Below are 54,693 nucleotides of genomic sequence, written 5' to 3' on the forward strand. Positions count from 1 at the left end.
TGCGGGCACGCGGGTGAAGGTGATCTTCGACGCGCCGTCGGGCGCGATGTAATCGGGGATGTCGCGCTCGGCCAGGCTCTGCGCTTCCATCACCAGCGCCATCTCGCGCGCCTTGGTACCCAGCTCGACCGTCTCGCCGACCTTGATGCGGCGCGAGCCGATGTTGCACTTCTCGCCATTCACCTTGACGTGGCCGTGGTTGACCAACTGGCGCGCGGCGAAGATCGTGGGCGCGAACTTGGCGCGATAGACGATCATGTCGAGACGCTGCTCGAGCAGACCGATCAGGTTCTGACCGGTATCGCCCTTCATGCGCGACGCATCTTCATAGGCGCGCTTGAACTGCTTCTCGGTCACGTCGCCATAATAGCCCTTGAGCTTCTGCTTGGCGCGCAGCTGGATGCCGAAGTCCGACATCTTGCCCTTGCGGCGCTGGCCGTGCTGACCGGGGCCATATTCACGCTTGTTGACGGGCGACTTGGGACGACCCCAAATGTTCTCGCCCATCCGGCGATCGAGCTTGTACTTGGCGCTGGAGCGCTTCGACATGATAAATTCCTAACAATTGCAACGACGTTGACCCGGCCAGCTGGCCTGATCGCGGTTCCGGTATCGCCTGTGCATGCGCACAGGGCCGCTGCTTCACCGGAGTGCAGGGCCGATTGCGAAGGCGCGCGCCTAGCCGGGTGGGGCACGCGAGTCAAGATTCGGTCAGGCGCGGTTGCGCTTCTTTCCCTCCAGCGCGGACAGCACACCGCGCAACGTGCGCAGTTCCTGGCTGGTCCAGCCCGGCTTGGTCAGCAGATTGCGCAGGGTCAATTTGGTCGTCGGCACGCGATCGGGCGGGAAATAATAGCCGGTATCGTCCAGCAGCGCATCGAAATGGCCGATCAGCCCCTCCAGCTCCGCCTGTGGTGCGGGAGGATCGAGGTCGGTGCGCGGCGGCTGGGCCAGACCCTGCCCCTTCGACCATTCATAGGCGACGAGGATCACCGCCTGCGCGAGGTTGAGCGATCCGAATTCGGGATTGATCGGCACGGTCAGGATCGCGCGGGCGAGCGCGACATCCTCGGTCTCCAGCCCCGAGCGCTCCGGCCCGAACAGGATTGCGCTACGACCGGGCGCTGCGTGAATTTCCGACGCGGCTTCGACCGGGGTCACCACCGGCTTGGTCACGCCACGCTTGCGCACGGTGGTGGCAAAGACGTGCGGACAATCCGCAACCGCTTCGGCGACGCTTTCGAATACCCGCGCCTGATCCAGAACGATGTCTGCACCACTCGCGGCCGGACCCGCCGACGGATTGGGCCAGCCGTCGCGCGGCGTGACCAGCCGCATTTCGGTGAGCCCGAAATTGAGCATTGCGCGCGCGGCCTTGCCGATATTCTCGCCAAGCTGAGGCCGGACGAGGACGATGACCGGGTTCATGAAATCAGATCACTCGACAATGCGCCGGCCGGCTGGTCGGCGCGCTGGCTGTCAGTTGCTGCCCGGGGGTGGCGGCGGAGCATTGCGTTCCTGCGCCAGTTCCTTTTCCAGCGCCTCTGCCTGTTCCTCACGCTGACGCTCGGTCAGACAGACGCGCTTGGCACCGAGGCGCGAACCCGTCGACGGAATCGTGCGGCAAACGCGCTTTTCATCCTTGGATGGCCCCTTTGCATCAGCGCCCGCCTGTCCCGCGAGCAGGGACGCCAAGATCATGACATACATGGTTGAAATCTCTTTCGAAAAGAACAGATGCTTCGCATAGCACGCCAACTTGCGCATGTGCAATGCGGGTAAGGACGACCGATCAGCTGCGGCCGATTTCGGTGACGTTACTGGCAAATTCTTCGAAATCCCGCGCTTCGCGGAAGTCACGATAGACGCTGGCGAAGCGGATATAGGCGACCGAATCGAGGTGTTTGAGCCCCTCCATCACCATTTCGCCGATCCGTTTCGTCGGAACTTCGGTTTCGCCCAGCGTTTCGAGCTGACGCTGGATGCCCGAGACGAGCTTTTCGACCTGGGTCGCGTCGATCGGGCGCTTGCGACAGGCAAGGCTGACCGAGCGGATCAGCTTGTCGCGGTCGAACGGCTCACGCTTGTCCTCCGACTTGAGCACGAACAGCTCGCGCAGCTGGATCCGCTCGAACGTGGTGAAGCGCGCGGCGCACGCCTCGCACTGCCGCCGGCGACGGATCGCCGCCCCGTCTTCGGTGGGGCGGCTGTCTTTAACCTGCGAGGCTTCGTGGCCGCAGAACGGGCAGCGCATTATTTGGCCAGCCGTTTGAAAGCGACGTAGCCCGCACCAAGGGTTGCACCGATCGCTGGCCCAATCAGAGGCACCACCGCCCCTGCAACCGCGCCGAGTGCAGCACCCGCAGCGACCTTTTTTCCCACGTCGCTGCGAAGCGCCTCTGCCCCCAGATTACGCGCTTCTGCTACGGTTCCACGGGCAAAATCTTTCGCCGCATCTCGCAAGTTTTGCTCGCTGTCAGCGGTTGGAGAAGGTCGTTTCACACGCTTCCCACAATGCGCACAGAACTTCGCAGAAGCCTCGATCGTCCCCCCGCAGTTCCGGCATTGATCGAGTGAGATAACCTCCCCCGTCATCTTTACGCCTCCGGGTAGATCGGGAAGCGTTCGCACAGCGCGCGGACGCGCAGCTTGACCGCAGCTTCGACCTCGGGGTCGCCGGCTTCGCCCTTGGTGCGCAGCCCTTCAAGCACATCGGCGATCATGTTGCCGATCTCCCGGAATTCGGCGACGCCGAAGCCGCGCGTCGTGCCGGCGGGCGAGCCGACGCGGATGCCGCTGGTCTTGGTCGGGGGCAGTGGATCGTTGGGGATGCCGTTCTTGTTGCAGGTGATGCCGGCACGCTCCAGCGCCTCGTCCGCATCCTTGCCGGTAACGCCGAGCGGGGTGAGGTCGATCAGCGCGAGATGGGTGTCGGTGCCGCCCGAGACGACAGCCGCGCCGCGTTCCTTGAGCGTCGCCGCCAGCACCTTCGCATTCTCGACCACCGCCGAGATATAGCCCTTGTAACCGGGCTGCAGCGCTTCGCCGAACGCCACCGCCTTGGCCGCGATCACATGCATCAGCGGGCCGCCCTGCATGCCGGGGAAGACGGCCGAGTTGAACTTCTTCGCCAGCGCCTCGTCATTGGTGAGGATCATGCCGCCGCGCGGGCCGCGCAGCGTCTTGTGCGTGGTGGTCGTCGCGACATGCGCGTGCGGGAAGGGCGAGGGGTGCTGGCCGGCTGCTACGATGCCGCTGAAATGCGCCATGTCGACCATGAACAGCGCGTCGACCTTGTCCGCGATCGCGCGGAAGCGGGCGAAGTCGATCACGCGCGGATAGGCCGAGCCGCCCGCGATGATCAGGCGCGGCTTGTGCTCGAGCGCCAGTGCCTCGACCGCGTCATAGTCGATCAGGTGGGTGACCGGATCGACGCCGTACTGGACCGCGTTGAACCACTTGCCGCTCATCGCCGCCTTGGCACCGTGCGTGAGGTGGCCGCCGGCATCGAGGCTCATGCCGAGGATCGTGTCGCCCGGCTTGACCAAAGCCAGCATCACCGCGCCATTGGCCTGTGCGCCCGAGTGCGGCTGAACGTTCGCAAAGCCGCAGCCGAACAACTGCTTGGCGCGCTCGATCGCCAGCGTCTCGACCGCGTCGGAGGGGTGGCAGCCCTGATAATAGCGCTTGCCGGGATAACCCTCAGCGTACTTGTTGGTGAACACGCTGCCCTGGGCTTCGAGCACCGCCTTCGACACGATGTTTTCCGAGGCGATCAGCTCGATCTGATATTGTTCGCGCTCCAGCTCTTCGCGCACGCCGGCGAAGACCGCCGGGTCGGCATCGGCGAGAGTGCGGGTGAAAAAGCCGTCTGGCTGAACCTGGGCGAGCGTCTGGGGATTGGTGCTCATCGCGCGGATCCTTTGTCTGGTGGCCGCCGACGGGCAGGTGCGGGCGACCTGTCGCGCACGCCCTTATGCGCTTGGCCGCGATTAGGCCAGATGCGATTGTTGCACCCCGCCCCAAGAAGCTGTTGAAAGCGGACATGGCCGAACCCGACTCCCCCGCCCGACCGCCCGCCGCCCGTTTGCTGGGGCTGGCGGGGTTGCTGCCGCAGCTTGCCGCGCTGGGGGCAGTGCTGGTCGGGCCGGAGGCGTGGTTCTTTCCGGCACTCGCCACCGCCTATCTCTACGCCGTGCTGATCTTCAGCTTTCTGGGCGGCACCTGGTGGGGGCTGGCGGCGCGGACCGCGCGGCCGCCGGTCTGGACCTATATCCTCGCGGTGCTGCCGTCGCTGATCGCGCTGGCGAGCGCGGTGCCGTGGATGACCGGCGATCCGTGGCCGCAGCCGTCGCTGATGCTGATCGGCACGCTGATCCTGCTGTCCCCGCTGGTCGATCGCGCGCTGACGCGGGCGGGGATGGCACCCGGGTGGTGGCTGGGCCTGCGCGTGCAGCTGTCGGTCGGGCTGGGCCTGACGACGCTGGTGCTCGGGCTTATTCCTTCGCCTTATTAAATCTCCGGTGCCGTAAGCTTGTCGACGCGGCGCTGGTGGCGGTCGCCGCCGAATTGCGTGGCGAGGAAGGCGGTGACGCACGCCTTGGCCATCTCGATCCCGATCAGCCGCGCGCCCATCGCGACGACATTGGCGTCGTTATGCTCGCGCGCGAGGGTGGCGGAGAGCGGTTCGGAGACGAGGGCGCAGCGCGCGGCGGGGTTGCGGTTGACCGCGATCGAGATGCCGATGCCGCTGCCGCACAACGCGATCCCCCGCTCCGCGCTGCCATCGGCGATCGCGGCGGCGAGCTTGTAGCCGTAATCCGGATAATCGACGCTGGCGCCGTCGTCCGGGCCAAGATCGGCGACATCATGCCCGGCATCGCGCAGCCATTCGGCCAGTGCGGCCTTGAGGTCGATCGCGGCGTGATCGGAGGCGATGGCGATGCGCATGGGGGAATGGTTCCGGCGTTGAGATGAAGCGATGCCGCTCTCTATTGCAGCGTCACCCGAATGGCTACACCATAGGGCGAGCCTGTCTTGAGTGGAGTATCGGCGTGCGCGTGATGATGGTGGTGGGTGCGGCGGCATTGCTGACCGGGTGTGGCGCGAAACTGGACAATGCGCAGGAAGCGGCTTTGGTCGAGAATGCGATCGCCAATGCCGAGGCGGTGGCCGAGAATATTACGCGGGAGGCGCGGCGCGAAATCCTGGCCGAACGCGCGCCGGAGCGCGACGCGTGGGTCGGCAAATGGATCGGTGTCGAAGGACTGGTGCTGGAGATCGCCAAGGGCAGCGAACCCGGCCGCTATCGCATCCTGAACAAATGGAACCTCGATCAGGCCGAACCCGGCACCTATGAAGGGCGGGCGAGCGCGAACGGCATCGTGTTCCGGCGCGGCGACGCGCGGATCGAACTGGTCGCGGGCGATGGGGATGCGACGGGGATGAAGTGGCTGGCGGGCAAGAAGGATTGCCTGATCGCTGCGCCGGGCGAGGGCTATTGCCGGGATTGATGATGACGATTGCGTGACGGCCGCGGTCACGTGGGTGACATGCAGCCGTCATAAGCGCGCGCCCGGGGACATACCCCTGGGAGCCAGAACAAATGGGATCGAACGCCAGCCAGCCGCGCAACGAGGCTGTCCGCAATGCCGTCCACCGCCATGAGCATCTGAGCAAGGAAGGGCTGCTGGAGCGCGCCTTTACCTTCGCGTTCCGGGGGCTGGTCTATGCGCAGATCTGGGAAGATCCCGAGGTCGATATGGAGGCGCTGGCGATCACGCCCGATTGCCATATCGTCACGATCGCGAGCGGCGGGTGCAACGTCCTGTCCTATCTGACCGCCAACCCGGCGAAGATCACTGCGGTCGACCTCAACACCGCGCATATCGCGCTGAACAAGCTGAAGCGCGCGGCGGCGATCCATCTGCCCGATCATGCCGCGTTCCACCGGTTTTTCGCCCAGGCCAACCGGCCGGAGAATGTCGCGGCGTACAAGCAATGGCTGCGCCCGCATCTGGACGACGCGACGCGGCGCTATTGGGAAGGGCGCGATCTGGCCGGGCGGCGGCGGATCAAGGGCTTTGCCGGGGGCTTCTACAAGCGCGGGCTGCTCGGCGGGTTCATCGGCGCGGCGCATCTGCTCGCCAAGCTGTATCGCATCGACCCGCGCGAATTGCTCGCGGCGAAGAGCGTCGAGGAGCAGCGCGCGATTTTCGAGACGCGCCTGGCCCCGGTGTTCGACAAGAAGTTCGTGCGCTGGCTGATCGACCAGCCGGCGTCGCTGTTCGGGCTTGGCATTCCGCCCGCGCAATATGAGGCGCTGGCGGGTGACGATCCGCGCGGGATCGGCGCGGTGCTGCGCGGGCGGCTGGAGAAGCTGGCGTGCGATTTCGACCTGTCGGACAATTATTTCGCGTGGCAGGCGTTCGGGCGCGGCTATGGCGAAGGGGCCGACGCACCGCTGCCGCCGTATCTGCGCGCCGCGAATTACGCGACGGTGCGCGACCGGGCCGAACGGGTCGAGGTGCGGCACCAGAATTTCGTCGAATATCTCGATTCGATGCCCGACGGGTCGCTCGACCGCTATATCCTGCTAGATGCACAGGACTGGATGACCGATGCGCAGCTGACGCGGCTGTGGGCGGCGATCACGCGCACCGCCAAGCCGGGTGCGCGCGTGCTGTTCCGCACCGCCGCCGCCCCGACATTGTTGCCCGGGCGGGTGCCGGACGCGATCCTCAACTGCTGGGACTATGCCGAGGCCGAATCGCTCGACTTTACCGCGCGGGACCGTTCGGCCATTTATGGCGGCGTGCATCTCTATCGCCTCAAGCCGTGAAAGCGGATTTCGGTCATGCCGGGCGCATGGACGCCGTCTATGCAGCGCAGCGGCACATCTATGACGCGACGCGCAAATATTACCTGCTGGGGCGCGACCGGCTGATCGAACAGCTCGCGCCCCCGCCGGGCGGCACGGTGCTGGAGGTCGGGTGCGGGACCGCGCGCAACCTGATCGTCGCCGCGCGGCGCTGGCCGAACGCGCATTTTTATGGCGTCGATATTTCCGAAGCGATGCTGGAGACGGCGCGCGCCAAGGTGGTCAAGGCCGGGCTGTCGGACCGTATCACGCTGGCGCAGGGGGATGCGACGGCGTTCGACCCACAGGCGCCGTTCGGACTCGCGGCGTTCGACCGGGTGTTTGCCAGCTATACGCTGTCGATGATTCCCGACTGGGTCGGCGCGATCGCCCAGGGCGCGCGGGTGCTGGCGCCGGGCGGGGTCCTGCACATCGTCGATTTCGGGCAGCAGGAGCGGATGCCGCGCTGGTGGAGGCGGATGCTGTTCGGCTGGCTCGCGCGGTTTCACGTCAGCCCGCGTCGCGAGCTGCCGGTGGCGCTGCGCCATGTCAGCCGCGAGCAGGGGCGCGAGTTCGGGTTCGAGACGCTGCTGCGCGGCTATGCCTGGGCCGGGACGATTCGGGCCTAGTCTTGCCAGCCCCATGGCATCGGCGGAGGGGCGATCGGCGCGGTTAGGTCGAACTCGACGCGAAAATGGCGGCCGGGGCGGCGGAGTTCATAGGCGAAGCGCGTCGGCGTCACCTCCATCGCCCAGACATTGGTGACCGAACCGGCGCGATCATTGGCGCGGAACAGCGCGATCGAGTCGGCGTCGACTGGGAAATCCTGTCGCTCTGCCGTCCCGGGCGTAGCGGTGTCGCCGCCATACATGGTCAGCACGTCACTGGTGCCATCCTGATGCCGATGGTCGTGCTTGAGCCGGACGCCGCTCGCGGTGCGGGTCAGCACCCAGGTGCGCGAGTGATCGTCGCCGACATGGAAGGGAATACGGATGCGATCCGCCTCGCACGCGGCGACGTGCATCACCAGCTTCTGACCGGCAAAGCTCGCGTCCGCCGGGTCGGTGGTTACGACGCGCCCGGCAAAGGCCTTGCCGCAATGCGCCGCGATCGCCTGCATGAAGCGGTCCTGCGGGTCGGGCGCCCCGCCCTGCCCCGCGCAGCCGGTCAGCGCGAGCGCGACGGTGGCGAGGAGGGCGGCCCTCACTTGCCGCCGCGCGCCTGTTTGCGCATCGACCCACGCATGAAGCGCGATGCGAACCACATGCGGCGCGCGGTCTTGCCGACCAGCGTGTGGAGCTGATCGCCATGCACCGCCTCCCAGGCGAGGCGGGCGGCTTCCTCCACCGGAGTGAATTCCAGCCGCGCCGCCTTGACCCGTTCGCGCATCGTCGAATTGCTGCCCACTGCCACGCCGTCGAGGATCGCGGTGTCGATGAAGCTGGGCAGCAGCGCGCGCACGCGGATGCCGTCGGCGACCCATTCGGCGTCGAGCGATTCGGTAAAGCCGCGCACCGCGAACTTGGTCGCCGAATAGATCGCGACCCCGCCCGTGCCATAGATGCCCGCCGCCGACGCGGTGTTGAGCAGACAGCCGCCCGACACCTTGAGGTAGCGATGCCCGGCATGCGCGCCCCACACCACGCCCATCAGGTTGATGTCGACGCAGCGTTGCAGCTCCTCCACCGGCGTGTCGGCGAAGACGCCGCCGACGCCGATCCCGGCATTGTTGAACAGCACGTCGATCCGCCCGGCGACCGCAGCGAATTCCGCCAGCGCGACGTCCCAAGCCGCACGGTCGCGGACGTCGAGCCGGTGCGTCGAGACCGGCGCGTCGCCGAGCAGCGCCGCGGTTTCGGCCATTCCGGCCTCGCTGATATCGGCAAGCCCGACGCGCCAGCCCTGCGCGGAGAAGTAGCGCGCGACCGCGCGACCGATTCCCGAACCGCCGCCGGTGATGAAGATCGCCTGCATGGCGTCCCCTCCTGTATGTTTTGACCTAGAGTGGATCATTCCTCACAATGCGCGGCGATGCCAGCACAAACCGGCCCAGCCATCGCCCTGAGCGACGTTTCCAAGGCTTTTGGCGCGACGGTGGCGCTCGATCGCGTGTCGCTCACCATCGCGGCGGGCAGCTTCGTCGCGCTGGTCGGCCAATCGGGATCGGGAAAATCCACGCTTCTCAAGGTGATAAACCGTCTGGTCGAGCCCGATTGCGGCAGCGTGACGATCGATGGCGCGCCGCGCGATCAAGCGGCACCCCATCTGCTTCGCCGCCAAATCGGATATGTCTTTCAGTCGATCGGGCTGTTCCCGCACATGACGGTGGCCGAGAACATCGCGATCGGCCTGCGCATTGCGGGCGCGCGCGATACGCGCGCGCGAGTCGCGGAGCTGCTGACGCTGGTCGACCTGCCGGGGGAGGTTGCGGAGCGGATGCCGGACCAGCTGTCGGGCGGACAGCGCCAGCGGGTCGGCGTCGCCCGCGCGCTGGCGACCGCGCCGGGGTGCCTGTTGATGGACGAGCCGTTCGGCGCGCTCGATCCCGTCACGCGCGATGAGCTGGGCCGGGCAGTGCGCACGCTGCACGACCGGCTGGGGCTGACCACCGTCATGGTGACGCATGACATGGCCGAGGCACTGTTGCTGGCCGACCGGGTGCTGGTGATGCAGGCGGGGCGGATCGTCGCCGATGCGACCCCGACGGCACTGGCACGCGGTGAAGGCGGGCCGGATGCGCAGGCGCTAATTGCGGTGCCGATGCGCCAGGCCGATGCGCTCGAGGCGCTGAAGGCATGAGCGACGCCTTTACCCGCGTGCCCGAATTGATGGCGAGCCATTTGCTGCTGGCGATGGCGGCGCTGGCGCTGGGAATTGCGATCAGCCTGCCGCTGGCGGTGGCGGCGGCGCGGCATCCGCGACTTGGCCGCGTCGTCCTCGGCGCGGCGAGCCTGATCCAGACGATCCCGTCGCTGGCGCTGCTCGCGCTGTTCTACCCGGTGCTACTGGCGTTGCGCGGGCTGGTCGGCGACTGGGTGCCGGCGCTCGGCTTCCTCCCCGCGCTGCTCGCGCTGACGCTCTATGCGATCCTGCCGGTGTTGCGGAATGCGACGACGGCGCTGGTGACGCTCGACCCGGCGCTGCGTGAGGCGGCGGACGGCGTAGGCATGACCGCGCGGCAGAAGCTGTGGTTGGTCGAGGCACCGATCGCCGCGCCGGTCGTGATGGCGGGCATCCGCACCGCGGCGGTGTGGACGATCGGCGCGGCGACCCTGTCCACCACGGTGGGCCAGCCGAGCCTGGGCGATCTGATCTTCGCCGGATTGCAGACGCAGAATTGGGCGCTGGTGCTGGCCGGGTGCATCGGGGCGGCGGCGCTGGCGATGGGGGTCGATTTGATCCTGTCGGTTGCCGAGGGCGGCATCCGCAACCGCATGCCGATGCTGGTGCGGATGAGCGCGGGGACCTTGCTCGCCGCGATCTGTGCCGCCGCGTTTGCGCTGGCCCCGGCGACGGGCGGGCAGACGGTGGTGGTGGGCGCCAAGGGCTTTTCGGAGCAGTTCATCCTCGCCCGGCTGATCGGCCAGCGGCTGGAGGCGGCGGGCTATCGCGTCGAATATCGCGAGGGGCTGGGGTCGGCGGTGGCGTTCGGCGCGCTCGCGGGGGGCGATGTCGATGTCTATGTCGATTATTCGGGGACGATCTGGACCAACCAGATGCAGCGCAGCGATGTGCCGCCGCGTGAGGCGATCGTCACCGGCGTGGGCGACTGGGCGCGGGCCGAACATGGTGTCGGCATGTTCGGGTCGCTGGGATTCGAAAATGCCTATGCCTTTGCGATGCGCGGCGATGACGCGCGGCGGCGTGGAATCGCGACGTTGGCCGATCTGGCCGCGCAGGCACCGCGGCTCGACCTCGCCACCGATGTCGAGTTTCTGGAGCGGCCCGAATGGCGGGCGGTGCGCGATGCCTATGGCCTGCGCTTCAAGTCGGCGCGGCCCTATCAGCCGACCTTCATGTATCGCGCGCTGGCGAGCGGGCGGGCGGACGTGATCCCGGCCTTCTCATCCGACGGGCGGATCGCGGCGGATAAGCTGGTCGTGCTGGACGATCCCAAGGGGGCGATTCCCGGCTATGACGCGATCCTGCTGGTCGCGCCGGACCGGGTGGAGGATGCGCGGTTCGAGGCGGCGCTACGGCCGCTGGTCGGCAAGATCCCGGTCGCCGCGATGCGCGAGACGAATCTGATGGTCGACCGGGATGTGAACAAGCGCACGCCGGACGAGGCGGCGCGGTGGCTGGCGACGAAGGTCGGGCTTTAGTCGACCAGCGCGTCGATCGCGCGGGCCATATCGATGTCGCGGCCCGACAGGCCGCCAGCGTCGTGGGTGGTCAGGAGGATGTCGACGCGGTTCCAGACGTTCGACCATTCGGGGTGATGATCGGCCTTTTCCGCCAGCAGCGCGACCTGCGTCATGAAGGCGAAGGCCTGGCTGAAATCGTCGAAGGTGAAGCTGCGCGTGATTGCGTCGCGGCCCGTGTCGTGATCCCATTCGGGCAGCCCTTCGAGCGCGTCGTCGCGTTCCGCCTGGCTCAGTTGTTCGACCATTCTTCCCCTCCGGAGCTGCGTGCGGCATAGCCGGGGCCATGACCGCTGTGACCGAGACCTTTGCGCCAAGTGCCGAACAGATGGAAGCGCTCGCGCGCGCGGCGCTGGCGCGGATTCCCGAACCGTTCGCCAGCCATCTGCCCGACATCGTGCTGATCGTCGAAGACTTTGCCGATGACGACACGCTGCGCGAGATGGGGATGGAGGACCCGTTCGAGCTGACCGGCCTCTATTCGGGGCGGCCGGTGGGCGAGAAGGAGGGATCCGCGCCCGGCGAAATCCCTCAGCCTGACACGATCCACCTCTACCGCGTCCCGCTGCTCGCCGAATGGGTCGAAACGGGCGTCAGCCTGGAGGCGCTGGTCACCCATGTCGTGGTGCATGAGGTGGGGCATCATTTCGGGTTGAGCGACGACGATATGCACGCGCTGGAAGACAGCGTCGCGTGAGCGATTGCGGCATCCGGCTGGAGGGCGTGGCGTGCGCGCGCGGCGGGCGGATGCTGTTCGAAGGGCTCGACCTGAGCCTTCAGCCGGGTGGCGGGGTGCTGGTGACCGGGCCGAATGGCGCGGGCAAGTCGAGCTTGATCCGGATCATCGCGGGGTTGCTCAAGGCGAGCGCCGGGCGGGTGTCGGTGACGGGCGAGAAGGCGCTGCTGGCCGAGGCGGCGGGGCTGGACCCGGAATTGCCGGTTGGGGAAGCGTTGCGCTTCTGGGCCGGATTGGATGGGCGGCGCGATGCGGTCGAAGGGGCGCTGGAGGCGGTCGGCCTGCCGCACCTCTACCCCGTGCCGGTGCGGATGCTGTCGACAGGACAGCGCAAGCGCGTCGCGATTGCGCGGGTGGTGGCGAGCGGGGCGCCGATCTGGTTGCTCGACGAGCCGGCCAACGGCCTGGACCATGGCGCGATCGGGGTGCTGGGTGGACTGATCGCGGCGCATCGCGCGGCGGGCGGCATTGCGGTGGTGGCGACGCATCTGCCAATCCGGATGCAGGGCGCGGGCGAGATCGTGATCGGGGGCAGCGCGTGAGCGGGTTCGGCGCACTGGTCGCGCGCGAACTGCGCCGGGCATGGGCGGCGGGCGGGCTGACGCTGCCGATCGCCTTCTTCCTGCTGGTGGCCGTGTTGTTTCCGTTTGCGGTGGGGCCGGAGCCGAAATTGCTGGCGCGGATTGGCGGCGGGGTGATCTGGGCGGCGGCGTTGCTCGCGGCGTTGCTGCCGGTCGAGCGGCTGGTTGCACCCGATCTGGAGAGCGGGGTGCTCGATCAATTGGCGGTGCGCGGCTGGAACGACGCGAGCGTCGCGGCGGCGAAGATCGTCGGGCATTGGCTGGGCTTTGCCCCTGCCCTGCTGCTGGCGTGCGCGGTGGCGAGCGGGTTGCTGGGCCTCTCGCTCGAACAGGCGCTGGCGGCGGGGGTGAGTTTGCTCATCGGCACGCCGGGGCTGGCGGCACTGGGCGTGGCGACCGCCGCGCTAACGGCAGGGCTGCGCGGTGCGGGTGCGGTGGCGGGGCTGGTGATGCTCCCCTTCGCGGTGCCGCTGCTGATCTTTGGCGCGGGCGCGATGGGGAATGATCCGAGCGCGATGAAGCTGCTGGGGGCGGTGAGTTTGCTGCTGGTGGCCGGGTGCCCGTTCGTGGCGGGCGCGGCGACGCGGATGGGGCGGGGTTAGGCGTCGGGGGGAAGCTCGTCTGCATAGACGACAATCGCGCTCCCCGTATCAAGGGCATGCGCCTGTGCCTCCGCAAGAACGGGGTCCGATTGCGGGTCAACGGAATTCAGTTCCTTGCCCTTTTCGAGGCGCGCAAGCATCCAGCCTGCTCCAATCATCGCGCCGCCGGCCTTGCGTTGGCCAGCTTCGAAATCGGGCGCAGTGACAAAGACGAGCATGGCGTGCCGCGCGCCGGGGCGGCGACCGTCAACTTGATCGGCGACAGCAGTAGCCAGAAATACGAACAGGTTGTTCAAGACTGACTCCACCGCGCAAAGATCGCCGTCGGCAGGACCAGCCCCCTGGCCTCTTCGCGCACGCCGAGTTCGCCGCATTCGACCTTCCCGCCGAGGTCGGCGAAATGCTGGTTGAGCAGTTCCCCGATCGCCAGCGCCGACATGCGGATCGCGTAGACGGTCAGGAACAGGAAGCGCGAGTCGGCGTCCAATAGCTGGCGGCAATCGGCGATCAGGCCGGGGAGGTCGCGTTCGAGCTGCCACACTTCGCCGGTCGGGCCGCGACCGTATTTTGGCGGGTCGAGCAGGATGCCGTCATAGCGGCGACCGCGGCGTACCTCGCGCGCGACGAACTTGGCGGCGTCGTCGATGATCCAGCGGACGGGCTTGTCGGTCATGTTCGACAGCGCGGCATTGCCCTTGGCCGCATCGACCGACTTCTTCGACGCATCGACATGGACGAGTTTGGCACCCGTTGCCGCCATCGCGAGCGTGCCGACGCCGGTATAGCCGAACAGGTTCATGACCTCGGGCGCGTCGACCCCTGCGGTCTGTTCGCGCATCCAGCTCCACACCGGCGCCATGTCGGGGAAGAAGCCGAGATGGCGGAAGGGGGTGGTCTGGGCGGTGAACTTCGCCTCGTTCCAGGCGAGCGGCCAGCCTTCGCGCGGGACCGGCTTGGTGAACACCCAGCGGCCGCCGCCCTCGTCGTCGGGCGCAGGCATGAATTCGCCATGCGCGTCCCAGTCGGGCGACGCGGGCGCCCACATCGCCTGCGGCTCGGGGCGGATGAAGCGGTAATCGCCATAGCGTTCGAGCTTGCGGCCATGGCCTGAGTCGACGAGGCCGTAATCGGCCCAGGGCTCGCCGGTGAGGGTGATGAGGTTCATCTGGCCTTTAGCGCCTGTCCGTCGCCAAAAATCAACCGTCACCCCGGACTTGTTCCGGGGTCCATCGGGAGGCAGGCGTAGAGCAAGCGGCTCAAGCTTCGCGCGGGAGGCGGAGTGGACCCCGGCACAGGGCCGGGGTGACGATCAGGAATTGGGCGTCCCGCGCTCCGCGACATAGCCGGTGATCGCCTCGAACGTCGCGGGGAGCACGTCATAGCGTTCCTCGCGGTCGAACAGGTCGCCGACTCGCGCGGGCAAGGTCGGGCGGATGCCGGTGGCGCGTTCGACCGCATCGTCGAACTTGGCCGGGTGGGCCGTCGCGAGGGTGACGATCGGCACGTGCGGCGGGAGCGCGATCCGCTGCGCGGCGGCGAGGCCGATGGCGGTGTGGGGGTCGAGAATCTCGTCGGCGCGGGCATGCGCCCAGGCCATGGCGCGCGACATGTCGTCCGCCTCGATCCGGTCGCTGGCGAACAAGGATGCCGCGCCCTGCTGCTGCGCGTTGGTCAGGCGCATCGCCTTGCTCGATTCGAATCCGGCCATCTGTGCAGCGAGCGCGGGGCCGTCGCGCCCGGCAAGGTCGAACAACAGGCGTTCGAAGTTGGAGCTGACCTGGATGTCCATGCTCGGCGCGGCGGTGGGCGTGACGGTGCCCGCCGAATAATCGCCGCTGGAGAGCGCGCGGTGGAGGATGTCGTTGACGTTGGTCGCGACGATCAGCTTGGCGACCGGCAGGCCCATCTTCGCCGCGACATAACCGGCGAACACATCGCCGAAATTGCCGGTGGGAACGCTGAACGCGACTTCGCGCGCCGGGGCGCCGAGGCGGACGGCGGCGTAGAAATAATACACCACCTGCGCCATCAGCCGCGCCCAGTTGATCGAATTGACTGCGGTGACGTGGAAGCGGCCCGAGAAATCGGCGTCGTTGAACATCGCCTTTACCAGCGCCTGGGCGTCGTCGAAGCTGCCTTCAATGGCGATGTTATGGACGTTGGGCGCGAGCACGGTGGTCATCTGGCGGCGCTGAACGTCGCTGACCCGCCCCTTGGGGTGGAGCATGAAGATGTCGATCCCCTCACGCCCCGCCACCGCGTCGATCGCGGCCGAGCCGGTGTCACCGCTGGTCGCGCCGACGATGGTGAGGTGGCGGTCGGTGCCGGTCAGGAACTTCTCGAACAACAGCCCGAGCAGTTGCAGCGCGACATCCTTGAACGCCAGCGTGGGGCCGTGGAACAGCTCGAGCAGAAAATGGCGGTGGTCGAGCTGAATCAGCGGGGTCACCGCGTCATGGCTGAACCGGCCATAGGCGCGGGTGCAGAGGTCGCGCAGCTCGGCTTCGGTCAGGCTGCCCGCGACGAACGGGGCCATGACCCGCACGGCGGTCTCGACATAGGACAGGCCGGCCATGTCGGCGATCTGGTCGGGCGTGAAGCGCGGCCATTCGACGGGAATGTAGAGGCCGCCGTCGCTCGCAAGACCAGCGAGGGTGACTTCACGGAAATCGAGTTCGGGCGCGGTGCCGCGCGTGCTCTGGTAGCGCATGGCGGGGGAACTAGCCCCCGGACCGAGATGCGGCAAGAAAGACTAGCTTTGCGGGGGCGCGGGTGGCGATGCGGTGCGACGCGCGCGGAGACGCAGTGCCAGCAGGTAGATCACCACCGCGATGCCCGCGAACAGGAACCATTGCACCGCATAGGCGAGGTGATTGTTCGGCACGCTCGACGGGTCGGGCGGGGCGCTGGCGGACAGGCCCGGCGCGGGAGCGTCGGCGACGAGCATCAGGTTGCGCGGCGGGCGCTTGCCGAACAGCGATGCCAGTAGCGGCGTCGAATCGGGGGCGTGGGTGATGATGCCGGTGATCGGGCCGCCCTTCCATGCCGGCTTTACGCCGGGGGCGCTGCTGACGCCCATGTCCACCTTGACGCTCATCCCCTCTGCCCCGGTGCGGCAGTCGGCGAGGTGGCGCCAGCCGCTCTTGCCGCTGGCGTCGCGGCCGGCCTGTTCGGTCCAGCCGGCGACTTCGAGGCACATCAGCCCGGCATGGCGGAACAGGTGCTCGTCCCCGACCGGCGGGCTGGGGAAGGTCATTACGGGCAGGTCGCGATTGGCGGACAGGCGGGCGAGCTGCACCGCCTTTTCCCCGCGCCGGTCGAGCTGCCAGATGCCGAGACCGATCATCGCCGCGACGGCGAGGCCGACCAGGATGGTGGGAAACAGCGGAAGCTTCATGCGTCGCGATCTTTCAGCCGCCCTTCACGCGCGGCGTTGCGATATTCGAGCGCGAGCAGCGCCCCCTTGGCCCAGCGCAGGCTGAACACGACCATCGCCACCGTGACTGGCGGCCAGATCAGCAAATGCAGCCACAGCGGCGGCTCTGCGGCCAGTTCCAGCCACACCGACAGGACGACGATGATCGTGCCGATGATCAGGGTGAGGAACGCCGCCGGGCCATCGCCGACATTGAACGCGGCGTAGTCGAGCCCGCAGTTCGGGCAGCGCTCCGCAAACTTGATCCAGCCCGCAAACAGAGAGGGCGCGCCGCATTGCGGACACGCCCCCTTGAATGCCGACTCCGTGACCGGAGGTGCGCTGTGGTCCATCAGCCGTGGACCGGCGCGCCCCAGCCGCCCCACACATAGACGGTGACGAAGAGGAACAGCCACACCACGTCGACGAAGTGCCAGTACCAGGCAGCGGCTTCGAAGCCGAAATGCTGGCGCGGGGTGAAATCGCCCTGATAGGTGCGCAGCAGGCAGACCATCAGGAAGATGGTGCCGACGATCACGTGGAAACCGTGGAAGCCGGTCGCCATGTAGAAGGCCGACGAATAGTTGGTCTTGCCGAACACGAACGGCGCATGCGCATATTCATACGCCTGGACGCCCGAGAAGATCAGGCCGAGGATGATGGTCAGCCACAGGCCCTTCTTGACCACGTCATTCTCACCCACGCCGATCGCGCCCCACAGGCCGCGCAGGGCGCCGCCGCGCTGGTTGTGGATCAGGCCGTGATGCGCCCAGGTGATGGTCGTGCCCGACAGCAGCAGGATGAAGGTGTTGAGCAGCGGCAGCTGGAACGCGTCCAGCACTTCCATACCCTTGGGCGGGAACTGCGCGGCGATATTCTGCGCCACTTCAACCACGCTGGCATGTTCGCCGCTGACCGCGATCGCGGCGGGAAACAGCGCATAGTTGAACCATGCCCAGAACCAGCCGACGAAGAACATCACTTCCGACGCGATGAACAGGATCATGCCGTAGCGCAGGTGCAGCTGGACGACCGGGGTATGGTCGCCGGCATTGGCTTCCTTGATCACGTCGACCCACCACGAAGCCATGCAGAACAGCACGGCGGCAAGGCCCGACATCATCACCCAGAAACCGGCCGGATGCTCCTTCATGTACATGAGGCCGCCCACCGCCAGCCACAGAGCGGCGAGCGAGCTGAGCATCGGCCACGGGCTGGGCGGGAGAATGTGGAAATCGTGGTTCTTGGCGCCTGCCATCGTCCGTCCCTGTTCGTTTCTGGCGTTGTTCGTCGGCTTCCCTAGCCCTTGGGCTTGGCGGAATCCACTGGGTAAAATGTGTAGGAGAGCGTGATCTTCGCAATGTCCTTCGTATCCGGATCCTTCAGGATCTTGGGATCGACGAAATAGATCACCGGCATGCGCACCGTCTCACCCGGCTGGAGCGTCTGTTCGGTGAAGCAGAAACACTGGATCTTGCTGAAATATTTCCCCGCCGCCTCGGGCGTGACATTGTAGGTCGCGGTGCCGGTAATCGGCACGGTGCCGGTGTTGGTCGCGGTGTAGAACGCCATGTCGCGCGCGCCGATCGAGATCGTGTCGGACGCGAGCTCCGGCTTGAACTTCCACGTCAGCGCGGGGCTGACATTGCTGTCGAACGCGACGGTGATCTTGCCGTCGACAGCGCCGGGCGCTGCCTCGGCGCGCATCGTGGTACCGCCAAAGCCGGTGACCTGACAGAAGAGCCGGTAGAGCGGGACGCTGGCGAAAGCGAGACCGGTCATCGCCAGCACGCCGAGCACCGCGAGCATTGCGGTGCGCAGCTTCCGGTCCTGGGGGAGTGCTGCAATCATCTGCTTCTCACTGCGCGCGAAGGGGCATGCCCATCTGGATCTTCACGATGCTGATCGCGAAGACCAGGATGACGAAGGCGAACAGCAGGATCGCGAGCACGCGGGCGCGGGACTTCTGGCGGGCGCGGATCAGGGCTTCGTCTTCGGGGGTCATGCCATCATCCTATCGGCGGCAACCGCGCCGAACAATATGAAGAGGTAGGAGATCGAATAGGCGAACAGCCGTTTTTCGGGCTTCATCGCGTCGTTGTCGCTCGCCATGCGGGTCGCGACGTGGAGCGCGAGCAGCGCGAACAGCGCGGTCGTGACGATCGACACGATTCCGTAGAGGCTGCCGGTCAGGCCCAGGGGCCAGGGCGCAATCGCCGCGACTGCCATCGGAAGGGTGTAGAGGCCGATCTGGATCCGCGTCGCCTTCTCGCCCGCCACGACGGGCAGCATCGGGACGCCGGCATTGGCGTAATCGGTCTTCACGAACAGCGCGAGCGCCCAGAAATGCGGCGGGGTCCACAGGAAGACGAGGCCGAAGAGGAGCACGGGCAACAGCGCAATCTCGCCGGTCGCCGCCGCCCAGCCGATCAGCGGCGGGAACGCCCCGGCCGCGCCGCCGATCACGATATTCTGCGGCGTGCGACGCTTCAGCCAGACGGTGTAGACCAGCACGTAGAACAGGATCGACGCGAGCAGGATGCCGGCGGCGACATAATTGACCGCAAGGCCCATCAGGATGACCGACAGCGCGGCGACGCCGACGCCGAAGTGCAGCGCCGACTGGCGATCCATGCGTCCGGCGGGCAGCGGGCGGCTCTGCGTCCGCTTCATCTTGGCGTCGAGGTCCGCCTCATACCATTGGTTGAGTGCACCCGCGGCCCCCGCACCCAGCGCAATGCACAGGATCGCGGTGAAGCCGATCACTGGATGGATCGCAGCGGGCGCCGCGAGCATGCCGCACAGGCCCGTGAACACGACCAGGCTCATCACGCGCGGCTTGGTAAGCGCAAGGAAATCGCGCCAGTCGGCGGGGATGGTCAGGGCGTGGTTGGCGACGGACATTTGTAGGGCGCTATAGGCGCGGTTGGGGCGCGGGGGAAGAGCGGTGCGTCCAACACAAAACGCCCCGGAGCTTCCCCCGGGGCGTTTCGTGTTTCAGCCGTGGCCAGCCTCAGTGATGCTTGTCGTCGGCGATCACCGGCAGGGTTTCGAACTGGTGGAACGGCGGCGGGCTGGACAGGGTCCATTCCAGCGTCGTCGCACCTTCGCCCCAGGGATTGTCGGGAGCCTTCTTACCGGCAGCGAGCGACCAGAACAGGTTGACGAAGAAGATCGCCATGCCCGCCAGCATGATCACATAGCCCCAGCTCGAAATCTCGTTCCAATAGGCATAGGCGTCCGGATAGTCCGGGTAGCGGCGCGGCATGCCCTGCAGGCCCAGGAAGTGCTGCGGGAAGAACAGCACGTTCACACCGACGAAGAACACCCAGAAGTGCAGCTGGCCGAGGAACTCGCTGTACATCTTCCCGAACATCTTCGGGAACCAGTAGTAGAAGCCCGCGAACAGGCCGAACACTGCGCCCAGCGAGAGCACATAGTGGAAGTGCGCGACCACGTAATAGGTGTCGTGCATGTAATCGTCGACGCCGCCATTCGCGAGCACGACGCCGGTGACGCCGCCCACGGTGAACAGGAAGATGAAGCCGATCGCCCAGACCATCGGGGTCTTGAAGCTCATCGACCCGCCCCACATCGTCGCGATCCACGAGAAGATCTTGATGCCGGTCGGCACCGCGATGATCATCGTCGCGGCGGTGAAGTACATCTTCACGTTCACGCTCATGCCGGTGGTGAACATGTGGTGCGCCCACACGACGAAGCCGACCACGCCGATCGCGACCATGGCGTAGGCCATACCGAGATAGCCGAACACCGGCTTGCGGCTGAAGGTCGACACGATCTGGCTGACGATGCCGAAGCCCGGCAGAATCATGATGTACACTTCGGGGTGACCGAAGAACCAGAACAGATGCTGGTACAGCACCGGATCGCCGCCGCCGGCGGGATCGTAGAAGGTGGTGCCGAAGTTACGGTCGGTCAGCAGCATCGTGATCGCGGCGGCCAGCACCGGGAGCGCGAGCAGCAGCAGGAAGGCGGTGATCAGCACCGACCACACGAACAGCGGCATCTTGTGCAGGGTCATGCCCGGCGCGCGCATGTTGAAGATGGTGGTGATGAAGTTGATCGCGCCCAGGATCGAGCTGGCACCGGCAAGGTGGAGCGAGAGAATCGCCATGTCCACCGCCGGCCCCGGCTCGCCATAGGTCGAGAGCGGGGCATAGACGGTCCAGCCGGTACCCGCACCACCACCGAAGAAGGGCGAGGCGAGCAGCAGCACGAATGCCGGGACCAGCAGCCAGAAGGACAGGTTGTTCATGCGCGGGAACGCCATGTCCGGCGCGCCAATCATAATGGGCACGAACCAGTTGCCGAAGCCGCCGATCATCGCCGGCATGACCATGAAGAACACCATGATCAGCCCGTGCGCAGTGATCAGCACGTTCCAAAAGTGGAGCGATTCGTCGAAGGTCTGCGGACCGCCATGCACGAATTCGGCGATATAGCCGAGATGCTGGATGCCCGGCTCGGCGAGTTCAAGGCGCATCACGCCCGAAATCGCACCACCGATGATCCCCGCGAGAATTGCGAAGATCAGGTAGAGCGTGCCGATATCCTTGTGGTTGGTCGACAGGAACCAGCGCGCGAAAAAGCCGGGCTTGTGATCCGCGTCGTGATGGTGGTCGTCATGCGCCTGGAAGGCGTGCGCGTCGCGTGCTGCGTCGGTCATGGCTTACTGGTCCGTGTTGCCGGTGGCGGCTTGATTGGTGGTGGCGCCCGCAGCGGTCGCATCGACGGTGTCGTTCCCCGCAGGGACGGTGCCGTTGGCCGGCGTCGTGGTGTCGTCGGCGGCATCGCTGCCCGGCTGGGCTGGCGCAGCGGCCGACGGCTTGTTCGCGGACGGCATGGTGCCGCCCTTTGCCGCGATCCACTGTGCGAAGACCTCAGGGGTCACCGCTTCGACCACGATCGGCATATAGGCGTGCCGCGCACCGCACAGCTCGCTGCACTGGCCGAAATAGACGCCCGGCTTGTCGACGGTGAAGCTGGTTTCGTTGAGGCGACCGGGGATCGCGTCCATCTTGATCCAGAACGCCGGGACAGCCCAGCTGTGGATCACGTCATTTGCGGTGGCGATCAGGCGGATCGGAGTGCCGACGGGAACGACGATGCGGTTGTCGACCGCGAGCAGGCGCGGACCGTCGACATCGGTGCGGAAGCGCTGTCCGGCCTGAACTTCGCTCTTTTCCTTGAGCATGTTGGCGGTGATCGAAATGCCGCCATGGTCGGGATATTCGTACGACCAATACCATTGGTTGCCGATCGCCTTGATCGTCACCGCATTGTCCGGCGCCGGCTTGAACTGCTTGGCGAGCAGCGCGATCGACGGCCAGGCGATGAAGGCGAGGATCAGCACCGGCACTGCGGTCCAGATGATCTCGATCAGCGTGTTGTGGCTGGTCTTGGACGGGACCGGGTTCGCCTTGCGACGATAGCGCACGATCGTCCACGCCAGCAGGACCAGCACGAAGATCGAGATCGCGGTGATGATCGGCAGCAGGATGTTGTTGTGGAAGCCCGCCGCGCTCTCGCCCAGCTTCGTCGCCTGCGGCTGAATGCCGAGCTTGCCGTCGACCGGCATGCCGATGCCTGCGACCGGCCCATTTTTATGCGTACCGTCGGGATTGAGCGTGGGATCGGCGACCTTCGCCTCCGCTGGAGCGGCCGTCGCGGCTTGTTCGACCGGGTTGCCCGGGGCGGGAACCTCCGCCGGAGCCGCCACCGTCGCGGGCGCGGGCGCCTCGGGGGCCGCTGCCACCGGTGCCTGAGCCTGGGCCATGCCCCCGGCGAGCGCAAGGCCCGCAGCCAGCACGATCGCCTTCAATCCATGCATGCGCATCGTCTCAATAAACCCCTGTCCTTCTTGCCCCTGTGCGGGGGCGCCGGCTGTTCCGGTCGCGCGGACGCAATCCGCCCTTCGAGGCTGGCCTATAGCACCTCGCGCGTTCGCCTCAAGCGTGTCGACTGCTCTTTTTGATACCGTAGTTGCGGGGGGACCGCCCGGACCCTAGATGCCCGGCGATAACAATAGCGGGGTGGACGCGTGACCGAAGACGAGGTGCTGGGCGAATTCCGAGCGGCTGAGGCGCTGCTGGAAGGGCATTTCATCCTGTCATCGGGGCTGCGCAGCCCGCGTTACCTGCAATGCGCGCGCGTGCTGATGAACCCGCGGCGCGCCGCCCGGCTGGCGGAAGCGGTGGCGGCGAACATTCCCGCCGAGCTGCGCGCGCGGATCACCGCCGTGGTTTCCCCAGCGATGGGCGGGGTGATTGCGGGACAGGAGGTCGCCCGCGCGCTTGATGTCGATGCGATGTTCGTCGAACGCCCCACCGGGACCTTCGAACTGCGGCGCGGCTTTCGCCTGACGCCGGGGCACCAGGTGTTGATGATGGAGGACGTCGTCACCACCGGTCTGTCGAGTCGCGAGGCGATGAAGGCGATTGCGCAGGCGGGGGGTGAAGTGATCGCCGCCGCGTCGCTGGTCGACCGCTCGAACGGCACCGCCGACCTGGGCGTTCCGTTCTTCCCGCTGATTCGCCTCGACGTGCCGAGCTATGAGGCCGATGCGCTCCCGCCGGAGCTGGCGGCGATCCCGGCGATCAAGCCGGGCAGCCGGGCGGCGGCGTGATGGGGCACCTTCGCCTTGGCGTGAACATCGACCATGTCGCCACCGTGCGCAATGCGCGCGGCAGCGGCTACCCCGATCCGGTCCGCGCGGCGCTGCTGGCGGCAGAGGCCGGAGCCGACGGGATCACCGCGCATCTGCGCGAGGACCGGCGGCACATCACCGACGACGATATCGCGCGGCTGGCGGCGGAGCTGACCATCCCGCTCAACCTGGAAATGGCGGCGACCGACGAGATGCTGGCAATCGCGCTGCGCCATCGCCCGCACGCCGCGTGCATCGTGCCCGAACGGCGCGAGGAGCGGACGACCGAGGGCGGCCTGGACGCGGCGGGGCAGCATAACCTGCTCGCGCCGATGGTGAGCGAACTCAAGGGCGCCAATATCCGCGTATCGCTGTTCATCGAACCCGATCCAGCGCAGATCGAGGCGGCGATCCGGCTGGGCGCGCCGGTCGTGGAACTGCACACGGGGCGCTATTGCGAGCTGGAGGGTGAAGCGCAGACCGCCGAGCTGCGCCGCATCGCCGATGCCGCCGCTCTGGCGGCGAAGAACGGGATCGAGGTGCATGCCGGGCATGGCCTGACCTTCGACAATGTCGTGCCGATCGCCGCGATCCCGCAGCTGGCGGAGCTGAATATCGGGCATTTCCTGATCGGCGAGGCGATTTTCGACGGCCTTGCGCCCGTGGTGAAGCGGATGCGCGGACTGATGGACGCGGCGCGGTGAGGGTCTTTGCGCCTGACGGCGCAGCGGCACCAGCCCGCTCCCCCACCCGGCCACCCATTTCAGAATATCCTGTCGATGGGTGGCCGGGTGGGGGAGCGGGCTGGTGCCGCACTCTCGATCGCCAGATCGGGACAAACGGCGCATGATCATCGGCATCGGGTCCGACCTGTGCAACATCGAGCGGATCCAGAATTCGCTCGACCGATTCGGGATGCGCTTCGAACAGCGCGTGTTCACCGAGACCGAGCTGCGCAAGGCGGCGCGGCGGCCGATGGGCTATGCCGCAACGCTCGCGAAACGTTTTGCTGCCAAAGAGGCTTTTTCGAAGGCGGTCGGGACCGGTTTCAAGGCTGGCGTGTTCATGCGCGATATCGGCGTGGTCAACGCGCCGTCGGGCGCGCCGACGCTGGCGCTGACCGGGGGTGCCAAGGCGCGGCTTGACGCGATGACGCCCGCGGGACACGTCGTGAAGGTGCACCTGACCCTGACCGACGACCACCCCTGGGCACAGGCGCTGGTGGTGATCGAGGCGCTGCCCGTCGCGGGCGAATAAGAGAGACGGGATGGCGAAGGCATTGACGGGCGAGCAGGAGCAGCAGGGCGGCGGCACCGATTGGTGGGGCGAGGCGCGCGGCATCTTCTGGCTGGTGCTCGCGGTGCTCGGTTTTCACAGCCTGGTCGCCAAGCCGTTCTACATTCCGTCGGAATCGATGATGCCGACCTTGCTGGTCGGCGACCGGCTGGTGGTGAGCAAATATCCCTATGGATACAGCTATGTCACCCCGACCTTCCACATCCTGCCATTCATGCAGGGGCGGCTGTTCGGCAGCCTGCCCGAACGCGGAGACATCGTGATCCTGACGCCGACCGACGCGCGGTCGGACTATATCAAGCGGGTGATCGGCCTGCCGGGCGACACGGTCGAGATGTATGGCGGGATCCTGTATCTGAACGGGCGTCAGGTGCAGCGCGAGAAGCTGGGCATGCGTGCGCTCAAGGTCGATGGCAATCTGACCTGCGACAAGGATCATTATCCCGGCGCGCTGGGCCGCAATGCGGCGGGGGCGCTGGTCTGTAACGTGCAGATCGTGGGCGAGACGCTTCCCAACGGCAAGAGCTACGACACCATCGACATCGGACCGACGCGCGCCGACAATTTCCCCGCCGTACGCATTCCCGCCGGTCATGTTTGGCTGATGGGCGATAATCGCGACAACAGCGCCGACAGCCGGATGACGCAGGCGCAGCTGGGGCTGGGTGGGCCGGTGCCGGTCGAGAATATCGGCGGACGGGCAGAGTTTATCACCTTCAGCCTGGACGGCAGCGCCAGCTGGAACCCGCTCACCTGGTTCGGATCGTTCCGGTCGGGCCGCGCGGGCACGTCGCTGCACCCCGACAGCGCGGCGCAATAGGCCGATGGCGAGCGCCGCCGACGAGGATGTAAGGGTCACCCAGACCCCCGGCCCGAACGAGATGCGCGATCCCGTCATGCGCGCGGAGATGCGCCGTGCGTCGGTATGGTTCGCGCTTGCCGCCGCTGCAGCGCTGGTGGTGCTGCTGATCCAGCCGCTGCTGCTGATCTTTGCGGGCCTGGTCGTCGCGTCGATGCTGGATGGCGGGGCGCGGCTGATCCGGCGCGCGGTGCCGATCCCGCGTGGCCTCGCGCTGACCATCGTCGTCATCGGCGTGATCGCCTTCATCGGCGGCGTCATCTATTTGACCGGGGTCGAGATCGTCGCGCAGGCCGAACAGCTGCGCATCACGCTGGAGACGCAGGCGATGCGGATCAGCGGGTGGCTGAGCGACCTGGGCCTGATGCCGCAGGCGTCAGACCTGAGCGGGCTGGCCAAGGAGGCGCTGGGATCGGTCGGGCGGCTGACGTCGTTCATCGGCGGCGCGATCGGCGCGATCGGCAGCTTCTTCCTCGTGCTGGTCATCGGCCTGTTCGTGGCGATGGAGCCGCGCATCTATGAACGCGGGATGCAGTGGATGGTGCCGATGGCGTCGCGCGACCAGTTCGCGATCACGCTGGCACGGATGGCGCGGACGATGCGCGTGCTGCTGGCCGGGCGGTTGCTCGGAATGGTGTTCGAAGGGATGGTGACCTGGATCCTGCTGTCGATCGCGGGCGTGCCGATGGCGCTGCTGCTCGGCATTCTCACCGGCATGCTCGCCTTCATCCCCAATATCGGGGCGTTCATCTCGGGTGTGCTGATGGTCGCGGTCGGCTTCAGCGCCGGCCAGAGCGAAGGGCTGTGGGCGATCGCGATCTATTTCGGGGTGCAGACGTTCGACGGCTATGTGCTGCTGCCGCTGGTCGCCAAGCGCACCGTCGACATGCCGCCGGCGCTGACGGTGTCGTCGCAGATTTTGATGAGCACCTTGTTCGGCTTTCTCGGCCTGGCGCTCGCCGATCCGATCGTGGCGATGATCAAGGTCGCGCTTGAGCGGCGGTCGGAACAGGCGATCGAGGCGGGCTATGGCTCGGACGATGTGACCGGGACTGAGGGTGAGTTGACGTGATCCTGTACGATTATTTCCGGTCGAGTGCCGCTTATCGCGTGCGCATCGCGCTTAACCTCAAGGGCGTGGCGCATGAGCGGCACGAGGTGCATCTGGCGCAGGGCGCGCAACGCAGCGACGCACATCTGGCGCGCAACCCGCAGGGCTTCGTCCCCGCGCTCGACATCGGCAATGGGCGGATCCTGACTCAGAGCCTGGCGATCATCGAGTGGCTGGATGCGACATACCCGGAGCCGCGGTTGATCCCGGCCGACCCGATCGCGCGCGCCGATGCGATGGCGCAAGCGCTGGTGATTGCAGCCGATATCCACCCGCTCAACAATCTGCGCGTGCTGCGCGCGCTCGAGTCGCGGTTCGATGCGGATGAGGCGGTAAAGGGCGACTGGTACCGCCGCTGGATCGTCGAGGGGTTCACCGCGCTCGAAGCGCTGGCTGCGGCAAATGCAGCTGACGGTCCTTTCCTGGGCGGCACTGCACCGGGGATCGCCGATGTGATGCTGGTGCCCCAGATGTATAATGCGCGGCGGTTCGACACGCCGCTCGACGCCTTCCCGACCTTGCTTGCCGCCGATGCCGCCGCCTGCGCGCTCGAGGCCTTCGCTGCTGCGAGTCCCGAGCGGGTCAAGCCGGCATGAGGGGCGCCGCCCCGCTACTCCTCCTCGCTCTGCCCTTCCCCACCGCTGCGCAGGAGATCGTGATCGTCGGACAGGGGCTGGACGCGCCACCGGGCGAAGCCGCGCTGGCGACGGTCGAGATCGACCGCGAACGCCTGACCGACAGTGCCAGCGGACGGCTGGAAGACGTGCTGCGCGATGTTGCCGGGGTGGCGCAGTTCCGCCGCGCCGATTCGCGCTCGTCGCACCCGACCGCACAGGGGATCAGCCTGCGCGGCCTAGGCGGCAATGCGTCGAGCCGCGCGCTGCTGCTACTCGACGGGGTGCCGCAAGCCGATCCGTTCGGCGGCTGGGTCCCCTTCCCTGCCACGCTGCCGCAGCGGCTGGCGCGGGTGCGCGTGACGCGCGGCGGGGGTAGCGGTTATCACGGTGCGGGCGCGCTGGCCGGGACGGTCGAGCTGTTCAGTGCCGATGCGCGCACGCTCGGGCCGGTGGCGCTGACCGGCTTTTATGGCAGCCGCGACTCGGTCGATCTGGTCGCGACCGGCGGCACGCGCCTCAGCGCGGGTGAGGTGACGGCGGCGGTGCAGTTCGCGCGCGGAGACGGGTTCGTTCCGATCGTCGAGGGGCAGCGCGGCGCAGCAGATCGCGCGGCGCCCTATGAACAGGCGAGCATCGCGCTTCGGGGAATCGCACCGCTGGCGGCGGGGATCGAGCTGCAGGCGAACCTGTCGGCCTTTTCCGACCAGCGCGATCGCGGGACCGATTTTACGCCGGTGAACAGCCGCGGTGCGGACGCCAGCCTGCGCCTGATCGGCAACGGGCGCTGGCGCTGGGCGGCGACCGGCTGGCTGCAGCACCGCGATTTCGCCACCGGCTTTGCCAGCGTCAACGCGACCCGCAGCGCGGCGAGCCCGACGCTGGACCAGCATGTGCCGGCGACCGGCACCGGGTTGCGCATTGAGATCGAGCCACCATTGGGCAGCGGATGGACGCTGCGCACCGGCGGCGATCTGCGCATGGTCAGCGGGCGGACCAACGAACGCTACAGCTTCGTCGCGGGCGCCCCGACGCGGCGCCGTGTGGCGGGAGGCGAGAGCAGCACCGCCGGACTGTTCGCCGATCTGAGTCTGGAGCGTGGCGCGCTGACGCTGACCGGGGGCGGGCGCGCCGACCGCTGGTCGATCCGCGATGGTCGCCTGTTCGAAGCGCTGCTGACCGGGGGAGCGCCGCTCACCGACAGCCGCGCGCCGGATCGCAGCGGGTGGGAGGGCAGCGCGCGGCTGGCGGCAGCGTTGCGCGCGAGTGACGCCGTTGCACTGCGTGGCGCGGCCTATAGCGGTTGGCGCCTGCCGACGCTCAATGAACTCTACCGCCCGTTCCGCGCCGGGGCGGATGCGACGGCGGCGAATCCGCAACTTGCGCCGGAGCGGCTGCGCGGGGTGGAGGTCGGGGTGGACCTGACGCCTGCCACCGGTGTGACGCTGCGCACCACCGCTTTCCTCAACCGACTCGACAACGCGATCGGCAATGTGACCTTGGGCAGCGGGCCGGGCACATTTCCGGGCGTCGGCTTCGTCGCGGCGGGCGGCGTCTATCGGGTGCGGCAGAATCTCGACGCGATCGAGTCGCGCGGGATCGAGGCCGACCTGGCGTGGCAGTCCGGCCCGTGGCGCGCGGGCGCGTCCTGGACCTATATCGATGCGCGGGTACAGGCATCGGGCAGCGCGGCGCCGCTGGACGAACGCCGCCCCGCGCAGACCGCCCCGCATCAAGTCTCTGCGCATGTCGGTTACAGCAGCGAGCGGCTGAGCGTTTCGGGGACCGCGCGCTATGTCGCGGCGCAGTTCGAGGACGATCTGAACGCGCGTGCGCTGGCGGATGCTCTGACCTTCGACGCCGTGATTCGCGTGCCGGTGGCAAAGGGCTTCGCAATCGAGGCGCGCGGCGAAAACCTGACCGATGCGCGGATCGAAACGGGGATCAGCGGCACCGGCGTGGTCGAACGCGCGAGTCCGCGCACACTGTGGATCGGCTTCAGCTACCGCCCAAGTTAGCCTTTGTTCAGCTTTCGCTGAAGCTATTTCAAACGCTCCGCCACCAACCGGTCGAACAGCTCAAGATAGGCCGCGATCGGCTCCGGTCCCTCTTCGACCAGCGGCTCGGGGCGTTGGCGGCCAGGAGCCAGCCAGTGGTTGAGTGCGCTGACCAGTCGCGCGCGATCGCCCGGCGGGACGACCGATCCGCGTGAGGCGCAGTCGATCAGTTCATGGATCGCGACGCTCGAATCGGTCGCGACGACTGGCGTTCCTGCGGCCAGCGCCTCCCGCACCACGCCCGGCACGCCTTCGAATTCGGAGGTGAGCGCGACGACATCGGCGCGGGCGATCACCGGCAGCGGGTCGGGCGCATGGCCGGGCATCGACACGCGATCGGACAGGCCAAGATGTTCGACCAGCCGTTCGAGCTGCCCGCGCTCCTCACCCTCGCCCAGGATCAGCAGCTTGACGTCCGGGTCGGCCAGGCGCGGCATCGCCGCGATCAGCCGCTCCCATTTCTTTTGCGGTGCGAGCCGCCCGACGCCGAGGATGAAGCGCCCCCCCGGCAGCTCCGGCAGCGGCGCACCGGGAATCGGCACGGCCGGCGGGTTGGGAATGACGACCATCCGCGCGGGATCGATGCGCATCTCGCGCACCGCTTCTTCCCCGGTCGCCGGGGTCATGGCGACCACCGCGTCGAGGAAGGACGGGTGCATGCGCAGCCACAGCGCATAGCCCAGCCCGACCGCGCGCGGCAGATCGGGGCGGACCAGCGTATTGGACACCTGCGCCGCCATCGGGGGGCATGCCTTGCCCAGGCGCCGCTTCAGCCAGAATGCCGCCGCCGTATAATGATTGCCGGGGCAGAAGATCGCGTCGGGCCGCACCTCGCGCACGATATCGGCAATGCCGAACATGGCGCGGTAACGCGCGTCGCCCAGCTCGCGCACCTCGACATTGGGCGGAATCTCGTGCGCCAGCGCCCCGCGTGCGTCGCCGATCACCAGTGTGACGCGCCGCCCCGCCTCGGCCCAGCCGTTCGCCATGCGCATCATGGCACGCTCCACCCCGCCCCCTTTCAGGGTCTGGGCAAAGCTCAGGATATGGGATGCGGTGTGATTTGGTTGGGGCATGGGCTTGCAGCGTGCCTTGTTAAAGCCCAAATCTCCGCGCGTTGAAACCATAATCTCGGGCCATTGCGAGCCCACTTGCATAGCGGCCGCCTTTCCGAAACATGTTGCACCTTGAACGGGGTACGAGCAGGGGTCGCCTGATTGGCTGATGTGGAACCGCCAGGAGCGCAATCCTTGACGACCGATACGCTTCCCGGTGCCGCGCCCAAGCCGGTCGTCGCGGAACTCGCCGAACTCGAACCGATCGCCAAGATCCGGCGGCGCTGGCCGACCTGGCTCGGCGCGGTGCTGTCGATCCTGATGGTGGTCGGGATCGGGCACGAGCTGCTGGACCAGGGACTGGCCGGGCTGACCCGGACCGCCCCCGCGAGCTGGCTGTTCTACCTGATCTTCACCCTGCGTTACATGGTCGGGCCGACCTTCGACTTCATCATCTATCGCAAGCTGTGGGATATTCCGTGGTCGGGAATGATCGCACTGAACCGCAAGCGGATCGCGAACGATGTCGTGCTCGGCTATTCGGGCGAGGCCTATTTCTACGCGTGGGCGCGGCAGCGGACCAAGATGGTGGCGGCGCCGTTCGGCGCGGTGAAGGACGTGTCTATCCTGTCGGCGCTGGCGGGTAACGCGATCACGCTGCTGCTGGTCGCCATCGCGCTGCCGCTGGCAACCGACATGCTGAGCCCGGCGGAGTTCAAGACCGGCCTGATTTCTGCAGCGGTTGTGCTCGGCATGTCGCTGCCCTTCCTGCTGCTGTCGCGCCGCGTCTTCTCGCTCGGACGCAAGGAGCTGTGGGAGGTTTTCGGGATTCATATCGCGCGCCTGCTCGCCGATTCGCTGTTGGTCGCGGTGGCATGGGCGGTCGCGCTGCCGGGCGTGGGCTTTGGCACCTGGATCCTGCTCGCCGCCGCGCGCATGCTGGTCTCGCGCCTGCCGCTGATCCCCAGTCAGGAAGTGGTCTTTGCCAGCTTTGCCATCCTGCTGATCGGGCGCGGCGAAGCGCTGAGCGAGATGCTGTCGTTCATGGCAGCGCTCACCTTGCTGTTCCATGCTATCCTGATCGCAGGATTCGGCCTGCTCGGCCTGTTTAGGAAGGACCTATGACCATCCCCCGCCTGATCCGTTTCGCAGCCCCGGTTTCCATCGCCCTGGTCGCGGCAGTCGCCTGGCCCGGCGCCGCATCGGCGCAGGCCGCGATTGGCGATGATGCCGCCGCCTGTGCCGCGGGCAACGCGCCGGCGCTGCGCGTCAATGTGCAGGGGATCAAGGACCGGACCGGACGGCTGAAGCTGGAGCTCTACCCGGCGGTCGAGGGCGATTATCTGCGCGACGACCATGCGCTGGTGAAGGAAGGCAAGCTGTTCCACCGCAGCTTTGCCCAGACACCCAGGTCCGGCAATATCGTGCTGTGCATCAAGGCGCCCCGCCCCGGTCGCTACGCACTGTTCCTGACGCATGATCGGGACGGCGCGAACAAGTTCAACATCTGGAAGGACGGGGCCGGTGTGCCCAGCAACCGCAAGCTGGGGCGCAGCAAGCCCCGGCTCGCCGACGGTATCGTCACGGTCGGCGCATCCGCCACGCCGATCACGATCAAGCTGCAATATGTGCGGGGTCTGTCCGGCTTTTCCCCCAGCGGGGATTGAGCGCTGGTGCGGATCGTCGACGTCAACGAATATTATTCGCCGACCGGCGGCGGCGTCCGCACTTATCTCGACCGCAAGGTCCGGATCATGGCGGAACTCGGCCATGAACTGACCGTCATCGCCCCGTTCCACGAGGACCGGATCGAGGATCGCGCGGATGGCGGCCGCATCTACTGGGTCAAGTCGCCTCCGCTGATCCTCGACCGCAATTACTGGCTGTTCAACGATCCCGGCGCAGTCACGCGGCTGCTCGACCAGCTCCGGCCCGATGTCGTGGAGAACAGCTCGCCCTGGCGCCCGGCGTGGTTCATCGGCGACTGGCAGGGTGACGCGCTCAAGATCTTCTTCGCGCATAACGACAATATGGGGGCCTATCCGCATCGCTGGCTCGAGGGCGTTGCCAGCCCCGAGCGGATCGAGCGGATCTTCGGCTGGTACACCCGCTACATGGACAAGTTCCTGGGCAAGTACGACGCGTTCGTGACCAACGGACCGGCGCTGGCCAAGCGCTATCGGGCGCGCGGGCTGCGCGTCGACGCGGCGATGCCGCTGGGGATCGATCGCACCCATTTCTCGCCCGACCTGCGCGACGAAGCGTTGCGCGCATCGATGCTGGCGCAACTCGATCTGCCGCCAGAGGGGCATTTGCTCATCGGCCTTGGCCGTCACCACAAGGAAAAGCGCTGGCCGCTGGTCATCGACGCAGTGCAGGCGGCCGGAGCGGAGATCCCGGTGGGGCTGATGCTGCTTGGTCAGGGGCCGCAGAGCGAGGCGCTGGAGCGGCAGATCGGGGGCAATCGCCATATCCGCCTGTTCCGCCCGGTCTATGACCGCGACCGGTTCAGCCGAATCCTCGCCAGCGCCGACGCGTTCATCCATGGATCGGATCAGGAGCCGTTCGGACTGGTGGCGAGCGAGGCGCTGGCGAGTGGCCTTCCGCTGATCGTGCCGGACGAGGGGGGCTGCGCCGAAGTCGCGGACCCCGCCTTTGCCGAAACCTATCGCGCGCGCGACGCACGCTCCTGTGCCGATGCGATCCAGCGCCTGTTCGCGCGCGACCCGGTGGCGCTGCGCGCCGCCGCGCGGCAGGCGGCGGGCGCGGTGCTGTCCGACCGCGACCATGCAATCGCGCTGGTCGAACTCTATTCCCGCTGGCTGGCGCAGCCGCCGCAGTCGGTCAGGGTTTGACGGGTACGAAAACCTCGGGGCGACACGCGCTGAGATCGACGGGCCAGGGTTCGCGCTTCAGGCGATAGATCACGCGCGTGCGGTCGCGGGTCGCGACGCACAGCACCGGGCGATAGCGTTCCGCCACAACGCGATGCAGCAGCGCGCGCGTTTCCCGATTGCCCAGGCCATAGGGCGGGAAGGTATCGACGATCGCGTCCGGGCCGGCGTCGAGGATCCGCCGCGTCTCGACCAGCGGATCGACGCCCAGCGCGCGGGGATTATTCTCGTCCTGCGCATTGAAATGCCCGGGGAAGGACCAGCGCGACGGCATCGGTGATCCGGTCATCATGTAGAGGCCGGGATAGCCGTTATAGACGAAGATGAAGCTGTCCTTCGGCTTGGCTGCTGCTGCAACCGCACGCATGGCGTCGTTACCGCCCTTGATCGCGATCAGGTGGATCTGCACCACTTGGCCGGCGACCAGCACGATCAGCGCGATCGCCGCGCCCAGCCGGCGGCGCGCGTCGAGCGCCGGGGCGAGCAGCAGGCAGAACGGCAATAGCAGGGGAATCGCGTAATGTGGGCTGTTGAAGCGCCAATAGACGAGGACGCCGAACGCAGCAGTCACCACCCATAGGCGAAGCATGCGCGAGTCATGGCGGAGCAGGTCGGTCCGCAACGCACCCCGGCCAAACCACGCGATCACGCCCAACGGCAGGAACAGTGCGCTGACCTCGGCAAGCTTGGGCAGCTGTACCGCCATCGATCCCTTGCCCTGACCGAAGATCGACAGGAAATTGGCGAAGATAAACGCCTCGGCCTCCCCCACTGCCCAGAAATAGAGGAGAACGAGCGTCGTCGGGAGGAGCGCCAGCGCGACCATGGCGGCGGCAAAGGCGACGAACCGGCTCCATGCCATGCGCTGCTGCCAAGCAAGCCACAGAAAGGCGAGGCCGAAGAACATGCCTTCGAACACCACGGTGTATTTGATCTGGAGCGCGAGGCCGATCAGCAGCAGCGCCAGCGCCCCGCGCGGCACCAGCCGTTCGGGCGCACGCATCGCCGCGAACAGCTGCCACGCCGCGCCGACCACCAGCAGATTGTAGAAGACCGGGGTCTGCCCGCCCTCCCCCTCCATCAGGTTGAGCCACAGGATGTAGAGCGCGGCGGCAAGACCGGCGCCCCAGCGCTCGGCACGCTGACGCGCGAGCAGGTAGATCAGCCACGCGGTTGCGATCACGAACAATGTCGCAACCAGCTTGTACTGGACGAACCCCTCCCCGCCGAGCCAGCGGACGCCCGCATAGATCAGGAAGATGCCGATCGGCTTGCGGTCGAAGATATCGACATAGGGCAACTCGCCCCGGACCATGCGATCGCCGACGAGCAGGTAGAATTGCTCGTCAAAGCCAAGCGCCGGATTGCCGTAGGTGACAAAGCGCGCGGCGACGGCAAGCAACGCGAGCAGCGCCAGCACCATGCGGTCCGATTGCACGAAATGGACCGGCGATGCCGCCGCGCGGGAACCCTTAGTGACCGACACCAAACCCCTTTCCAGACCATCGCGATCGGCAAGGGAGCTGCCCTTCCCCGATTGCCCCCCAGCTGACAAGGGGGGCGTCGGCCAGGACCTAAACCGCGTCGGGATAGATCGGTCGGATATCGACGGGAATCGCGGACATCGACGCGATCACGCGCTTTGCCGGATCATCGAGCACCGCCCATTTTGCCATGAATGCCTTGGTGCCGGCATAGTCGCCGTTATGCTGGAGCACGATCATGTCGCGCAGCAGGTCACGCAAGGCGGTTTCGAACCTGGCATTGTCGATGCGGTAGCGACCGGCGTTCGCATCCCACGCGAACGCGCCCTTCGCTTTCAGATAGCCATATTGCATCGCCGCGCCGCGGCCATGTGCCTCTTCGATCCCGAAGCGCATCGAACGGAAGGTCCCGGCGAGATAGGTCGCGAACAGCTGCGACTTTTCCGCCGCCGGAATCTCGCCCTTGTCCATCATGAACAGGATGTTCCACGCACCCATGACGTCGGCCTTCGCCTCTTCCAGCGCCGACGCCTGATCCTTCAGCGCCTCGCTCACCGTGGTCTTCTTGCCCGCGACGGTGATCGTCCCCGGCCCCAGGCTGTGCGACAGTTCGTGGAACAGCGTGCCGAGCTGCATATATTTCTTCACCACCAGCTTCGACTGGTCGGGAACCAGCACCAGCGGGGCCATGGGCGCGAGGATGCGGTCGTACTTCGCGCCCAGCACATTGGACAGGATCACCTTCTTTGCGCCCTTCGCCTCGCGTACGCGTTCGTCATTGGGCAGGTTGAAGGCGATGGTCTGGACGCCCGGCACATTGTCGCCGCCGCCGCGAATCTGCTCGGCCACGGCGATCGGCGATTCAAAGCCGCGCTGGAAGTTCTTCATCCCGTCGTCGACCGGAAGGTTCGCCTCCATGTCGCGCAGATAGCGCTTGTACTTGTCGAGCGCGGCGGACTCCTTGGGGTCTTTCAGCGTCACGAAGCTCTCGAACGCGGTCTTCTGGCCGTGGAGCCGGTCGGTATAGACCTCATACGGCCCGATCGCGACCTCGATCGGGGTATCCTTGAGGTCCATCCACGCCAGTTCCGACTCGTAATAATCGTCGGTCAGGAACGCCTTGGCCCGCAGCGACAGGAATTTCTTGAGGCTGGGATTGGTGGTAATCGCCGCCGCCTGATCCAGTAGCGCCGCCGCCTTGGTCAGCTCTGGCTTGTACGCAACCGAATAGGGGATCGCCTTGAGCTTGGCCCCGTCGCGCACCACCACCGTGTAGGGGCTGGTCAGCGCCGCCTTCTCCCCCGGATTGGCGGCGAGATAGGCGTCGAACGCCTCGCGCGTCAGATCGGTCGGGTAGAAACCCGCCCCCTCGGGCATCGACCCGCTGCCCCAGAAGGCGCGCTTGTCAGCCAGTTCGTCCCATGGCCCGAAATAGCGATCGACCATCTCCAGCTTGAGCGCATCGCCTTCCTTGGCGATCGCCGCGCGCGTCTGACGCCAGTTCGCATCGCGCTGGGCGCGGTAGATGTCGGACATGACGTTCGACGCCTGGATCAGCAGATTGACCACCTGCCGCTCCTCGGCGGTGAGGAAGCTGGTGTCGGTCTGCATCTCGATGACCGCAAGCTTTGCCTTTTGGGCGGCAAGGTCATAGCCTTCGCCCTGCGCGACGGTCTGATTGCCCTCGGGCGAGCCGCCGCAGGCGGTCGTGGCGAGAAGCAGGGCGGTGAGCGCGAGTCGGCGCATAAGGTCACTCCGGATACGATCAGCTGTACCGCGGTCTAGACCCGCAAAGATGAACTGTCACGAACCGGACATGCATGCGCGCCAAGGGACTGGCATTCACCGGAGACGCCGCCATGACATTTCGCATCGATCGCCGCTCGCTGATCCTCACCGGCACGCTGGGCCTTGGCGCCTATGCGATCCCGGGCTTTGCCGCACAGGGGCCGAACTGGAGCGCCGACGGCTTCACCCACAATGTCGCGAGCGGCGAGCCGTCGGCCACGTCGATGCTGCTCTGGACGCGCTATGTCGCCAAGGGCGATTCGGCGAAGCTGCGGGTCGAAGTGTCGGCAAGCGCCGACTTCGCCAGGATCGTTGCAGGCGGGGAGGCGATCACCGGCCCGTGGCGTGACTGGACCAGCAAGATCACGGTGACCGGGCTCCAGCCCGGGACGCGCTATTTCTACCGCTTTGTCGCGCCGGATGGCAGCTTCTCGCCGGTCGGCCGCACCAGAACGCTGCCCCAGGGCAGCGCGGCGCGCTTCGGCATCGCGGTCTTCTCCTGCTCCAACCTGCCCTTTGGCTATTTCAACGCCTATGGCCATGCCGCGGCGCGCGACGACATCGATCTCGCCGTCCATCTTGGCGACTATATCTATGAGTATCAGAAGGGCGGATACGCGCCCGCATCCGGCGCGGTCGGCGGGCGCTGGCCATTGCCCGATGGGGAGATCATCCACCTCGCCGACTATCGCCTGCGCTATGCCAGCTATCGCGCCGACCCCGACCTTGCCGCGCTGCATGCCGCCAAGCCGATGATTGTCCAGTGGGACGACCATGAATCGACCAATGACAGCTGGGAAGGTGGCGCGCAGAACCACCAGCCGAACGAAGGCGACTGGGCGATCCGCAAGGCCGCAGCGTTCCAGGCGTGGCGCGAATGGATGCCGGTTTCGGATGAGCCGTGGAAGGTCTATGCGATCGGATCGCTGGCGACGCTGTTCCGCACCGAAACCCGGCTGATCGGCCGCACCAAGCCGCCCGAAGCCGCCGCATTGTTCATGGCGCCCGATTCCGCCGCCGCCATCGCCGCGTTCCGCGACGGTCCGTGGCAGGACAAGGCGATGACGATGATGGGCTGGGAACAGGAAGCCTGGCTCGCGCAGGAGATGGCGCGGTCGGTCAAGGCCGGGACGCGCTGGCAGATGGTCGGCTTCGGCACGATCATGGGCAAGACGATGACCCCGCGCCAGGCCGGCGAATGGCTCGCCCCCGACGCGCCGGAGCGCGCGAAACGCTATGTCCAGGCAGGAGTGGCGCTCAGCGCCGCAGGGCTGCCGATGAATTTCGACAATTGGGGCGGCTATCCTGCCGCACGCGAACGCTTTCTCTCCTCGGCGCAGGCGATGGGCGCGAACCTGATCGTGCTGGCCGGGGACAGCCACAATGCCTGGGCCTATGACCTGGCGCAGGATGGCAAGCCCGCCGGCGTCGAGTTCGCCGGCCAGTCGGTCAGCTCGCCCGGCTATGAAGGGTCGATCAAGGTCGATCCCAACATGGTCGCCCGCGCGCTAGTCGAGGGGAATCTCGAGCTCAAATGGTGCGACACGTCGAACCGCGGCTATATGGCGGTCACGGTCACGCCGAACAGCGTGCGCAACGACTGGATATTCGTCGACACGGTGCTGACGCCGAGCAAGACCGCACGGATCGGGCATAGCGCGACGGTGACGCGCGGACGGAATGTAATGGCGTGACCGCCACAACCCTCCCCCGCAAGGGGGAGGTGGCACGCATAGCGTGACGGCGGCGGCCAAAGCACGACGCAAGCGGCTCAGGCACATAGCCGCCCCCCCTCCGTCGCTTTCAGCGACTCCTCCCCCTGGCGGGGGAGGATAGGGTCAGCCCTCCAGGCTCTTGCTCACCTGTTCGGTCATGTCCTTGCTCAGCCCCGGCTGGGCGAGGATCCGCTCGAGCTCGGCGCGCATCTTGGCCGCGCGCGCGGCGTCGAACCGGCGCCAGCGGCCAAGCGGGGGGACCAGCTTGGCCGCGGTCTGCGGGTTGAGCTTGTCGAGCGCGATCAGCTGGTCGGCGACGAAGCGATAGCCGCCGCCATCGACGCCGTGGAACGCGCGCTGATTGACCGCGAACGCGCCGACCAAGGCGCGCGCGCGGTTGGGATTGGCGAGGGTGAAGTCCGGATGCTGCGCCAGTTCCTGCACCGCCGCCAGCGTGTCGGGCCGGGTCGACAGCGCCTGGGTCTGGAACCACTTGTCCAGCACGAGGCTGTTGTCGCGATAGCGCTGATAGAAGATGTCGAGCGCCGCAACGCGCCGCGCATCGGCAGCGTCGGCGGTGAGGTTGGCGAGCGCCATCAGCCCGCCCTGACGGTCGGTCATGTTGTCCGCCGCCTCGAACTGCGCGAACGCCAGCTCCGGCCCGTCCGCCGCACCACTGGCGTTGATATAGCCGAGCGCGACCGACTTGATCCGTCGCGCGCCCTTCCCCGCCGGCGAATATTCGAAGCGGTTGGCGCGCACGCCCTCATACAGGGTGCGCCACTGCGCTTCGAGCGCGCGGCCAAGGTCGCGGCGCAGCGCCTCGCGCTTCTGGAAGATCAATTCGGGATCGACCACCGCGAGTTGGTCGCCGATGAAGCTGTCCGAAGGAAGCAACACCGCTTCGGCGACGAAGGCCGGGTCGAGCGTGGGATCGGCGAGCGTGTTCGCCACCGCCGCGATGACCGGGGCGTGATCGACATGCCCCTTGGTCACCGCGCCGACCAACGTGTCGAGCATCAGCTGTTGCATCGCCTCGTACCGGGCGAAGGGATCGTCGTCATGCGCCGAGAGGAAGGCGAGGTCCGCGGCGCTGCGGTTGGTGTCGACGATCACCGGCGCCGAAAAGCCGCGATTGACCGACAGCACCGGGCGCTCGCTCACGCCGTCGAAGCGGATCTGCGTCTCGGCCGCATCCAGCAGCACCAGCCGTTCGTCGACGAGCGGCGCGGTGCTGTCGCTGCCGAACAATTTGATCCGCAGCGGCAGCAGCATCGGCTGCTTGACCGGCTGGCCCGGGGTCGGCGGTACGCTCTGGCGCAGCGTCAGCGTGGCGCGCGCGCCATCCGCGTCATGCTCAAGGCTGGCCGAGACGCGCGGGGTACCGGCCTGCGAATACCACAGGCGGAACTGGGTCAGATCGACGCCGCTCGCCTCTTCCATGCACGCGACGAAATCCTCGCACGTTGCCGCCGTGCCGTCGAACCGGTCGAAATACAGGTCGCTGCCCGCGCGGAACTTCTGCGGGCCCAGGATCGTGGCGATCATGCGGATCACCTCGGCCCCCTTGTTGTAGATGGTCGCGGTATAGAAGTTGCTGATCTCGATATAGTCGTCCGGGCGCACCGGGTGCGCGAGCGGCCCGGCATCCTCCGGGAATTGCGCGGCGCGCAGGCCGCGCACATCCTCGATCCGCTTGACCGCGGCCGAGCCCTGATCAGCGGAGAAACACTGGTCGCGATAGACGGTGAAGCCTTCCTTGAGAGAAAGCTGGAACCAGTCGCGACAGGTGACGCGGTTGCCCGACCAGTTGTGGAAATATTCGTGCGCGACCACGGCGGCGACCGCGTCATAGTCGTAATCGGTCGCGGTATCGGGGTCGGCGAGGATGTAGCGGCTGTTGAAGATGTTCAGCCCCTTATTCTCCATCGCGCCGAAGTTGAAATCATCAACCGCGACGATGTTGAACACGTCGAGGTCATATTCGCGGCCATAGACGCGTTCGTCCCACGCCATGCTGAGCTTGAGCGCGTGGAGCGCGTGGTCGGTCTTCGCCAGATCCTTTTCGCGCACCCAGATGGCGAGCTGGACTTCACGCCCGCTGGCGGTGGTGAAGGTCGCGCGATTGGCGGCGAGATCGCCCGCGACCAGCGCGAACAAATAGCTCGGCTTGGGGAAGGGGTCGTGCCATTCGGCCCAGTGCTTGCCGCCTTCGCCCTCGCCCTGTGCCACCGGGTCGCCATTGGCGAGCAGCACGGGGTAGCGCGCCTTGTCCGCCGTCATCCTGACGCGATAGCGCGACAGCACGTCGGGCCGGTCGGGGAAGAAGGTGATGCGGCGGAAGCCCTCCGCCTCGCACTGGGTGCACAGATTGCCGCCCGAGGCGTAGAGGCCCATCAACTGGCTGTTGCGGTCGGGTACGATCTCGACCTCGGTCTCGATCGCGTGTGCGTCGCCGGGCAGGTCGATGACCAGCGTCGGGCCGTCCATGCGCCACGCCGCTTCACCGCCATCGACGCGCACCGCGAGCGGGGTCAGCGCGTCACCGTCGAGCCGCAGCGGGCGATCATGCGCGCCGTTGCGCGTCACCGACAGCCGCGCGCGGACGCGGGTGCCGCCCGGCGCAAGGTCGAAATCGAGATCGATGTCGGGCACCAGCCAGTCGGGCTGAGCATAATCCGCACGGCGGATCACGCGGGGCTGCAGGGCGGGCGTAGCGTCGAGAGCGTCGATCATGACAAAGCCTTTACGCGCGGGCGCGGGTGACGGCACGCGAAATTCGATTGCGGCGTATCGTCGGAATGCTACGCCTCAACCCATCCGCTGGTTCAATCGGAAGTTGAAAGCCTTGATCAAATCCCGCCTGTTGCGTTCGACGATCGCCTTTTCGCTGATCACCCTGTCCCCCGCCGTATTGGCGCAGGATGCCAAGGCACCCGCCGACACGCGCGTCGAGGATAATGCTCGCCTCAACGCGCCGCTGCCGCCCGCCGAAGCCGCGATGAAGGCGCACGTCATGTTCCTCGCGTCGGACGCGATGAAGGGCCGCGACGCCGGGTCGCCCGAATATGACATCGCGGCGCAATATGTGGCATCGCAATATTATGCCGCCGGCCTGCGTCCGGCAGGCGACGATGGCAGCTACCTCCAGGCCGTCCCGCTGCTCAGTTTCCGCCCCGCCGACAAGGGGACGCTGACCGTCACGCGCGGCGGCACACCGGTCACGCTGGAGTTCGGCAAGGACTATATCCCCGGCGCGAACCCCGAAAAGCTGAGCACGCTGATCGACGCCGGCGTGGTGTTCGCCGGCTATGGCATCGTCGCCCCGCAGTATAAGCGCGACGATTACAAGGGCGTCGATGTGAAGGGGAAGATCGTCGCGATCTTCGGCGGCGCGCCCGGCAATTTTGACGGCGAGGAGCGCGCGCATTTCGGCAGCAACGCCAACAAGGCGGCGATCGCGGCGAGCAAGGGTGCAGCGGGCGTGATCCTGCTGGAAACGCCGGGATCGCGCCGCCCGTTCGCGCAGATGGTCGATCTTTGGGACGAGTGGCGGATGACCTGGGCCGATGCGCAGGGCAATGGCCATCTGCCTGCCAAGGGCACGCCGACGCTGGCATCGCTGAGCACGGCGGGCGCGGCCAAGCTGTTCGGTGACGACAAGGGCTGGGCCGCCGCGGCCAAGGCGGTTGCGGACGGCAAGCCGGTGCTCAAGTCCTTTGCGACGCGCGCGACGCTGGCCGCCGCGCTCAAGACCGAGCGCAAGATGGTGATGAGCAGCAACGTCGCCGGGATCATCCCGGGCAGCGATCCCAAGCTGAAGGATGAAGTGGTCGTGCTGACCGCGCATCTCGACCATGTCGGCGTCGGCCGCGCCGATGCGAAGGGCGACACCATCTATAACGGCGCGATGGACAATGCGATGGGCATCGCCTCGCTGATCGAGGAGGCCAAGCGCTTTCGCGATTCGGGCAAAGCCCCGCGCCGGTCTGTAATGTTCCTGGCCGTGACGGCGGAGGAAAAGGGGCTGATCGGCGCCGACTATTTCGCGCAAAATCCGACCGTCCCCAAGGACAAGATCGTCGCAAACGTCAATCTCGATATGCCGGTGATCACGTACAAGTTCGAAGACATGATCGCATTCGGCGCAGCACGCTCGACACTGGGCGAAACCGTGGCCCGCGCCACCGCCACGGTCGGCGTCGGTGTCGGCATCGATCCGATGCCCGAACAGGGCTTCTTCGTGCGTTCGGATCATTATCGCTTCGTCCAGCAGGGAATCCCGTCGGTATTCCTGTGGCCGGGCATGGCGGGCGTCGGCCGTGAGGCGTTCGACCGCTTCCTGGCGAGCCGCTATCATCGCCCGTCGGACGAGATCACCAACCCCGAAATCCTGTGGGATCAGGGTGTGCGCTTCATCGAGGCCAACTACGCAATCGCGCGCGAGATCGCCGACGCGGACCAGCGCCCGGCATGGAAGAAGGGCGATTTCTTCGGGACGCTCTATAACGGTTATGGCGCGAAGTGAGTTGAACCGGATCGGAGAGGCGTGATGCGCCTCCTGATCTTCGGCCTTGGGTACAGCGCGGGGCACATTGCCGCCGCATTGCCCGCCGCGCGGATCGTCGCGACGGGCAGCGCGGGCAACCTCGCCTTTGACGATGCCGACCGGGTGCGGTTTGAGATCGCCCAGGCGACGCATATCCTCTCCTCGGTCCCGCCGGGCGAGGCCGATCCGGTGCTCGCGACCTATGGTGCCGAGCTCAGCAAGAGCGGGGCGTGGCTCGGCTATCTCTCCTCGACCGGGGTCTATGGCGACGCCCAAGGCGCGTGGGTGGATGAGAGCGCACCGACCGGCACCGGGCGCCGCACCGCGCGCGCGGCGGCGGATACGGCTTGGCTGGAGCTGGGCGCGCGGGTGTTTCGCCTACCCGGCATCTATGGCCCGGGCCGCTCACCGCTCGACCGCATCCGCGCGGGTGAGGCGCGGCGGATCGACGTGCCGGGACAGATATTCAGCCGGATTCACGTCTCCGACCTCGCCGCCGGGGTCATTGCCGGGTTCGATGCACCGCCCGGGGCCTATAACCTGTCCGACGACGAGCCCGCGCCGCAGTCCGAGGTGATCGCGTTCGGATGCCGCCTGCTCGGGCTGCCCGTCCCGCCGCTGGTCCCGCTCGCCGAGGCGCAGCTGTCGCCGCAAGCGCGCGCCTTCTATGCCGAGAATCGCCGTGTCGCGAACGGCAAGGCGAAGCGCGTACTAAACTGGTCGCCGCGCTTTCCCGATTATCGCGCCGGCCTGCGCGCCTTGAGCGCGACGACCAGCCCGATTCCGGCCAGCGCCGCACCCGCTCCCGCCAACAGCGACCAGCGATAACCCTCGAAGATCGTCGAGAGTAGCATCGCGATCACCGGGATCAGCACGCTGGAATAGGCCGCCTTGGCCGGGCCGATTATGCGAATGATCCCGAAATAAAGCGGAAAAGCCACGGCGGACGCGACGACGCCGAGATACAGCACGCCGGCGATATAGGTCGCGGTCCATTCGAACACCGGCGGGCCGGTCGTGATCCAGGCGAAGGCGCCATCCATCGTCGCGCCGAGCAGCATCGCCCAGGCGATCATCGTCGCCATGGGATAGCATTTCGACGTCTCGGTCGCCTGCATCACATTGGCGACCGAAGCGCAGAACACGCCGATCAGGGTCAGGCCGATGCCATAATAGACTTCGCCCGCTCCCGCCGGATCGCGGCGAAGCTCATGCACGAACAGCAGCGCTACGCCGGTCACCGCCACCACCGATCCGACCAGCAGCTGCCGTCCCATGCGCTGGCCAAGGAAGATGCGCGACAGGATCGCGTTGGGCACGAGCAGCAGCGCGAACACCACGGCGACCAGGCCGGAGGTGACGTGCATCTCCGCGCGATAGACAAAGTTGAAGTTGAGCACGAACTGCATCAGGCCGAGCAACGCCGCGAACCCCATGCCGCGCGCATCGATCCACAAGGGCTGACGCGACCATGCCGCCCAGGCGAGCATCGCGATCCCGCCGACGAGGAAGCGATAGGTGACCGACCAGGTCGGCGGCACCACGCCCAGCTGGCCGGTGATCACCAGCCAGGTCGATCCCCAGATCAGCGTGACAATGCCGAACGGGATCAGCACCGCGAGCCGCGTCGAATTGGGCCGTGGGGCCGCTGGTGCGCCTTCGCTCACAGCGCGGCGAGCGCCGCTGCGAGTGGGGCGACCGCCGCTTCGTCCTGATCCCAGGCGACGACGAAACGCGCCTCCCCCACGCCCCAGTCGTAAAAGTCGAAGCCTTGCGCGCGCAGCGATGCAGCCTCCTCGGGGCTTAGCCGCACGAACACGGCATTGGATTCGACCGGGTGGGCCAGCCGGTGCGGCGCGGCCTGCCCCAGCAACGCTGCCCCGGCATTGGCGGCGCGCGCGTTGCGCAGCCAGACATCGTCGTCGAGCATCGCGATCAGCTGCGCCGCGAGATAGCGGCCCTTGGACTGGAGATGACCCGCGCGCTTGCGCCGCATCTTGCAGGTTTCGGCAAGGTCGGGGCGGAAGAAAACCAGCGCCTCGGCGCCCATGCCGCCGTTCTTGATGAAGCCGAAGCTCAGTGCATCGACCCCGGCGCGCCACGTCACGTCCGCGGGGTCGCAGTCGTGATGCGCGACCGCATTGGCGAAGCGCGCGCCGTCCATGTGGAGGGCCAGATTGCGACTGCGCGCGAGGTCGCCGATCGCAGCGACCTCGTCCGGGCTGTACGCCAGTCCGTATTCGGTCGCGTTGGTGATCGAAATCGCGTGCGGCTGGACCCAGTGGACGCCCGGCTTCACCGCGTCGAGCACCGTACGGATCGCGTCGGGGGTCAGCTTCGCGCCCGGCCCCTCGGCCAGCATGAGCTTGGCGCCGTGCGTGTAGAATTCGGGCGCCCCGCCCTCGTCCATCTGGATATGCGCCTCGCTATGGCAGACCACGCCGCCATAGGGCGGGCAGAGCGATGCGAGCGCGAGGCAATTCGCGGCGGTGCCGGTCGGCACCCACAGCACCGCGACATCGGTCCCGAACAGCGCCGAAAACCGCGCATCGAGCGCCGCGCTCCAGCGGTCGCCGTCATAGGCGGTGTCCTGCACATTGGCGGCGGTGAGTGCCGCGATCACCTCGGGACAGGCAGGGGCGGCGTTGTCGGAGAAGAAGCGCATGGCGGCCCAGATGCGCCGCCATGCGATCCCGGTCAATCGGCCCTTGCGTCACCCATTGACGATGATGCCGCCATTGGGATGCAGCACCTGTCCCGACATGTAGCTCGCATCCTCGCAGGCGAGGAACAGGAAGGCGGGCGCGACTTCATTAGGCTGCCCGGGGCGACCCATCGGCGTGTCCTCGCCAAAGGTTTCGAGCTTTTCCGGCGAGGCGCCGCCACAGGGGTTGAGCGGGGTCCAGATCGGGCCGGGCGCCACCGCGTTCACGCGAATGCTCTTCTCGATCAGATTTTCCGACAGCGAGCGGGTGAATGCGGTGATCGCACCCTTGGTGCTCGAATAGTCGAGCAGCTCGGCTGAGCCCTGATACATGGTCACGGATGTACAATTGACGATCGCAGCGCCAGATTTCAGGTGTGGAAGCGCGGCCTGTACCAGGTAGAACATGCCGAAGATGTTGGTCTGGAACGTGCGCAGCAATTGCTCTTCGGTAATGTCCCGAATGTCCTTGTCGGGGTGCTGTTCGCCGGCGTTGTTGATGAGGACATCGAGCCGTCCGAAAGCGTCGATCGTCTGTTCAACCGCGCGGTCGCACATCTTCTTTGACCCGACATCGGCCTTGATCAGGATCGCGCGGCGGCCCTCGGCCTCGACGATGCGCTTCGTCTCTTCGGCGTCGGCATCTTCGAGCAGATAGAGGATGGCGATGTCGGCACCTTCGCGCGCAAACAGTGCGGCGACGGCGCGGCCGATGCCGCTGTCGGCGCCGGTGATGAGGGCGACCTTGCCGTCCAGCCGGCCCGAGCCGGGGTAGCGCGGCTGCCATTGCGGCTTGGGATCGAGCGTCCGCTCCTCACCCGGCAGCGCGTCTTCGTGAATCATTTCAGCGGTGTCGGCCATGTTACGCTCCATCTGGTCCCCACCCGGTCCTATCAACCGGGCGCGGACCCGGCGGTTCCGCGCAACCGGGCGAGCGCATGTTCGTTACGGTCGTGATGAACGACGCCACCGCCTCCTCCTCATTTCCGGACGGCATCGCCGCGGCGCACGCCGACCCGGCCACCGGCTATGGGCGCGGACGACGGCGCTGGCTGGCGCTGATCCTGCTCAGCGTGCTGATGATCGCGGCGCTGGCGGGCGTGTTCGGCGGCGGCAAGACCCGAGCAATCGTCGTATCCGGTCCGGCCGCGCAGCTTGAGCTGCGCACCCCGCGGGTGATCCGCAATGGCGAGTTCTTCGAATCCCGGATCCGCGTGACCGCGCGCGCGCCGATCGCAAAGGCGGTGATCGCGGTCGACGCGACCCTGTGGCGCGACATGACGATCAACACGATGATCCCCGCACCCGCCGAAGAGTCATTCAAGGACGGAGCGTTCCGCTTCGACTATGGACCGCTCAAGCCCGGCGAGACACTCATCATCAAGATCGATGGCCAGATCAACCCGCCGCTGTTCGCCGGCACGGAGGGCACGGTCGCGGTGCTGGACGGCGAGCGCGAATTGGCGGCGTTGCCGCTCGACATCACGGTGCTGCCCTAATGGATATCGTGATCCGCGCCAGCGTGATGTTCGCGATCCTGTTCGGGCTATTGCGCCTGATGGGCAAGCGCGAGCTGGGCCAGATGACCCCGTTCGAGCTGGTGATGCTGGTGGTGCTGGGTGATCTGATCCAGCAGGGGGTCACGCATAATGATTTCAGCCTGACCGGCGCGACGCTGGCGATCGCGACCTTTGCCTTTTGGGCGAGCGTACTCGGCTGGGTCAGCTATCGCTGGCCGCGCGCCGAGCGGGCGATCGAGGGCGAGCCGCGCGTGCTGATCCGCGACGGGGCGTTGATCGAGGCGAATATGAAGCGCGACCGGCTGACACGGCGCGAACTGGAATCGGAGATGCGGCTGGCGGGGATTGCGTCGGTCCGCGATGTCGCCTGGGCGATCCTGGAACCCGAGGGGCGGATCAGCTTCATCAAGCGTGGGGACGGCGAGCCCGCAAAGGCAGAGGATGCGCGGCCCGCGTGAAGCGGGGGCGCACCCCGCGGTCAGGCGATGAAGCCTGCCGACTGGGGTGCGATGGTGGTGACGACCATGGCGGCGGTGAGGCCGATCGACACGAGCGCGACGAAAATCTGACGAACCATTTTATCTACTCCCTGCAAGAATGCGGCGGATCAGGCGATCGGGCCGAGGCTGACGGTGTTGGCGACCATCATCAGGGTGAAGGCAGCAGCGCCGACCAGAGCGACGGCGGAGCGGGCGAAGCTTTCGAAACGGAGTGCCATGATGTGTTTTCCCTCTTTTGCTTCCCGGTGGATCATTCCGCCGGGGATGCAAGTAGGATTGCAGGGACCGTGCCAGTTTCTCTAAGCCGTTGATTTAGCTGGATTTGCAATTTTATTGCGGACCAATGTGGGAAATATCGCCAGTAGACGTGGCGCATTTTACCAAGGTTCAGCCACCGATGATGCGGTTACGCCCAGCGTGTTTAGCTTCGTACAGCTTGGCGTCGGCCCGCGAGAAGCTGTCGGCGAGCGGTTCGCCGATATGCACGCGGGTCAGACCCGCCGAGAAGGTGATTTCACCGATCGGCAGGTCGGATTCGCGCAGGCGGTAACGTTTGGATGCAACCATCGACCGCGCATGTTCCATGATGTCGCGCGCCTTGGCGATGCCGATCCCGGAAAACAGGATCGCGAATTCTTCGCCGCCGTGCCGGGCAACCAGATGGCCGACACACACTTCGCTCAGCGCCTGTGCGATTGTGCGCAACACTCGATCGCCGACCGAATGCCCGAACCGGTCGTTGACCGACTTGAAGTGATCGACGTCGCACACGGCGATGCACAACCGTGCGCCGGACGCCTGCTGCGCGCAGAACGCTTCCTCGAACGCCCGCCGGTTGGGCAATTCGGTCAGCGCGTCGCGGCGCGCATTGTCGCGCGCTTCTTCGAGCGCGCTGCGCAGCTCGCTCGCCTCGCGCGTTGCGCTTTCCAGCTGCGATTCGGCGCGGTGGACGCGTTCGAGCATCGCGCCGGTGATGCGCGATACTTCCTCGAGGGCAACGCCGATCGGCCCGTCGCCCGACCGCCGGATGGCGTCGGCGCTCGCGGCCAGGTCGCGGCCGAAACCGGCGGTCTCGGCGCGCATCGCCTGGACCATGTCCTGGAAGCCCTCGACCTGCATCTGGGTCTTGGCGACCAAGCCGTCGACCTTTTCGCGCGACTTGGCTGGGTTGGCGGGCGGTTCGCAGCCAAGCGCTTCGATGTCGCGCTGAGTCAGCCGGACGCCGCCCTCGGTCAGATTTTCGACCGCTCTGGCAAGCGGGCCGGCGGGATCGTGCAGCAGGTGCCAGGCAAAGGCGAAGTTGGCTGGGCTGGGTTCGAGCCGCTGGTCGAACAGAAACGTGCCGATGCGCTCGTACAGCTGACGCGCCGCATCCTCGGCCTCGTCCGTACGTGACGCCCTCGCCAGCCTCACCAACCTGTCCTCCGCCCTACCAAAGCGCAAACCCATTGCGCGCCGCTCCGTTCGTCACCGGACCTACGCCGGAAACTGCTAATATCCGGTGAAACGGGTCATGCCCGTAACGAATCAGCGTTTCTGGGCGGCACGCCAGTTGCGCACGGCGGCGAGCGTGTTGCGCACGTGATCCGCCGGACTGAGGTCGCTGTGCGCATAGATGATCTTGCCGTTGGGTGCGATGACATAGCTGGTGCGGTTGGTGGCATCGCGGCCCTGAATCTGGCGGCCCAGCGCGACGTCATAGCCCCGGATCACATCCGCACTGGCGCTGGCGACCGGGAATTTGCCCGCACAATCCTTGGCCGAAAAATCGCGCAACTTATCCACAGGATCGGCCGACATGCCGATCACCGTCGCGCCTGCAGCCTTGAAATCGTCGATCGCCGCAGCGAATGCCGCCGCCTCTGCGCTGCACCCCGGCGTGAAGGCGGCGGGGAAGAAATAGAGCACGACCGGCCCCTTTTTCAGCTGTTTCGCCAGATGGACGGTGAAATCGCGCCCGGCGATCGCGCCCTTGGCGGTGAAGTCGGGCGCCTTGGCCCCCGGCGCAAGTGCGGCGCTGGCCGGCATGGTCAACGGCAGCATCAGGGCGGCAAGAGCGAGTTTCAGGCGCATCGTATCTCTCCTACAGGTCGGCGGGCAGTCTACCGCGTCAGCGCAATCCCGATCCGGGCATGGGTTTCGTGGCGGCGATGATCGTCCAGTGCTTCGCCATAGCCTGTAAAGCCTTGGGCAAAGAGATAGAAGCCAAGATCGCCGTGCAGCCGGGCGAGCGGGTAGGACGCGAACAGCTCGGCCGCGCCGCGCCCGCTGTCGGGACTGCCGCGCACGGTCAGTGCGAGCTTGAGGCTGTCGGGCTTGACCAGCGCGAGGCCCAGCGCGCCATTGCCCCAATAGCGGTCGAGATCGGGCGCCACCCCCTGTTTGCCGACATAGACCCAGGCCTGGGGCGTCACCTCGGCGCGCCAGCTGTCACCCAGATCGAACGCCTTGGTCGCGCGCAGGAAGATGCGGTTGGAATCAATCGAGGTCGCCAGTCCCTCGCCGTTCGAGTCATGCCGCCAGCCAAGGGCGATCGTCGCGCTCGGATCGATTGCCCGCTCGACATAGACTTCGGGCGAATAGGTGGTGTGGGCAAAGGGCCCGGACGGGAGGTCGAGCCGCCAGAACATCGTCTGGGTATAGGCAAAGCGCAAATGGCTGAACGCGCCGTCGCCGCCGATCGGCTGGAACGCAAAGCTGAGCTGCAGCTTGCCACCCGAATCGCCCAGGCCGAAGGCGCCATAGACGGGTTCGTGCGGCGTGAACCGGTCGAGAAAGCCAGATCGCGTACCGGAGGATGTCGGGGTCTCACGCTCATCGGCCTCAGCGCCGCGCGGTGCGGCTGCGGGCGCGTCGGCGGTCCAGGGCGCGCCCACCCCGGAAGGCAGCGGCGCACCCGGCAGCGGCCTGGTCACCGGACGGGCGGCGTAGCCGGTCGGAACATAGCGTGCCTTGGCAAAAGCGCCCGGAGCGATCGTGGCCGTAGGGGCGGGCAGGCGTTCGAGGATCAGGCGCGTGCCATCGGCGGCGGTCACCTCGATCGTCCGCGGCCCGTCCGCAGCGACCGGGGCGGCACCCTCGTTGATCAGGATCACCTCGACCCCGCGCAGCGCCGCCGCTTCCGATTCCGGCTGGGTCGGCACGGCGCGCAGCTGCGCCGCAGCGGGCGACGCCATCGTGGCAGCGGTGAACAGGATGAGGCTTCGCATCGCGGACCGAGATGCCAGCGCTGCATGACGTTTGCGAGTCGGAAACGCACATGCCGGCCCGACAACACCCGCGCGGCCCTGATGCAGCGCGAAGCGGGTCGCCCAGCGCCTGGGCAAAACACAAGCTGATCGAATGGCTGCCTAGCCCATGCCGAAGCAACACGAGGATCGCTGAAGCCCGCGGGAAGGCGGTGGGAGTGGCGGAGACGGAGGCTTGGGTTCTTCACCGATCATCGCGATCGCCCCTCGAACTTGGCCTGGCGCAGCGCGATCGCCGCCTGTGACCCGCCATGCCCCGCGCACACGATCACGATATCGAGCCCGGTCATGCGATCAGCCTTCGCGTCGAAGGGAATTCCGGACGCGGTAGCTTAACGACGAGCCCTACGGCACGGCCTTTCGTAAAGTCGGCGGGCAACTGCCCCCACCTTCGCGTATCCCCTTGCCGAAAGTCCGGTTTTCGGTCGACTTCGCCCAACCCACCCGCGATCGTCGCGACGATCACGCTGGCTGTCAGAACACGACGACGCTGCGGATGCTTTCCCCCGCATGCATCAGGTCGAACCCAGCCGTGATGCGATTGAACGAGCCTCCGGAGCGTCGGAACAATTGATGGCGCGGCTAGACATTGATCGCCGCGCCGGTCGGTTCCGAACCGGTTGTTACAATGGCGGTCGCGCGCCGAGTCAGCGCTGTTGGACCATCCCCTTCTGCATCGCCTGTTCGATGAAGGCGTTGACCTCTGCGGTCGCCTGAACTGCGTCGACCTCAAACCGAGTGAGCAGGCTTGCGACCAGTTGTTCGATGGTCTGTGGCGTTTCAAGCAGCTCCCAGATCACCGCCCCGGTTTCGTTGAGGCCGACATATTCCCCGCGTTCAATGTTCAGCATCAGGATTTCGTCGGATACGCTGGCGACCAACCAGCCCTCTGCTCGCGTCAACGTCATTCAGTCACCTCCGGAAAATGCAAGTTGTATCCAAGCTTGCGCATCATCACGCCATGCGCGCTTTCGATTGCACGCACCTGATTGTCGGTCAGTTCCTCACGCCAGCCCCCGGCCCTGCCCGACCGGAAGAATCGGCCGCCCCCGCCGCCATGGGACGGTGCCTCGCGAAATCCTTCGCGCTCCTCTTGCGTGCGTACCACGTCGAAATCGGCAAAGCTGACGGCGCGCGCCGCCTCCGTGACGCCGAGCGAGACGCCACAAAATGCCAAGGCCTCGACCAATGTCCGGACCGGATCGCGGTGTAGTGCCTCATAGGCGACGAGGTGGACCGGGACATCCTGCTGCTCGAGCCACGATGCTGCATGTCCGCTCCAGCTGCTCAGCCGCTGACGCAGCTGGTTGCGCTGCGCCGTAACGATGTCGCACAGCCCGGCCCCGGGATCGGCCATGACCCGGATCGCCTGGTCGAGATCGCGACCGAGATGGTTGGCAAACGACGCCGCGACGTCGCGTGGATCGCGGACAATCAGGATCGCCCCCATTGCTCCGTCCGCTCCACCCAGCAAGGGTCTGCCATCGGTCAGCCGGTGGTAGGCGTCATGGACCTTGCAGAAGCTGAGGTGACCGACCGGCGTCGGCGCGGGCGGACGTGCCGCCGCCAGAGGGTCTCCGGCCGCGTACATCAGCGGGCGCAGCGCATCGCATTCGTCATGCGTCAGCAAACCCGATGGCAGGTGCAAGGCGCGTTCGAACCAGTCGCGCGCACTGGCGATGCCGCCCCGTTTCCCGCCAAAGTCGTTGATGCTGACAGGTTCATCCTGCCCGATATTGGCGAGCAACAGACGCGCCCAAGTGTTTCCCGACTTGGGGTAGGAGGCAAGCCAGACGCGCCGGGTCACGGTGTCCGGTCCAGCCCGCTTTCGCGCCATTGCCGTTCGAGCAGGTCGATCACGGTCGGCAGGTCGGCAAAATCGAGCCGCCGGACGAGATCCGCAACCACCGCCTGGGCGAGCAGCTTGGCAGTCATCTGGAAGTAGAGCTGTTGCTGCCCCATCAGCCGGGTCAGCATTGGGCGATAGGCATTGCGTCGCACGGCACGCGCGGCATCGACCAGATTAAGCGGAATGATCGCAGGCTGCGCCGTCCGCCGGTCCTCTTTCAGGGCGTAGATCGCAGTTACCGGCAACGGCGTTTCCTGCGCCACCGACTGTTTCGGCGTTACATAGAATTTGTTCAACTCGGGCCGCACCGCCGCCCCCACGCGTGCGTCGACAGCCAGCTGGTCGACCGCCTCCTGCCATAATTTATGCTGCCGCCCATCGGCGAACAGCATCACGCGTCCGGACGTCTCGCGCAGCGCGCAAAAATCGTCGTTGACCAGCGGATAACCGCGCTCGACCAGCGCTGCGCCGATCGTTGATTTGCCGGCACCGGACGGCCCGCAGAATAGCACTGCCCCCGCTCCCACCCGGACCGCGCTGGCATGCAGCACCACATCCTCCCGCTGATGCAGCAGTGCGCCCATACCGGTCGACGCGATAAAGGCGGCCGCGTCGGCATCGCTTTCGCCGAGCATGACATAGTCGATCGTGCGTCCGTGACTGACCAGCATATCCACGATGCCGGGAACGCGCAGACGATATTGGTGCGCCGACAACATCCAGTTGGGGCCGGTTTCCTGAACATCGGCCATGGTCGGTAGCGAGTCGACGCGCGTGATCACGACCTCCGGCCCGGCATCGCCTGCCAGTGTGGGCGTGAACGCTGCCAGAACCAGATCACTCGCAACGATGTGCCCGCAAACCAGATAATTCAACAAGCCGAAAGATCCTGTTCGAGCCGGCGCAACAAGCACCGAAAATGCGACGACCAGCTAGCCCATATTCGGTTCGTTGCCATCTGCAAATGCGCCGGCATTTCCAGCCCGGAATAAGCGATCGCCGAATGTCCCGCGCACTGATCGTCCTAGGAAACGCTACCATAATGTTTCGTCACCCAATATGCGCATCTTGACGGCTCTTGCCGCTTACGGCAATCGGGCTTGACTAGCGTCTCGATTGGGGAAAATTGATGACTGACACCAACAGTTTCGATGCTGTGACGGAACAGGCAACTGGCCGCAAGCCATGGGTTGCCCCGGCGCTGATCGCCTCCGATGTACAAGATACGGCGAACAACAACTTGCCGACCTTCATCGAGTCCACGACGCCGACCGACCGGCCGTCCTGATAGCCACGCTTGCCGCTGGGGTCGGATGCCCTGGCAATGACGTTGCCGTGTCCCGCCCGAAATGTGGCATCTTATCACTTGCCTGTAGGTCGCCACGCCGATGGAGAACAACATGACCTCCAACCGTACCGACACTTGCTTGCCCGAGAGCTATCCCGCTGGCCGCAAGCCATGGGTGGCCCCGGCGCTGATCGCCTCCGACGTGCAAGATACGGCGAACAACGAGCTGCCGACCTTCATCGAGTCCACGGTGCCGAGCGACCGACCGTCCTGAGCGGCTTTAATCCGCGGTTTCGCGTTTTCAGTTGAAACCGCGGAACCAGGCGATGTGTCGCGCGGTCAGATAAAGCCGCGCGATCGTTGCGAGCTGGACCGGATCGGCCTTTTCGAGGCGGTCCGGTGCCAGATCTGAAAGCAACCGGTCGATATCGATGGCGTCGCGCAGCTCCGCTTTGTCGCGCCAGCGTTCAAAATCGCCGCGCATCGTTTCTGCCGCCTCGCGCAGCACATCCAGGCTCTGCGGCAATAGCCACTCCTGCGAATTCTCGCGCGTCGAGAACTCAGGCGGCAGGACCTTGGCAAAAGCGGATCGCGCCAACATGCGGCTGCGGCCACCGACACGCTGAACATCATCGGGGATGGCCAACCCGAATTCGATCAGCCGCCGGTCAAGCATCGGACGGACGAGTTCCAGTCCCCGTGCAGCGGCTTCATTGGCATTATTCTGGCGCGCGCGCGATTGCAGCAGGTCGAGTGTGCGAAGCCGCGCCGCACGATCCCGGACCCGGGTCCGCTGCGGCATCTGCACCGCGCCTTCCGCCACCAGTGGATCGAGTTGGTCCGGGCGGCAATAATGCCGGGTCCAGTAGATGCCGTCACGCTCGGGTGCACCGTGCCGCCAGCGCCGGAACCATTCGGGCATCATCGCACCCAGCATC

At 66.6% G+C, this 54,693-nt stretch carries 60 protein-coding genes (2 of these 60 only partly in view); 26 read left to right on the plus strand and 34 right to left on the minus strand.

Translation table 11 applies throughout. The features are described from left to right. From rpsD to glyA, 5 genes are all read right to left on the minus strand, one after another. Positions 1 to 549 carry the 5' portion of a 30S ribosomal protein S4 gene (gene rpsD / locus ACO05N_RS03815; protein ID WP_422055860.1) on the minus strand. It extends 66 nt beyond the left edge of the window, so the window shows 549 of its 615 coding nt (coding positions 1–549); the start codon lies at positions 547 to 549; its stop codon lies off the left edge, out of view. Between the two features lie 162 nt (positions 550 to 711). Next, the gene (locus ACO05N_RS03820; protein ID WP_422055861.1) at positions 712 to 1,428 is read right to left on the minus strand and encodes an RNA methyltransferase; all 717 of its coding nucleotides are present in this window, start codon (positions 1,426 to 1,428) and stop codon (positions 712 to 714) included. Between the two features lie 51 nt (positions 1,429 to 1,479). Further along, the gene (locus tag ACO05N_RS03825; protein WP_422055862.1) at positions 1,480 to 1,701 is read right to left on the minus strand and encodes a hypothetical protein; all 222 of its coding nucleotides are present in this window, start codon (positions 1,699 to 1,701) and stop codon (positions 1,480 to 1,482) included. A 91-nt stretch (positions 1,702 to 1,792) separates the two neighbouring features. Further along, positions 1,793 to 2,254: a transcriptional regulator NrdR gene (gene nrdR / locus ACO05N_RS03830; RefSeq protein WP_422055863.1), complete on the minus strand. Its 462-nt coding sequence runs from the start codon at positions 2,252 to 2,254 to the stop codon at positions 1,793 to 1,795. A 343-nt stretch (positions 2,255 to 2,597) separates the two neighbouring features. Beyond that, a complete protein-coding gene (gene glyA / locus ACO05N_RS03835; RefSeq protein ID WP_422055864.1) occupies positions 2,598 to 3,911 on the minus strand; it encodes a serine hydroxymethyltransferase in 1,314 nt (437 codons plus the stop codon). A 134-nt stretch (positions 3,912 to 4,045) separates the two neighbouring features. Here glyA and ACO05N_RS03840 point away from each other — a divergent pair, with 134 nt between their 5' ends. Beyond that, positions 4,046 to 4,516 (plus strand): DUF3429 domain-containing protein, encoded by a 471-nt coding sequence (locus tag ACO05N_RS03840; RefSeq protein ID WP_422055865.1) that lies wholly within the window; start codon positions 4,046 to 4,048, stop codon positions 4,514 to 4,516. On the opposite strand, the gene rpiB is transcribed toward ACO05N_RS03840, so the two are convergent. Continuing rightward, positions 4,513 to 4,950 (minus strand): ribose 5-phosphate isomerase B, encoded by a 438-nt coding sequence (gene rpiB / locus ACO05N_RS03845; protein WP_422055866.1) that lies wholly within the window; start codon positions 4,948 to 4,950, stop codon positions 4,513 to 4,515. The two genes, ACO05N_RS03840 and rpiB, sit on opposite strands and share 4 nt — an antisense overlap. Before the next feature lie 104 nt (positions 4,951 to 5,054). Here rpiB and ACO05N_RS03850 point away from each other — a divergent pair, with 104 nt between their 5' ends. The 3 genes from ACO05N_RS03850 (at position 5,055) to ACO05N_RS03860 (ending at position 7,488) form a co-directional block, all read left to right on the plus strand. Further along, positions 5,055 to 5,513 carry a hypothetical protein gene (locus ACO05N_RS03850; protein ID WP_422055867.1) on the plus strand — a complete coding sequence of 153 codons (459 nt, stop codon included), beginning with the start codon at positions 5,055 to 5,057 and terminating at the stop codon, positions 5,511 to 5,513. 92 nt (positions 5,514 to 5,605) lie between these two features. Further along, positions 5,606 to 6,841, plus strand: a complete 1,236-nt coding sequence (locus ACO05N_RS03855) for a DUF3419 family protein (protein ID WP_422055868.1) — start codon at positions 5,606 to 5,608, stop codon at positions 6,839 to 6,841. Between the two features lie 26 nt (positions 6,842 to 6,867). Beyond that, on the plus strand, positions 6,868 to 7,488 hold the full coding sequence (locus ACO05N_RS03860; RefSeq protein ID WP_422055869.1) for a class I SAM-dependent methyltransferase: 621 nt from the start codon (positions 6,868 to 6,870) through the stop codon (positions 7,486 to 7,488). Here ACO05N_RS03860 and ACO05N_RS03865 read toward each other — a convergent pair. Then, on the minus strand, positions 7,485 to 8,066 hold the full coding sequence (locus ACO05N_RS03865; protein ID WP_422055870.1) for a hypothetical protein: 582 nt from the start codon (positions 8,064 to 8,066) through the stop codon (positions 7,485 to 7,487). The genes ACO05N_RS03860 and ACO05N_RS03865 overlap by 4 nt on opposite strands. Beyond that, entirely contained in the window at positions 8,063 to 8,833 is a 771-nt protein-coding gene (locus tag ACO05N_RS03870) for an SDR family oxidoreductase (protein WP_422055871.1), read from the minus strand. The genes ACO05N_RS03865 and ACO05N_RS03870 overlap by 4 nt, the downstream gene beginning before the upstream one ends. Before the next feature lie 57 nt (positions 8,834 to 8,890). Here ACO05N_RS03870 and ACO05N_RS03875 point away from each other — a divergent pair, with 57 nt between their 5' ends. Then, positions 8,891 to 9,658, plus strand: a complete 768-nt coding sequence (locus tag ACO05N_RS03875) for an ATP-binding cassette domain-containing protein (RefSeq protein WP_422055872.1) — start codon at positions 8,891 to 8,893, stop codon at positions 9,656 to 9,658. Next, complete coding sequence (locus tag ACO05N_RS03880) at positions 9,655 to 11,181, plus strand: ABC transporter permease/substrate-binding protein (RefSeq protein ID WP_422055873.1); 1,527 nt, start codon at positions 9,655 to 9,657, stop codon at positions 11,179 to 11,181. The genes ACO05N_RS03875 and ACO05N_RS03880 overlap by 4 nt, the downstream gene beginning before the upstream one ends. On the opposite strand, the gene ACO05N_RS03885 is transcribed toward ACO05N_RS03880, so the two are convergent. After that, positions 11,178 to 11,468 (minus strand): 4a-hydroxytetrahydrobiopterin dehydratase, encoded by a 291-nt coding sequence (locus ACO05N_RS03885; protein WP_066660334.1) that lies wholly within the window; start codon positions 11,466 to 11,468, stop codon positions 11,178 to 11,180. The two genes, ACO05N_RS03880 and ACO05N_RS03885, sit on opposite strands and share 4 nt — an antisense overlap. Before the next feature lie 38 nt (positions 11,469 to 11,506). On the opposite strand from ACO05N_RS03885, the gene ACO05N_RS03890 reads away from it, so the two are divergent. The 3 genes from ACO05N_RS03890 to ACO05N_RS03900 are packed head-to-tail and all read left to right on the plus strand — an operon-like array spanning position 11,507 to position 13,139. Further along, positions 11,507 to 11,917, plus strand: coding sequence for a metallopeptidase family protein (locus ACO05N_RS03890; protein WP_422055874.1), 411 nt, complete (start codon positions 11,507 to 11,509; stop codon positions 11,915 to 11,917). Continuing rightward, positions 11,914 to 12,498, plus strand: a complete 585-nt coding sequence (ccmA, locus tag ACO05N_RS03895) for a heme ABC exporter ATP-binding protein CcmA (protein WP_422055875.1) — start codon at positions 11,914 to 11,916, stop codon at positions 12,496 to 12,498. The genes ACO05N_RS03890 and ccmA overlap by 4 nt, the downstream gene beginning before the upstream one ends. Next, positions 12,495 to 13,139: a heme exporter protein CcmB gene (locus ACO05N_RS03900; protein WP_422055876.1), complete on the plus strand. Its 645-nt coding sequence runs from the start codon at positions 12,495 to 12,497 to the stop codon at positions 13,137 to 13,139. Before ccmA ends, ACO05N_RS03900 begins: the two co-directional genes overlap by 4 nt. Here the strand turns inward: ACO05N_RS03900 and ACO05N_RS03905 are convergent. The 11 genes from ACO05N_RS03905 to coxB all read right to left on the minus strand — a co-directional run bounded on the left by ACO05N_RS03905 (position 13,136) and on the right by coxB (position 22,408). Further along, complete coding sequence (locus tag ACO05N_RS03905; RefSeq protein WP_422055877.1) at positions 13,136 to 13,435, minus strand: hypothetical protein; 300 nt, start codon at positions 13,433 to 13,435, stop codon at positions 13,136 to 13,138. The two genes, ACO05N_RS03900 and ACO05N_RS03905, sit on opposite strands and share 4 nt — an antisense overlap. After that, positions 13,432 to 14,304 carry a class I SAM-dependent methyltransferase gene (locus ACO05N_RS03910; RefSeq protein ID WP_422055878.1) on the minus strand — a complete coding sequence of 291 codons (873 nt, stop codon included), beginning with the start codon at positions 14,302 to 14,304 and terminating at the stop codon, positions 13,432 to 13,434. Before ACO05N_RS03910 ends, ACO05N_RS03905 begins: the two co-directional genes overlap by 4 nt. A 144-nt stretch (positions 14,305 to 14,448) precedes the next feature. Further along, positions 14,449 to 15,849: a threonine synthase gene (thrC, locus tag ACO05N_RS03915; protein WP_422055879.1), complete on the minus strand. Its 1,401-nt coding sequence runs from the start codon at positions 15,847 to 15,849 to the stop codon at positions 14,449 to 14,451. Positions 15,850 to 15,891: 42 nt separating this feature from the next. Further along, entirely contained in the window at positions 15,892 to 16,536 is a 645-nt protein-coding gene (locus ACO05N_RS03920; RefSeq protein ID WP_422055880.1) for an SURF1 family protein, read from the minus strand. Next, positions 16,533 to 16,907, minus strand: a complete 375-nt coding sequence (locus ACO05N_RS03925) for a DUF983 domain-containing protein (protein ID WP_422055881.1) — start codon at positions 16,905 to 16,907, stop codon at positions 16,533 to 16,535. Before ACO05N_RS03925 ends, ACO05N_RS03920 begins: the two co-directional genes overlap by 4 nt. Then, the gene (locus ACO05N_RS03930) at positions 16,907 to 17,812 is read right to left on the minus strand and encodes a cytochrome c oxidase subunit 3 (RefSeq protein WP_422055882.1); all 906 of its coding nucleotides are present in this window, start codon (positions 17,810 to 17,812) and stop codon (positions 16,907 to 16,909) included. Before ACO05N_RS03930 ends, ACO05N_RS03925 begins: the two co-directional genes overlap by 1 nt. A gap of 41 nt (positions 17,813 to 17,853) precedes the next feature. Further along, a complete protein-coding gene (locus ACO05N_RS03935; protein ID WP_422055883.1) occupies positions 17,854 to 18,405 on the minus strand; it encodes a cytochrome c oxidase assembly protein in 552 nt (183 codons plus the stop codon). Positions 18,406 to 18,412: 7 nt separating this feature from the next. Beyond that, complete coding sequence (locus tag ACO05N_RS03940) at positions 18,413 to 18,559, minus strand: hypothetical protein (RefSeq protein WP_422055884.1); 147 nt, start codon at positions 18,557 to 18,559, stop codon at positions 18,413 to 18,415. Beyond that, the gene (locus ACO05N_RS03945) at positions 18,556 to 19,458 is read right to left on the minus strand and encodes a heme o synthase (RefSeq protein WP_422055885.1); all 903 of its coding nucleotides are present in this window, start codon (positions 19,456 to 19,458) and stop codon (positions 18,556 to 18,558) included. The genes ACO05N_RS03940 and ACO05N_RS03945 overlap by 4 nt, the downstream gene beginning before the upstream one ends. A 109-nt stretch (positions 19,459 to 19,567) precedes the next feature. Beyond that, positions 19,568 to 21,244: a cytochrome c oxidase subunit I gene (gene ctaD, locus ACO05N_RS03950; protein ID WP_422055886.1), complete on the minus strand. Its 1,677-nt coding sequence runs from the start codon at positions 21,242 to 21,244 to the stop codon at positions 19,568 to 19,570. 3 nt (positions 21,245 to 21,247) lie between these two features. Then, complete coding sequence (gene coxB / locus ACO05N_RS03955; RefSeq protein WP_422055887.1) at positions 21,248 to 22,408, minus strand: cytochrome c oxidase subunit II; 1,161 nt, start codon at positions 22,406 to 22,408, stop codon at positions 21,248 to 21,250. Between the two features lie 210 nt (positions 22,409 to 22,618). On the opposite strand from coxB, the gene pyrE reads away from it, so the two are divergent. From pyrE to ACO05N_RS03990, 7 genes are all read left to right on the plus strand, one after another. Beyond that, entirely contained in the window at positions 22,619 to 23,203 is a 585-nt protein-coding gene (gene pyrE / locus ACO05N_RS03960; RefSeq protein WP_422055888.1) for an orotate phosphoribosyltransferase, read from the plus strand. Beyond that, on the plus strand, positions 23,203 to 23,928 hold the full coding sequence (locus ACO05N_RS03965; RefSeq protein ID WP_422055889.1) for a pyridoxine 5'-phosphate synthase: 726 nt from the start codon (positions 23,203 to 23,205) through the stop codon (positions 23,926 to 23,928). The genes pyrE and ACO05N_RS03965 overlap by 1 nt, the downstream gene beginning before the upstream one ends. Before the next feature lie 142 nt (positions 23,929 to 24,070). After that, on the plus strand, positions 24,071 to 24,481 hold the full coding sequence (gene acpS / locus ACO05N_RS03970; protein WP_422055890.1) for a holo-ACP synthase: 411 nt from the start codon (positions 24,071 to 24,073) through the stop codon (positions 24,479 to 24,481). A 10-nt stretch (positions 24,482 to 24,491) separates the two neighbouring features. Beyond that, positions 24,492 to 25,340 (plus strand): signal peptidase I, encoded by an 849-nt coding sequence (gene lepB, locus ACO05N_RS03975; RefSeq protein ID WP_422055891.1) that lies wholly within the window; start codon positions 24,492 to 24,494, stop codon positions 25,338 to 25,340. Between the two features lie 4 nt (positions 25,341 to 25,344). Further along, entirely contained in the window at positions 25,345 to 26,451 is a 1,107-nt protein-coding gene (locus ACO05N_RS03980) for an AI-2E family transporter (protein WP_422055892.1), read from the plus strand. After that, complete coding sequence (gene maiA / locus ACO05N_RS03985; RefSeq protein ID WP_422055893.1) at positions 26,448 to 27,086, plus strand: maleylacetoacetate isomerase; 639 nt, start codon at positions 26,448 to 26,450, stop codon at positions 27,084 to 27,086. The genes ACO05N_RS03980 and maiA overlap by 4 nt, the downstream gene beginning before the upstream one ends. After that, entirely contained in the window at positions 27,083 to 29,122 is a 2,040-nt protein-coding gene (locus tag ACO05N_RS03990) for a TonB-dependent receptor (RefSeq protein WP_422055894.1), read from the plus strand. Before maiA ends, ACO05N_RS03990 begins: the two co-directional genes overlap by 4 nt. A gap of 23 nt (positions 29,123 to 29,145) precedes the next feature. Here the strand turns inward: ACO05N_RS03990 and ACO05N_RS03995 are convergent, their stop codons facing one another. Next, on the minus strand, positions 29,146 to 30,288 hold the full coding sequence (locus tag ACO05N_RS03995; protein WP_422055895.1) for a glycosyltransferase: 1,143 nt from the start codon (positions 30,286 to 30,288) through the stop codon (positions 29,146 to 29,148). Positions 30,289 to 30,411: 123 nt separating this feature from the next. On the opposite strand from ACO05N_RS03995, the gene ACO05N_RS04000 reads away from it, so the two are divergent. Genes ACO05N_RS04000 through ACO05N_RS04010 form a run of 3 tightly spaced genes read left to right on the plus strand, consistent with a single transcriptional unit; the run spans position 30,412 to position 33,071 of the window. Further along, positions 30,412 to 31,341 carry a hypothetical protein gene (locus ACO05N_RS04000; RefSeq protein ID WP_422055896.1) on the plus strand — a complete coding sequence of 310 codons (930 nt, stop codon included), beginning with the start codon at positions 30,412 to 30,414 and terminating at the stop codon, positions 31,339 to 31,341. Next, positions 31,338 to 31,883: a DUF2141 domain-containing protein gene (locus ACO05N_RS04005; RefSeq protein WP_422055897.1), complete on the plus strand. Its 546-nt coding sequence runs from the start codon at positions 31,338 to 31,340 to the stop codon at positions 31,881 to 31,883. The genes ACO05N_RS04000 and ACO05N_RS04005 overlap by 4 nt, the downstream gene beginning before the upstream one ends. 6 nt (positions 31,884 to 31,889) lie before the next feature. Continuing rightward, positions 31,890 to 33,071, plus strand: a complete 1,182-nt coding sequence (locus tag ACO05N_RS04010) for a glycosyltransferase (protein WP_422055898.1) — start codon at positions 31,890 to 31,892, stop codon at positions 33,069 to 33,071. Here ACO05N_RS04010 and ACO05N_RS04015 read toward each other — a convergent pair. Together ACO05N_RS04015 and ACO05N_RS04020 are read right to left on the minus strand one after the other, a co-directional pair. Continuing rightward, positions 33,061 to 34,596, minus strand: coding sequence for a glycosyltransferase family 39 protein (locus tag ACO05N_RS04015; RefSeq protein ID WP_422055899.1), 1,536 nt, complete (start codon positions 34,594 to 34,596; stop codon positions 33,061 to 33,063). The two genes, ACO05N_RS04010 and ACO05N_RS04015, sit on opposite strands and share 11 nt — an antisense overlap. Before the next feature lie 88 nt (positions 34,597 to 34,684). Continuing rightward, positions 34,685 to 36,340: a dipeptidyl-peptidase 3 family protein gene (locus ACO05N_RS04020; protein ID WP_422055900.1), complete on the minus strand. Its 1,656-nt coding sequence runs from the start codon at positions 36,338 to 36,340 to the stop codon at positions 34,685 to 34,687. A 113-nt stretch (positions 36,341 to 36,453) separates the two neighbouring features. Here ACO05N_RS04020 and ACO05N_RS04025 point away from each other — a divergent pair, with 113 nt between their 5' ends. Then, complete coding sequence (locus tag ACO05N_RS04025; protein WP_422055901.1) at positions 36,454 to 38,076, plus strand: alkaline phosphatase D family protein; 1,623 nt, start codon at positions 36,454 to 36,456, stop codon at positions 38,074 to 38,076. Between the two features lie 144 nt (positions 38,077 to 38,220). Here the strand turns inward: ACO05N_RS04025 and pepN are convergent, their stop codons facing one another. Next, positions 38,221 to 40,833: an aminopeptidase N gene (pepN, locus tag ACO05N_RS04030; protein WP_422055902.1), complete on the minus strand. Its 2,613-nt coding sequence runs from the start codon at positions 40,831 to 40,833 to the stop codon at positions 38,221 to 38,223. A gap of 103 nt (positions 40,834 to 40,936) precedes the next feature. Here pepN and ACO05N_RS04035 point away from each other — a divergent pair, with 103 nt between their 5' ends. Further along, the gene (locus ACO05N_RS04035; protein WP_422055903.1) at positions 40,937 to 42,625 is read left to right on the plus strand and encodes a M28 family metallopeptidase; all 1,689 of its coding nucleotides are present in this window, start codon (positions 40,937 to 40,939) and stop codon (positions 42,623 to 42,625) included. Between the two features lie 24 nt (positions 42,626 to 42,649). Next, entirely contained in the window at positions 42,650 to 43,474 is an 825-nt protein-coding gene (locus tag ACO05N_RS04040) for an NAD(P)-dependent oxidoreductase (protein WP_422055904.1), read from the plus strand. Here ACO05N_RS04040 and ACO05N_RS04045 read toward each other — a convergent pair. Genes ACO05N_RS04045 through ACO05N_RS04055 form a run of 3 tightly spaced genes read right to left on the minus strand, consistent with a single transcriptional unit; the run spans position 43,384 to position 46,211 of the window. Next, complete coding sequence (locus ACO05N_RS04045; RefSeq protein ID WP_422055905.1) at positions 43,384 to 44,313, minus strand: DMT family transporter; 930 nt, start codon at positions 44,311 to 44,313, stop codon at positions 43,384 to 43,386. The two genes, ACO05N_RS04040 and ACO05N_RS04045, sit on opposite strands and share 91 nt — an antisense overlap. Continuing rightward, positions 44,310 to 45,311 (minus strand): threonine aldolase family protein, encoded by a 1,002-nt coding sequence (locus ACO05N_RS04050; protein ID WP_422058700.1) that lies wholly within the window; start codon positions 45,309 to 45,311, stop codon positions 44,310 to 44,312. Before ACO05N_RS04050 ends, ACO05N_RS04045 begins: the two co-directional genes overlap by 4 nt. A gap of 48 nt (positions 45,312 to 45,359) precedes the next feature. Further along, positions 45,360 to 46,211 carry an SDR family oxidoreductase gene (locus ACO05N_RS04055; RefSeq protein ID WP_422055906.1) on the minus strand — a complete coding sequence of 284 codons (852 nt, stop codon included), beginning with the start codon at positions 46,209 to 46,211 and terminating at the stop codon, positions 45,360 to 45,362. Positions 46,212 to 46,288: 77 nt separating this feature from the next. Here ACO05N_RS04055 and ACO05N_RS04060 point away from each other — a divergent pair, with 77 nt between their 5' ends. Together ACO05N_RS04060 and ACO05N_RS04065 are read left to right on the plus strand one after the other, a co-directional pair. Continuing rightward, positions 46,289 to 46,849, plus strand: a complete 561-nt coding sequence (locus ACO05N_RS04060) for a hypothetical protein (protein ID WP_422055907.1) — start codon at positions 46,289 to 46,291, stop codon at positions 46,847 to 46,849. Continuing rightward, positions 46,849 to 47,328 carry a DUF421 domain-containing protein gene (locus tag ACO05N_RS04065; RefSeq protein WP_422055908.1) on the plus strand — a complete coding sequence of 160 codons (480 nt, stop codon included), beginning with the start codon at positions 46,849 to 46,851 and terminating at the stop codon, positions 47,326 to 47,328. Before ACO05N_RS04060 ends, ACO05N_RS04065 begins: the two co-directional genes overlap by 1 nt. A 429-nt stretch (positions 47,329 to 47,757) precedes the next feature. On the opposite strand, the gene ACO05N_RS04070 is transcribed toward ACO05N_RS04065, so the two are convergent. The 6 genes from ACO05N_RS04070 to ACO05N_RS04095 form a co-directional block, all read right to left on the minus strand. Continuing rightward, positions 47,758 to 48,783 carry a GGDEF domain-containing protein gene (locus ACO05N_RS04070; RefSeq protein WP_422055909.1) on the minus strand — a complete coding sequence of 342 codons (1,026 nt, stop codon included), beginning with the start codon at positions 48,781 to 48,783 and terminating at the stop codon, positions 47,758 to 47,760. A gap of 114 nt (positions 48,784 to 48,897) precedes the next feature. Next, entirely contained in the window at positions 48,898 to 49,443 is a 546-nt protein-coding gene (locus tag ACO05N_RS04075) for a peroxiredoxin (protein ID WP_422055910.1), read from the minus strand. A gap of 29 nt (positions 49,444 to 49,472) precedes the next feature. Beyond that, the gene (locus ACO05N_RS04080; protein ID WP_422055911.1) at positions 49,473 to 50,579 is read right to left on the minus strand and encodes a phospholipase A; all 1,107 of its coding nucleotides are present in this window, start codon (positions 50,577 to 50,579) and stop codon (positions 49,473 to 49,475) included. 686 nt (positions 50,580 to 51,265) lie between these two features. Then, complete coding sequence (locus tag ACO05N_RS04085) at positions 51,266 to 51,526, minus strand: PqqD family protein (RefSeq protein ID WP_422055912.1); 261 nt, start codon at positions 51,524 to 51,526, stop codon at positions 51,266 to 51,268. Further along, the gene (locus tag ACO05N_RS04090; RefSeq protein ID WP_422055913.1) at positions 51,523 to 52,425 is read right to left on the minus strand and encodes a sulfotransferase domain-containing protein; all 903 of its coding nucleotides are present in this window, start codon (positions 52,423 to 52,425) and stop codon (positions 51,523 to 51,525) included. Before ACO05N_RS04090 ends, ACO05N_RS04085 begins: the two co-directional genes overlap by 4 nt. Beyond that, positions 52,422 to 53,342: a hypothetical protein gene (locus ACO05N_RS04095; RefSeq protein ID WP_422055914.1), complete on the minus strand. Its 921-nt coding sequence runs from the start codon at positions 53,340 to 53,342 to the stop codon at positions 52,422 to 52,424. The genes ACO05N_RS04090 and ACO05N_RS04095 overlap by 4 nt, the downstream gene beginning before the upstream one ends. A gap of 254 nt (positions 53,343 to 53,596) precedes the next feature. Here ACO05N_RS04095 and ACO05N_RS04100 point away from each other — a divergent pair, with 254 nt between their 5' ends. Next, positions 53,597 to 53,755, plus strand: a complete 159-nt coding sequence (locus tag ACO05N_RS04100; protein ID WP_422055915.1) for a hypothetical protein — start codon at positions 53,597 to 53,599, stop codon at positions 53,753 to 53,755. 112 nt (positions 53,756 to 53,867) lie between these two features. Next, positions 53,868 to 54,029 (plus strand): hypothetical protein, encoded by a 162-nt coding sequence (locus tag ACO05N_RS04105; protein WP_422055916.1) that lies wholly within the window; start codon positions 53,868 to 53,870, stop codon positions 54,027 to 54,029. Positions 54,030 to 54,056: 27 nt separating this feature from the next. Here the strand turns inward: ACO05N_RS04105 and ACO05N_RS04110 are convergent, their stop codons facing one another. Further along, a protein-coding gene (locus ACO05N_RS04110; protein WP_422055917.1) for an asparagine synthetase B family protein crosses the window boundary here: on the minus strand, positions 54,057 to 54,693 show its 3' portion. It continues 1,259 nt past the right edge of the window; 637 of the gene's 1,896 nt are visible here — the last part of the coding sequence; its start codon lies off the right edge, out of view — the gene reads right to left on this strand; it ends in the stop codon at positions 54,057 to 54,059.

Origin of the sequence: Sphingomonas sp. (assembly GCF_965227385.1) — a bacterium.
Classification (GTDB): Bacteria; Pseudomonadota; Alphaproteobacteria; order Sphingomonadales; family Sphingomonadaceae; genus Sphingomonas.

Excerpts from the sequence above, each read along its gene's own strand:
- ACO05N_RS03885 (WP_066660334.1), bottom strand. The coding sequence starts at position 11,468 with ATGGTCGAACAACTGAGCCAGGCGGAACGCGACGACGCGCTCGAAGGG.
- lepB (WP_422055891.1), top strand. The coding sequence starts at position 24,492 with ATGGCGAAGGCATTGACGGGCGAGCAGGAGCAGCAGGGCGGCGGCACC.
- ACO05N_RS03930 (WP_422055882.1), bottom strand. The coding sequence starts at position 17,812 with ATGGCAGGCGCCAAGAACCACGATTTCCACATTCTCCCGCCCAGCCCG.
- ACO05N_RS03890 (WP_422055874.1), top strand. The coding sequence starts at position 11,507 with ATGACCGCTGTGACCGAGACCTTTGCGCCAAGTGCCGAACAGATGGAA.
- acpS (WP_422055890.1), top strand. The coding sequence starts at position 24,071 with ATGATCATCGGCATCGGGTCCGACCTGTGCAACATCGAGCGGATCCAG.
- thrC (WP_422055879.1), bottom strand. The coding sequence starts at position 15,849 with ATGCGCTACCAGAGCACGCGCGGCACCGCGCCCGAACTCGATTTCCGT.
- ACO05N_RS04005 (WP_422055897.1), top strand. The coding sequence starts at position 31,338 with ATGACCATCCCCCGCCTGATCCGTTTCGCAGCCCCGGTTTCCATCGCC.
- ACO05N_RS03855 (WP_422055868.1), top strand. The coding sequence starts at position 5,606 with ATGGGATCGAACGCCAGCCAGCCGCGCAACGAGGCTGTCCGCAATGCC.
- ACO05N_RS03925 (WP_422055881.1), bottom strand. The coding sequence starts at position 16,907 with ATGGACCACAGCGCACCTCCGGTCACGGAGTCGGCATTCAAGGGGGCG.
- ACO05N_RS04075 (WP_422055910.1), bottom strand. The coding sequence starts at position 49,443 with ATGCGCCTGAAACTCGCTCTTGCCGCCCTGATGCTGCCGTTGACCATG.
- ACO05N_RS03965 (WP_422055889.1), top strand. The coding sequence starts at position 23,203 with ATGGGGCACCTTCGCCTTGGCGTGAACATCGACCATGTCGCCACCGTG.
- ACO05N_RS04080 (WP_422055911.1), bottom strand. The coding sequence starts at position 50,579 with ATGCGAAGCCTCATCCTGTTCACCGCTGCCACGATGGCGTCGCCCGCT.
- ACO05N_RS03880 (WP_422055873.1), top strand. The coding sequence starts at position 9,655 with ATGAGCGACGCCTTTACCCGCGTGCCCGAATTGATGGCGAGCCATTTG.
- ACO05N_RS03920 (WP_422055880.1), bottom strand. The coding sequence starts at position 16,536 with ATGAAGCTTCCGCTGTTTCCCACCATCCTGGTCGGCCTCGCCGTCGCG.
- ACO05N_RS03825 (WP_422055862.1), bottom strand. The coding sequence starts at position 1,701 with ATGATCTTGGCGTCCCTGCTCGCGGGACAGGCGGGCGCTGATGCAAAG.
- coxB (WP_422055887.1), bottom strand. The coding sequence starts at position 22,408 with ATGCATGGATTGAAGGCGATCGTGCTGGCTGCGGGCCTTGCGCTCGCC.
- ACO05N_RS03860 (WP_422055869.1), top strand. The coding sequence starts at position 6,868 with ATGGACGCCGTCTATGCAGCGCAGCGGCACATCTATGACGCGACGCGC.
- ACO05N_RS03980 (WP_422055892.1), top strand. The coding sequence starts at position 25,345 with ATGGCGAGCGCCGCCGACGAGGATGTAAGGGTCACCCAGACCCCCGGC.
- ACO05N_RS03840 (WP_422055865.1), top strand. The coding sequence starts at position 4,046 with ATGGCCGAACCCGACTCCCCCGCCCGACCGCCCGCCGCCCGTTTGCTG.
- ACO05N_RS04050 (WP_422058700.1), bottom strand. The coding sequence starts at position 45,311 with ATGCGCTTCTTCTCCGACAACGCCGCCCCTGCCTGTCCCGAGGTGATC.
- ACO05N_RS03945 (WP_422055885.1), bottom strand. The coding sequence starts at position 19,458 with ATGTCCGTCGCCAACCACGCCCTGACCATCCCCGCCGACTGGCGCGAT.
- pepN (WP_422055902.1), bottom strand. The coding sequence starts at position 40,833 with ATGATCGACGCTCTCGACGCTACGCCCGCCCTGCAGCCCCGCGTGATC.
- ACO05N_RS03870 (WP_422055871.1), bottom strand. The coding sequence starts at position 8,833 with ATGCAGGCGATCTTCATCACCGGCGGCGGTTCGGGAATCGGTCGCGCG.
- ACO05N_RS04085 (WP_422055912.1), bottom strand. The coding sequence starts at position 51,526 with ATGACGTTGACGCGAGCAGAGGGCTGGTTGGTCGCCAGCGTATCCGAC.
- ACO05N_RS04055 (WP_422055906.1), bottom strand. The coding sequence starts at position 46,211 with ATGGCCGACACCGCTGAAATGATTCACGAAGACGCGCTGCCGGGTGAG.
- ACO05N_RS03820 (WP_422055861.1), bottom strand. The coding sequence starts at position 1,428 with ATGAACCCGGTCATCGTCCTCGTCCGGCCTCAGCTTGGCGAGAATATC.
- ACO05N_RS04105 (WP_422055916.1), top strand. The coding sequence starts at position 53,868 with ATGACCTCCAACCGTACCGACACTTGCTTGCCCGAGAGCTATCCCGCT.
- ACO05N_RS04025 (WP_422055901.1), top strand. The coding sequence starts at position 36,454 with ATGACATTTCGCATCGATCGCCGCTCGCTGATCCTCACCGGCACGCTG.
- ACO05N_RS04100 (WP_422055915.1), top strand. The coding sequence starts at position 53,597 with ATGACTGACACCAACAGTTTCGATGCTGTGACGGAACAGGCAACTGGC.
- ACO05N_RS04065 (WP_422055908.1), top strand. The coding sequence starts at position 46,849 with ATGGATATCGTGATCCGCGCCAGCGTGATGTTCGCGATCCTGTTCGGG.
- ACO05N_RS03910 (WP_422055878.1), bottom strand. The coding sequence starts at position 14,304 with ATGAACCTCATCACCCTCACCGGCGAGCCCTGGGCCGATTACGGCCTC.
- ACO05N_RS04040 (WP_422055904.1), top strand. The coding sequence starts at position 42,650 with ATGCGCCTCCTGATCTTCGGCCTTGGGTACAGCGCGGGGCACATTGCC.
- rpiB (WP_422055866.1), bottom strand. The coding sequence starts at position 4,950 with ATGCGCATCGCCATCGCCTCCGATCACGCCGCGATCGACCTCAAGGCC.
- ACO05N_RS03990 (WP_422055894.1), top strand. The coding sequence starts at position 27,083 with ATGAGGGGCGCCGCCCCGCTACTCCTCCTCGCTCTGCCCTTCCCCACC.
- ACO05N_RS04020 (WP_422055900.1), bottom strand. The coding sequence starts at position 36,340 with ATGCGCCGACTCGCGCTCACCGCCCTGCTTCTCGCCACGACCGCCTGC.
- ACO05N_RS03935 (WP_422055883.1), bottom strand. The coding sequence starts at position 18,405 with ATGATTGCAGCACTCCCCCAGGACCGGAAGCTGCGCACCGCAATGCTC.
- ACO05N_RS04060 (WP_422055907.1), top strand. The coding sequence starts at position 46,289 with ATGTTCGTTACGGTCGTGATGAACGACGCCACCGCCTCCTCCTCATTT.
- ACO05N_RS03875 (WP_422055872.1), top strand. The coding sequence starts at position 8,891 with ATGCCAGCACAAACCGGCCCAGCCATCGCCCTGAGCGACGTTTCCAAG.
- ctaD (WP_422055886.1), bottom strand. The coding sequence starts at position 21,244 with ATGACCGACGCAGCACGCGACGCGCACGCCTTCCAGGCGCATGACGAC.
- ACO05N_RS03995 (WP_422055895.1), bottom strand. The coding sequence starts at position 30,288 with ATGGTTTCAACGCGCGGAGATTTGGGCTTTAACAAGGCACGCTGCAAG.
- glyA (WP_422055864.1), bottom strand. The coding sequence starts at position 3,911 with ATGAGCACCAATCCCCAGACGCTCGCCCAGGTTCAGCCAGACGGCTTT.
- ACO05N_RS03940 (WP_422055884.1), bottom strand. The coding sequence starts at position 18,559 with ATGACCCCCGAAGACGAAGCCCTGATCCGCGCCCGCCAGAAGTCCCGC.
- nrdR (WP_422055863.1), bottom strand. The coding sequence starts at position 2,254 with ATGCGCTGCCCGTTCTGCGGCCACGAAGCCTCGCAGGTTAAAGACAGC.